Origin of the sequence: Desulfuromonas acetoxidans DSM 684 (assembly GCF_000167355.1) — a bacterium.
GTDB classification, from domain to species: Bacteria; Desulfobacterota; Desulfuromonadia; order Desulfuromonadales; family Desulfuromonadaceae; genus Desulfuromonas; species Desulfuromonas acetoxidans.
In genome coordinates, this window is the sequence record NZ_AAEW02000005.1 from 57,672 (window position 1) to 115,342 (window position 57,671).

Annotated in this window: 41 protein-coding genes and 1 other RNA gene (2 of these 42 cut by a window edge); 16 read left to right on the forward strand and 26 right to left on the reverse strand. The window is 50.7% G+C overall.

All coding sequences use genetic code 11. The features are described 5' to 3' along the window. From DACE_RS05045 to DACE_RS18805, 9 genes are all read left to right on the forward strand, one after another. Positions 1-370, forward strand: the 3' portion of a protein-coding gene (locus DACE_RS05045) for a hypothetical protein (protein ID WP_005998909.1). Its footprint begins 11 nt before the window's first position; only the last 370 of its 381 coding nucleotides appear in the window; its start codon lies off the left edge, out of view; it ends in the stop codon at positions 368-370. Positions 371-595: 225 nt separating this feature from the next. Beyond that, positions 596-1,234, forward strand: a complete 639-nt coding sequence (locus tag DACE_RS05050; RefSeq protein ID WP_005998911.1) for a hypothetical protein — start codon at positions 596-598, stop codon at positions 1,232-1,234. Beyond that, the gene (locus tag DACE_RS05055; protein WP_005998912.1) at positions 1,231-3,036 is read left to right on the forward strand and encodes a hypothetical protein; all 1,806 of its coding nucleotides are present in this window, start codon (positions 1,231-1,233) and stop codon (positions 3,034-3,036) included. Before DACE_RS05050 ends, DACE_RS05055 begins: the two co-directional genes overlap by 4 nt. Positions 3,037-3,206: 170 nt before the next feature. Further along, complete coding sequence (locus DACE_RS05060) at positions 3,207-3,845, forward strand: hypothetical protein (protein ID WP_040366271.1); 639 nt, start codon at positions 3,207-3,209, stop codon at positions 3,843-3,845. Further along, positions 3,842-5,716, forward strand: coding sequence for a hypothetical protein (locus tag DACE_RS05065; RefSeq protein ID WP_005998915.1), 1,875 nt, complete (start codon positions 3,842-3,844; stop codon positions 5,714-5,716). The genes DACE_RS05060 and DACE_RS05065 overlap by 4 nt, the downstream gene beginning before the upstream one ends. 155 nt (positions 5,717-5,871) lie before the next feature. Further along, positions 5,872-6,783, forward strand: coding sequence for a PfkB family carbohydrate kinase (locus tag DACE_RS05070; RefSeq protein WP_005998917.1), 912 nt, complete (start codon positions 5,872-5,874; stop codon positions 6,781-6,783). Next, entirely contained in the window at positions 6,773-8,917 is a 2,145-nt protein-coding gene (locus DACE_RS05075; protein ID WP_005998918.1) for an HAD-IIB family hydrolase, read from the forward strand. The genes DACE_RS05070 and DACE_RS05075 overlap by 11 nt, the downstream gene beginning before the upstream one ends. Then, complete coding sequence (locus tag DACE_RS05080) at positions 8,914-11,298, forward strand: sucrose synthase (protein ID WP_005998920.1); 2,385 nt, start codon at positions 8,914-8,916, stop codon at positions 11,296-11,298. Before DACE_RS05075 ends, DACE_RS05080 begins: the two co-directional genes overlap by 4 nt. A 366-nt stretch (positions 11,299-11,664) precedes the next feature. After that, positions 11,665-13,905, forward strand: coding sequence for a methyl-accepting chemotaxis protein (locus DACE_RS18805; protein WP_005998922.1), 2,241 nt, complete (start codon positions 11,665-11,667; stop codon positions 13,903-13,905). A 78-nt stretch (positions 13,906-13,983) separates the two neighbouring features. Here DACE_RS18805 and DACE_RS05090 read toward each other — a convergent pair whose 3' ends face one another. The 4 genes from DACE_RS05090 to DACE_RS05105 all read right to left on the reverse strand — a co-directional run bounded on the left by DACE_RS05090 (position 13,984) and on the right by DACE_RS05105 (position 18,298). Then, a complete protein-coding gene (locus DACE_RS05090; RefSeq protein WP_005998924.1) occupies positions 13,984-14,811 on the reverse strand; it encodes a 4Fe-4S dicluster domain-containing protein in 828 nt (275 codons plus the stop codon). A gap of 38 nt (positions 14,812-14,849) precedes the next feature. Beyond that, entirely contained in the window at positions 14,850-17,084 is a 2,235-nt protein-coding gene (locus DACE_RS05095; RefSeq protein WP_005998925.1) for a molybdopterin-containing oxidoreductase family protein, read from the reverse strand. Then, positions 17,059-17,682, reverse strand: a complete 624-nt coding sequence (locus tag DACE_RS05100) for a TorD/DmsD family molecular chaperone (protein ID WP_005998927.1) — start codon at positions 17,680-17,682, stop codon at positions 17,059-17,061. The genes DACE_RS05095 and DACE_RS05100 overlap by 26 nt, the downstream gene beginning before the upstream one ends. Positions 17,683-17,962: 280 nt before the next feature. Next, a complete protein-coding gene (locus tag DACE_RS05105) occupies positions 17,963-18,298 on the reverse strand; it encodes a flagellar basal body rod C-terminal domain-containing protein (protein WP_005998929.1) in 336 nt (111 codons plus the stop codon). A gap of 306 nt (positions 18,299-18,604) precedes the next feature. Here DACE_RS05105 and DACE_RS05110 point away from each other — a divergent pair, with 306 nt between their 5' ends. The 6 genes from DACE_RS05110 to DACE_RS05135 all read left to right on the forward strand — a co-directional run bounded on the left by DACE_RS05110 (position 18,605) and on the right by DACE_RS05135 (position 25,028). Then, positions 18,605-19,006, forward strand: a complete 402-nt coding sequence (locus tag DACE_RS05110) for a bacteriohemerythrin (RefSeq protein ID WP_005998930.1) — start codon at positions 18,605-18,607, stop codon at positions 19,004-19,006. 105 nt (positions 19,007-19,111) lie between these two features. Then, positions 19,112-19,510, forward strand: a complete 399-nt coding sequence (locus tag DACE_RS05115; protein WP_005998933.1) for a bacteriohemerythrin — start codon at positions 19,112-19,114, stop codon at positions 19,508-19,510. Positions 19,511-19,930: 420 nt separating this feature from the next. Next, positions 19,931-21,475, forward strand: coding sequence for a diguanylate cyclase (locus tag DACE_RS17080; RefSeq protein ID WP_050769971.1), 1,545 nt, complete (start codon positions 19,931-19,933; stop codon positions 21,473-21,475). Next, positions 21,472-22,350: a phosphate/phosphite/phosphonate ABC transporter substrate-binding protein gene (locus DACE_RS05125; protein ID WP_005998936.1), complete on the forward strand. Its 879-nt coding sequence runs from the start codon at positions 21,472-21,474 to the stop codon at positions 22,348-22,350. The genes DACE_RS17080 and DACE_RS05125 overlap by 4 nt, the downstream gene beginning before the upstream one ends. A gap of 3 nt (positions 22,351-22,353) precedes the next feature. Next, positions 22,354-23,256 carry an AEC family transporter gene (locus DACE_RS05130; protein ID WP_005998938.1) on the forward strand — a complete coding sequence of 301 codons (903 nt, stop codon included), beginning with the start codon at positions 22,354-22,356 and terminating at the stop codon, positions 23,254-23,256. A gap of 41 nt (positions 23,257-23,297) precedes the next feature. Then, on the forward strand, positions 23,298-25,028 hold the full coding sequence (locus DACE_RS05135) for a hypothetical protein (RefSeq protein WP_005998941.1): 1,731 nt from the start codon (positions 23,298-23,300) through the stop codon (positions 25,026-25,028). A 9-nt stretch (positions 25,029-25,037) separates the two neighbouring features. Here DACE_RS05135 and DACE_RS05140 read toward each other — a convergent pair whose 3' ends face one another. From DACE_RS05140 to DACE_RS17095, 22 genes are all read right to left on the reverse strand, one after another. Beyond that, complete coding sequence (locus DACE_RS05140) at positions 25,038-25,829, reverse strand: M90 family metallopeptidase (protein WP_005998945.1); 792 nt, start codon at positions 25,827-25,829, stop codon at positions 25,038-25,040. A gap of 30 nt (positions 25,830-25,859) precedes the next feature. Then, on the reverse strand, positions 25,860-28,550 hold the full coding sequence (locus DACE_RS05145; protein ID WP_040366324.1) for a type I restriction endonuclease subunit R: 2,691 nt from the start codon (positions 28,548-28,550) through the stop codon (positions 25,860-25,862). A gap of 135 nt (positions 28,551-28,685) precedes the next feature. Next, positions 28,686-29,426: a DUF3800 domain-containing protein gene (locus tag DACE_RS05150; protein ID WP_005998950.1), complete on the reverse strand. Its 741-nt coding sequence runs from the start codon at positions 29,424-29,426 to the stop codon at positions 28,686-28,688. A gap of 3 nt (positions 29,427-29,429) precedes the next feature. Continuing rightward, on the reverse strand, positions 29,430-29,759 hold the full coding sequence (locus DACE_RS05155) for a DUF6088 family protein (RefSeq protein WP_005998952.1): 330 nt from the start codon (positions 29,757-29,759) through the stop codon (positions 29,430-29,432). 286 nt (positions 29,760-30,045) lie between these two features. Then, on the reverse strand, positions 30,046-30,258 hold the full coding sequence (locus DACE_RS05160) for a hypothetical protein (protein WP_040366273.1): 213 nt from the start codon (positions 30,256-30,258) through the stop codon (positions 30,046-30,048). A 27-nt stretch (positions 30,259-30,285) separates the two neighbouring features. After that, the gene (locus DACE_RS05165) at positions 30,286-31,203 is read right to left on the reverse strand and encodes a DUF5655 domain-containing protein (protein ID WP_005998954.1); all 918 of its coding nucleotides are present in this window, start codon (positions 31,201-31,203) and stop codon (positions 30,286-30,288) included. A gap of 64 nt (positions 31,204-31,267) precedes the next feature. Beyond that, positions 31,268-33,175, reverse strand: a complete 1,908-nt coding sequence (locus tag DACE_RS05170; RefSeq protein ID WP_176290169.1) for a hypothetical protein — start codon at positions 33,173-33,175, stop codon at positions 31,268-31,270. Next, the gene (locus tag DACE_RS05175) at positions 33,172-34,596 is read right to left on the reverse strand and encodes a restriction endonuclease subunit S (RefSeq protein ID WP_005998958.1); all 1,425 of its coding nucleotides are present in this window, start codon (positions 34,594-34,596) and stop codon (positions 33,172-33,174) included. The genes DACE_RS05170 and DACE_RS05175 overlap by 4 nt, the downstream gene beginning before the upstream one ends. Continuing rightward, positions 34,586-36,238 carry a class I SAM-dependent DNA methyltransferase gene (locus tag DACE_RS05180; protein ID WP_005998960.1) on the reverse strand — a complete coding sequence of 551 codons (1,653 nt, stop codon included), beginning with the start codon at positions 36,236-36,238 and terminating at the stop codon, positions 34,586-34,588. Before DACE_RS05180 ends, DACE_RS05175 begins: the two co-directional genes overlap by 11 nt. Positions 36,239-36,725: 487 nt before the next feature. Then, positions 36,726-37,078, reverse strand: a transfer-messenger RNA (tmRNA) gene (gene ssrA / locus DACE_RS17805). 70 nt (positions 37,079-37,148) lie between these two features. After that, complete coding sequence (gene smpB / locus DACE_RS05185; RefSeq protein ID WP_005998962.1) at positions 37,149-37,601, reverse strand: SsrA-binding protein SmpB; 453 nt, start codon at positions 37,599-37,601, stop codon at positions 37,149-37,151. Between the two features lie 11 nt (positions 37,602-37,612). Further along, positions 37,613-38,158, reverse strand: coding sequence for a SoxR reducing system RseC family protein (locus DACE_RS05190; protein ID WP_005998965.1), 546 nt, complete (start codon positions 38,156-38,158; stop codon positions 37,613-37,615). Further along, positions 38,155-39,432 (reverse strand): amidohydrolase family protein, encoded by a 1,278-nt coding sequence (locus DACE_RS17085; protein ID WP_005998966.1) that lies wholly within the window; start codon positions 39,430-39,432, stop codon positions 38,155-38,157. Before DACE_RS17085 ends, DACE_RS05190 begins: the two co-directional genes overlap by 4 nt. An 8-nt stretch (positions 39,433-39,440) precedes the next feature. Further along, entirely contained in the window at positions 39,441-40,298 is an 858-nt protein-coding gene (panC, locus tag DACE_RS05200; RefSeq protein ID WP_005998967.1) for a pantoate--beta-alanine ligase, read from the reverse strand. A gap of 12 nt (positions 40,299-40,310) precedes the next feature. Continuing rightward, positions 40,311-41,111, reverse strand: coding sequence for a 3-methyl-2-oxobutanoate hydroxymethyltransferase (gene panB, locus DACE_RS05205; RefSeq protein WP_005998969.1), 801 nt, complete (start codon positions 41,109-41,111; stop codon positions 40,311-40,313). A gap of 346 nt (positions 41,112-41,457) precedes the next feature. Then, positions 41,458-46,203, reverse strand: coding sequence for an NAD-glutamate dehydrogenase domain-containing protein (locus DACE_RS05210; protein WP_005998971.1), 4,746 nt, complete (start codon positions 46,201-46,203; stop codon positions 41,458-41,460). 183 nt (positions 46,204-46,386) lie between these two features. Next, a complete protein-coding gene (locus tag DACE_RS18810) occupies positions 46,387-46,515 on the reverse strand; it encodes a hypothetical protein (protein ID WP_272940853.1) in 129 nt (42 codons plus the stop codon). Positions 46,516-48,099: 1,584 nt separating this feature from the next. Beyond that, entirely contained in the window at positions 48,100-48,564 is a 465-nt protein-coding gene (locus DACE_RS17090; RefSeq protein ID WP_005998972.1) for a DUF2062 domain-containing protein, read from the reverse strand. Then, a complete protein-coding gene (locus tag DACE_RS05220) occupies positions 48,564-49,607 on the reverse strand; it encodes a prolipoprotein diacylglyceryl transferase family protein (protein ID WP_005998974.1) in 1,044 nt (347 codons plus the stop codon). The genes DACE_RS17090 and DACE_RS05220 overlap by 1 nt, the downstream gene beginning before the upstream one ends. After that, positions 49,607-50,647, reverse strand: a complete 1,041-nt coding sequence (locus tag DACE_RS05225; protein ID WP_005998976.1) for a phosphatidylserine decarboxylase — start codon at positions 50,645-50,647, stop codon at positions 49,607-49,609. Before DACE_RS05225 ends, DACE_RS05220 begins: the two co-directional genes overlap by 1 nt. Beyond that, on the reverse strand, positions 50,613-53,060 hold the full coding sequence (locus tag DACE_RS05230; protein ID WP_005998978.1) for a hypothetical protein: 2,448 nt from the start codon (positions 53,058-53,060) through the stop codon (positions 50,613-50,615). The genes DACE_RS05225 and DACE_RS05230 overlap by 35 nt, the downstream gene beginning before the upstream one ends. Before the next feature lie 197 nt (positions 53,061-53,257). Beyond that, on the reverse strand, positions 53,258-56,314 hold the full coding sequence (locus DACE_RS17095; protein WP_005998981.1) for an EAL domain-containing protein: 3,057 nt from the start codon (positions 56,312-56,314) through the stop codon (positions 53,258-53,260). Between the two features lie 436 nt (positions 56,315-56,750). Between DACE_RS17095 and DACE_RS05240 the strand changes: the two genes are divergently transcribed. Beyond that, a protein-coding gene (locus DACE_RS05240) for a type I polyketide synthase (RefSeq protein ID WP_005998984.1) crosses the window boundary here: on the forward strand, positions 56,751-57,671 show its 5' end (the start). 5,805 nt of this gene lie beyond the right edge of the window; 921 of the gene's 6,726 nt are visible here — the first part of the coding sequence; it begins with the start codon at positions 56,751-56,753; the stop codon falls past the right edge of the window.

Below are 57,671 nucleotides of genomic sequence, written 5' to 3' on the forward strand. Positions count from 1 at the left end.
TTCTCTTACTATTTCACTTTGCCTTGCTCTCCTGCTCTCCGCCTGCACCCCGCCAACATTCTGGCAAGAGAAACAACGGCAAAAAACCTTTACAGAAGCCCTTGATCATTATCTGTCTGAACAAGATCGCACCTTTCTTGAAGAGATCGCGCTCAGTCAACCTGCAACCCCCTGGTCTCAACGTGCCCAACAACTTGTGAATCGCCTGGATAAACTTGAGCAACAACAGCAAGATACCGCACAAGAATTACAAATCACCCGGCAACACTGTGCAGAAAATATGCAACTCCTTGAACAGGAGAACCAAGATCTCCAAGAGACCATGGATCAACTCAAACAACTCTTTATCGATATGGAGTTGCGTGAATAAGATTAAGCTCTCATCGTATTCTAGCCATTCTTGAGCCCCCTCCAATAAGTAACGCTATAATTTATTAAATCCTTCCTTGACTCCATTCGTCTTTTTTTCGTAAACTTTGGTAAATTTATACTAAACATAGGTTCCGGTTATCGCGCTCTAGGATCTACAGCGTAAACAGCTAGATTTGAAAATATGGGGGGAAGTGCTCGTCCTCCCTCCGCGTAAGGAGTATTAATGATCAGGATACTTGTGACAATCCTGTTGGCCATGGGCCTGAGTTTCCCATGTTCATCTATGGCAACATCGCCTGCTTCCAGTGTTGTTCATTACGACGAACAGCACGATTTGCTTGACATCAAAGCAACCCAAGCCTCTCTACAAAATCTCTGTAGCCGTATTTCCGATGCCACTGGAGTGATTTTCGATCTATCTCCTGAAGCCGAACAGCAAATCAGCTTCAATTCAAGTCAGAAAAGTGTTGAAGAAACCCTAAAGGATCTTATGGTCTCAACGCATCTCAGTCATATGTTTGTCTATGCAACAAAAAGTGGAAAAACACGCCTTTACCAAGTGAAAATCCTCGCTAGAACATTTGATTCAGGAAACCAACACAGCACGCAGCAAACGCCAATGACAACCGAGCAACGTCGTCAATTTCTTGCTGAGCTAAAAGAGAAACGTGAGAAGAAGTTTGAGCAGGCAATGCTCAAACCGACATCTTTCGAAAACAACGCGCCACCACAACCCGTGATCCCCCAGCCACCTTCAATGCCAAACGAGCATCAAGGTTTGATTTTTCCGCGGTGGAATTCGAAAAATCCCCCCATCGATTTTAAAATGCAACCGACACGAGAACAAGGAGACAACCAATGAATCTGGTCAAAGGACTACAAAACCTTCTGGGGGTCAGCATTCTGCTCACCCTACTGGCAGCGTGCAGCAATGGCAGCTCACACAGGACAACAACCGAAACCACGTTTCCATTTGGTGCTGAAGAGGTGATCTCTGAAACTGATTACGATGGCGACGGGCATTGGGATACAAGAACAATCTATTCCTTTGTTTACAATGAGGATCTTCAAGTCACTGAAGTTACAGGTATTTATGAAGATGATGAGAATGCCGACGGGATTGCTGATTCCAGAACCATTAACACATCAACCTACGATCCGACCATTACTGCTGAAGAGATCATGATTAAAAGCGCGGTTCAAAAAGTGGCTGCACCTTCCAATAACAGTGTCTTTGGCGCTGTGCTTTCACATATCTTAGTGGAGTACCGCTCTAATGAAGTAAGCGGTGAAATTGCAGAGTACCCCAATTACCGCCGCGAAGAAAGCTACACGTATACAGATGAAGGGAAAGTCCTTAGTTATTCTTATCTCAGATTTTACTACAATGAGGAAGACGGGACACTTTCTGAGTCTTATTCCCATACGAGAACAAAAACGTACGATGAGGACGGAAAGACAATAGAGGAGTCCGATTCCTCGTCTGATGACAATGATGGCGACGGTGTACTCGACAGTAGCAGATCAACAATCTGCACAATGACCTACGATAGTAACGGCTATCTCACAAGCCAAAGTTGCACGAGGACAGAAGATGGTGGCGACCCTACCGTCGACGAAATGACCTGCACGCATACCTATACGGATGGGTTGTTGACCCAAACCACTGTCACGGAAACAGGCGAACAGCCTTACACGCTTGATTTTACGTATAATGAAGATGGTCTGGTCGCGACAAAAACAAAGACTTCCGACAATGATGTCTACAGACTTGCTTTCACTTATGATTCTGAAGGGCGGGTTATCAGCTATACCCATCGCAATGAGAATGATTATGATGGTGATGACATCCTGAACTCAGTCACGGAATATCTCTACACGTTCAGCTATGATGACAGTGGCCGCATAACGGAATACAGCAGGCAGTACCGTTATGACAACACTCCGGCCACCCCCGAGTACTCTAGCAATGAGATCGATACACACATTTACAGCTATACCGAAAGCGGATCAGTCTCATCTTATAGTTATACCAGCCAGAACGATCTGGATCTGGATGGCGAAATGGATAACGTGACACACACCAGAAATTATGAATTCAGCTATGATAACGGTTCTCTTGTTTCAATAAGCTATGACAATGAAGCGACGGGCGATTATCATGAGCATAGCACTCAAGTACTCACCTATCAGGATGGATTGATTAAAACCTCTGTTTGGGAGGGCGATGATGACAATGACGGCATCATCGATGACGCCACAACCACTGAAATAACCTACGATGCTTCGGGCCGAATGAGCGCCTATGTGGAGACCGATTATGATGGTAACTACGCCTCTGTTGAGGAAACTCAAGCCGTAGCCTTAACCTACAATGCGGATGACACGGTCACAGGCACCATCACCACCACGTCCTATGGTGAAGGTGACCCGGAGGTCACAACGACACCCGTCAGTATTGATTTTTCAGCCAATGGATTACCCAGTGGCGGTATGGAATTTTCGTCAGGAAGCTTTTCCCCTGACTATTGTGTCACGCCTTCAGCAGAGACTCTGCTTTATTATTACAGATCAGATTACATCGAAGAACAGAGTTATCTCATCAATATTAACATTCCTAAGGTACTTGGTATCTTGTGGAATACCTCCAGCGAAGACAATTAACTAAAAAGTGCGGTTGGACGTTTAACTAGACGTCCGACCGCATTTAATTATTATTTGCCGAAATGTCTGATACACCTTCCCACCTCAAGATGAACTTATTACTTCAACTATGCTGACGTACTAGCGTCATTTGGGAAATGCTCGCCTTTCTGCCGAGTAAAGGATTCGTAATGATCTGGAAACTTGTGACAATCCTGTTGGCCATGGGCCTGAGTTTCCCATGTTCATCTATGGCAACATCGCCTGCTTCCAGTGTTGTTCATTACGACGAACAGCACGATTTGCTTGACATCAAAGCAACCCAAGCCTCTCTACAAAATCTCTGTAGCCGTATTTCCGATGCCACTGGAGTGATTTTCGATCTATCTCCTGAAGCCGAACAGCAAATCAGCTTCAATTCAAGTCAGAAAAGTGTTGAAGAAACCTTGAATGATCTTGTCGTCTCAACGCATCTCAGTCATATGTTTGTCTATGCAACAAAAAGTGGAAAAACGCGCCTTTACCAAGTGAAAATCCTCGCTAGAACATCTGATTCAGGAAACCAACGCAGCAAGCAGCAAACGCCAATGACAACCGAGCAACGTCGTCAATTTCTTGCTGAGCTAAGAGAGAAACGTGAGAAGAAATTTGAGCAGGCAATGCTCAAACCGACATTTTTCGAAAACAACGCGCCACCACAACCCGTGATTCCCCAGCCACCTTCAATGCCAAGCGAGCATCAAGGTTTGACTCTTCCGGGTTGGAATTCGCAAACCCACCCCATCGGCTTTAACATGCAACCGACACTTGAACAAGGAGACAACAAATGAATCTGGTCAAAGGGCTACCAAACCTCCTGTGGCTGTGCATTCTGATCACCCTGCTGACAGCGTGTAGCAACAGCAGCTCGCACAGAGCAACAACCGAAGCTACCACCTTGCCATTTGGTGCCGAAGAAGTCACCGCAGAGACAGATTACGATGGTGATGGTCATTGGGACACAAGAACAACCTATTCTTTTGTTTACAATGAGGATCTTCAGGTCACGGAAGCAACAATCATTTATGAAGATGACGACAATGCCGATGGTATCGCCGATTCGAGGACCACTGAAACATATGTTTATGATCCAACAATTGAAGCCGAAGACATTACGATCAGGAGAGCCGTTCAAAAAGGTGCCGCGCCTTCCAACAACAGCGCCTTTGGAGCGCTGATTTCCCAAATTTCAGTGAACTACAGATCTGATGAAATAAGTGGCGAAATTGCAGAGTATCCCTATTCTCGACGCGAATACACCTACACATATACAGCTGAAGGAAAATTGCTCAGTTACTCCAATACCCGTTTTTATTACAACGAAAGTGACGGGACTCTTTCAGAGTCGAACTCCACGACAACGACAAACACATATGATGAAGACGGAAAGACGATAGGTGGTTCTTTTTATGATGCTACTGACAATAATGGCGACGGCATCCTCGACGACAGTGAATCAATAGTATGTACGATAACCTACGACAGTAGCGGATACCTCACTAGTCAAAGCTGTGTGACGACAAGTGACGATGATGGCGATGGTCCTACAGAAGCAACAGAAACAGTCAGTGATACAACTTACACACATACCTATACGGATGGGGTGTTGACTCAAACCATTGTTGAAGGTGGTGACGAAATATTTAATACTCCTTACACGCTCGATTTCACCTACAATGAAGATGGCCTGGTCGCCACAAAAACAAAGTCTTACAACAATTATGGTGAGAGTGGCATTGATACCTATTACAGACTCTCCTTCAGTTATGACTCAGAAGGTCGAGTCATCGGCTACACCAATCGCTTTGAATATGATTCTAATGACGATGAGGTTCTGGACTATTTTGAGGAACGGATTTACACTTTCAGCTATGATGACAACGCACGCATTTTGACAAGCAATTATCAGTACCGAGATGACAGCACACCCACCGTAGAAGGGTACAATAGCAACTACCTGTACACCCATACGTATAGCTATACCGATGATGGATTGCTTTCATCCTATGATCGTACCTATCAGACCGATCTGGATCGGGATGGTGAAGTTGACAACGTGAGTTACACCAGAAATATCGAATACACTTATGAAAACGGTTATCTTGCTTCACTAAACTACGATTATGAAAGCACTGGCGATGATGAGGTCATTGACTCTCAGGATCATGAAACCCAAGTGTTCACCTATCAGGATGGGCTGCTTAAAACCATCGTCTGGGAAGACGATGACAATAATGATGGCGCGATTGATGAAGCCACAACGATAGAAGCAACCTATGATGCATCAGGCCGAGTGACCGCCTACGAGGCCATCAATTATGATGGTGACTATGCCTCACTTGATGAAGCTCAAGCCGTAGCGTTAACCTACAACGCCGATGACACGGTAACAGGAACAATCACGATGACCAGTTACGGTGAAGGTGATCCCGAGGTGACAACAACCCCAGTGAACATCGATTTTTCAGCCAATGGATTGCCAAGTGGTGGCATGGATTATACATTCGACACCATTGAACCCGACTATTGTGTTACCCCTTCAACTGAGACTCTTCTCTATTATCACGGGGACAATTACATTAAAGAACAGACTTATCTCATCAATATCAAAATCCCTAAGATCCTTGGTATCATGTGGATGGTCTCCATGAGCGATTCTTAAAAACAATCCGGCCGGGCGTTCAACTGAACGTCCGGCCGGGTTTCTTTTACCATTCGACTCTCACACCACCCGTTCTTCACTCTTCCCCTCATCTTGAATTCTCACTTCACCATGTTATAGTAATTACTCATTTTCCTTAACCAACTGGAGTGAAAATGTCTCTACAGGGCAACACACCTCTGATTTTTGGAGAGGTTCTCTACGACATCTTCCCGGACCAGTCAGTTCTTGGAGGTGCTCCGTTCAATGTTTGCTGGCATTTAGCCGGATTTGGCCTTGACCCGCAATTTATCAGCCGTATCGGCACTGACACTCTTGGCGATCAGGTTGTTCAATCCATGCACGATTGGGGGCTGGCGACCCAAGGGGTACAACGAGATGACAATCATACAACCGGGCGGGTTTCCGTCTCACTGCAGCAAGGCCAGCCGCAGTATCTGATCGAGGAAAACCAGGCCTACGACCATATCGCCTCGGATCAGCATTATCCTTCCTATCCGCAAACACCACTGCTTTATCACGGCACCCTGGCCTTACGCTCCACAACCAACAGAAACACTCTCAACCATCTTCTCTCATCCACTCAGGCACCCAGTTTTGTGGATCTCAACCTGCGTACCCCATGGTGGAACCCGGAACGGATCACGGCACTCCTTAAACGATGCTGTTGGGCCAAAATGAATGATGTTGAACTGGAGATCGTCTCGCGTGAAGCAAGGCAGTCAGACGTACCGTTAACGGAACAGATCAAAAATCTGGCCGAAACGTTCAACATCGACCATCTGTTTGTTACCTGCGGAGAAAACGGCAGCTATTGCGCCCAACAGGGTAACGTCTTTTTTCAACCTTCAGCACCTGTCGCCAATGTCGTCGACACCGTTGGTGCTGGTGATGCATTCAGTGCCGTTTGCATCATCGGCCTGCTGTTAAACTGGCCAACGCAATCAATTCTTGAGCGTGCCGGCCAATTCGCCGCGTTTCTGTGTCACCAACGCGGCGCCCTGCTTGATGACAAGCAGGTGTATCTCACTCTTTTACAGCAATGGAATGTAAACGATGACCAATAAGCGCGGTTTGTATGTTGTTCTCATCAGTATTCATGGATTGATCCGCGGCAACGATCTTGAATTGGGACGTGATGCCGACACCGGTGGTCAGACCAAATACGTTGTCGAACTGGCTCAGGCTCTTGGCAAACATACCGACATTGAAAAGGTGGAGCTGTTTACCCGGCAGATTTTCGATGAACGTGTTGCAGACGATTATCAACAAAGTGAAGAAGACCTCAACGATCATGCCCGGATCGTCCGTTTCCCCTGCGGCCCGAAACGCTATATTCGCAAGGAAAGTCTCTGGCCGCATCTCGATGTGTACATTGATAATGCCATTAAACACTTCCGTCGCCAGCGCCGAGTTCCGGATGTGATTCATGCCCATTATGCCGATGCTGGTTACGTCGGTGCGCATCTCGCCAATCTGATGGGCGTGCCTCTGGTGTTTACCGGGCATTCACTGGGGCGCGAGAAAAAACGCCTGCTGATGGCCAACGGCATGGACGAAGCTACCGTCGAAAAAAAGTATGAAATTTCACGACGCACCGAAGCTGAGGAAGTGGCGTTGGACAATGCCTTGATGGTGATTGCCAGCACCCACCAGGAGATCAAACGGCAATATTCCAGTTACGAAAACTACCGCATCAAGCAGATGCAGGTCATTCCTCCCGGTGTTGATCTGGAGCGTTTTTATCCCGCCAAACGGCGTGGTCGCTACCCGGCGATTATCAACCAGCTCAAACATTTTCTCGCCGAACCGGCCAAACCCTGCATCCTGGCAATTTCCCGTGCGGATGAGCGTAAAAACATCCAATCGCTGGTGCATGCTTACGGCAAAAGCGAACGATTGCAGGAGCTGGCTAACCTGGTGATCATAGCCGGTAATCGGGATGATATTCGCCGTATGGATCGGGGCGCACGCAAGGTGTTACAGGAGTTGCTTCTCAATATCGACACCTATGACCTATACGGCAAAGCGTGTTATCCCAAACACCATGAGCCGGATGATATTCCCGAATTTTATCGCTTGGCGGCCCGCCTGCAAGGGGTGTTCATCAATCCGGCACTGACGGAACCTTTTGGACTCACCCTGATCGAGGCTGCGGCCAGCGGACTACCGATTGTCGCCACCAACGATGGTGGCCCGCGTGACATTATCGCAAACTGTCACAATGGCACCTTGGTCGATCCATTAAGTGAAGAAGATATCACCCAGGGATTACTCCGTGTTCTTGATGATCCGGAGCAATGGAAACGCTACGCGGGCAATGGCATCAAGGGGGTCAAAAAGCATTACTCCTGGGACAGTCATGTTCGAAAATATCTCACTACCCTTAAAAAGAAATTGAGGCTCAGACGCGTGAATCGATTTTTTGAAGCAAAACGGACCCAGATCCCTACCGCAAAAAAATTCCTTATCGCCGATATCGACAACACCCTTCTCGGCCATGAAGGGGCGACTGAACGTCTTGTTGAGGTACTCAAAAAACATCAGGGTGAGCTCGGTTTTGCCGTGGCCACCGGACGGCGCATTGAAAGTGCCCGTTCTGTGCTTAAAGAATGGAACATCCCGGAGCCCGAAGTGTTTATTTCATCCGTCGGTACGGAGGTACATTACAAAGGAGCGGAATTGCAGCTTGATGAAAGCTGGGCCAAGCACATCTCTTATCAATGGGAGCCGGAAAAAATCCGTGATTTGATCACTCCCCTGCCCGGCATTGTCACGCAGGAAAAGGCAGCGCAACGCACCTATAAAATCAGCTATTTTTACGACCCTAAAAAATCACCCACAGCCGGCGAGCTGCGGCGTATCTTGCGTCAGAAAAATCTGCACGCCAAAGTGATCATGTCACACGGACAATTTCTTGATATCATCCCCATCCGCGCCTCAAAAGGCCATGCGGTGCGCTTTCTTGCCATGCGGTGGGGCATTGAACCGGAAGATATTATTGTTGCCGGTGACTCCGGCAATGATGAAGAGATGCTCAACGGCAACACTCTTGGTGTGGTTGTCGGGAACTACAGTAAAGAACTGAATAAACTGCACGGCAAACATGCCGTCTACTTTGCTGAGAAAACCTATGCTGACGGTATTCTGGAAGGAATGGACCATTATGGCTTTCTCGAACAACTGGAGCAGACCCCATGATCACTGAATTGAAAACACTGTTTAGCGAACACCGCCGCACACTCTATCTGTTGTGTCAGCAATTCTACACCCATGAAGACTCTCCATTTTTGCTGCGCAGCGATTTGCATCAACTTTTTGACCTGTTTATCCAGACGGAACAAGGACAACTCCTTAAAGACAGTGCAGTTGAAGAGCTGTTCTGCTCACTTCAGGAAGCCTCCAAAAACGAGCCGTGGATCTATCTGGCGGCACGCAGTACCATCGGCCATTGGAACTACTACCGACTGCACAGCGAGGAGATTGAGATTGACGAGATCGATGTCTCGGAATATCTGGAATTTAAAGAGCGCCTGGTCGGCTATGAAGCACCTTCCGATGAGTATCTGCTCGAACTTGATATGACGCCGTTCAACCGTGAGTTTCCTAAACTTCAGGAAGCCCGCTCCATCGGTCGCGGGGTCGAATTTCTCAACCGTCATCTGTCGAGTAAGCTGTTTGTTGAAAAGCGCGAAGGCAGCCGCAAAATTCTCGACTTCTTGCGTGTCCACCAGCACCGCAGCACCCAGTTGATGCTCAATGGCATGATTGAGGATGTGCCTGGTTTGCAGGCCGCCCTACGCAAAGGGGTTAAGTTTCTGAAAAACTGTGATGAAGACACCTGCTGGGATGACGTCGCTCCCACCATGATGTCCTATGGTTTTCAGCCCGGCTGGGGTCGCACCCTCGAAGATATCCTCGAGATGTTTCACATGCTGATGGATATTCTTGAAGCCCCCGATCCGCAGAATCTTGAAAAATTTCTCGGCCGTATTCCGATGATTTTCAGCATTGTTGTGGTGTCGCCCCATGGTTATTTTGGCCAGGAAAACGTTCTTGGCCTGCCCGACACCGGCGGTCAGGTCGTCTATATTCTCGATCAGGTTCGCGCGCTTGAAAAAGAGATGAAAGAACAGATTTACCGGCAGGGGTTGGATATTGAACCGAGCATTGTTGTTCTAACCCGCCTGATTCCCCATTGTGGTGACACCTCCTGCAATCAGCCCGAAGAACAGATTGCCGGCACCTCCAATGCCACCATTGTTCGGGTGCCGTTCCGCAATGATCAGGGAGAAGTGATCAACGACTGGATCTCCCGATTTAAGATCTGGCCTCACCTGGAGCGCTTCAGCCGTGAATCGGAACGCAAACTGCTCGAAACCATCGGCGCCAGGCCGGACTTGATCATCGGTAACTATTCCGACGGTAATCTGGTGTCGTTCTTACTGTCGCGTCGTCTGCGCGTCACCCAGTGCACCATTGCCCATGCCTTGGAAAAAGCCAAATATCTGTTCAGCGGCCTGTATTGGAAGGAAAACCCCGAATACAACTTCCAAACTCAGTTCACCGCCGACCTGGTCAGCATGAACGCCGCAGATTTCATCATTACCAGTACCTACCAGGAGATCGCCGGTACTGAGGAAAGTCTCGGTCAGTACGAAAGTTACAGTTCCTTTACCATGCCGGCACTGTATCGCGTTATCAATGGCATCAACATTTATGACCCCAAATTCAACATTGTCTCTCCTGGGGCCGATGATCGTGTTTATTTCCCTTATTATGATGAGGAAAATCGCCTGACGGAACTCCATGATGAACTGCATGAACTCATCTACGGTGATCACATGGAAGGATCGCGCGGCCTGCTGGACGACAAGGACAAACCACTGATCTTCACCATGGCCCGACTCGATAAGGTCAAAAACATTACCGGACTGGTCGAATGTTATGCCAAATCAGAGCGACTGCGCGAACAGGCGAATCTGCTGGTTGTCGCCGGCAGTATTCATGTCGACCACTCTTCCGATGCTGAAGAGCGCTATCAGATAGAAACCATGCACCGTCTGTTTGACGAATACCAATTAGATGGGCAAGTGCGCTGGCTCGGCAAACATCTGCAGAAAAACAAAGCCGGAGAACTCTATCGTTACATCGCCGACCAAAAAGGTGTTTTTGTCCAACCGGCGTTATTTGAAGCTTTTGGCCTGACTGTCATTGAAGCCATGGCCACCGGGCTGCCCATTTTTGCCACCCAATATGGTGGACCTCTTGAGATCATTGTCGATGGCAAAAGCGGTTTTCACATTGACCCTAACGACAATGAAGAGATGGCTGAAAAGATCTGCACCTTTTTTGAACGTGCCGCTAACCATCCCCAATATTGGAAGGTGATCTCTGATGCCTGTATCACCAGAGTTGAAGAAAACTACACATGGTCGTTGTATGCCCGACGCTTGCTGACTCTGTCCCGGGTGTATGGCTTTTGGAAATATGTGTCCAATCTCGAACGAGAAGAGACGCGACGTTATCTTGAAATGTTCCACGGCCTCATGTTTAGAAATTTGGCATCAGAGACGCAGTAACCTGTTTCCCATCGAACCGTATAAAGCCGAATCCCATAACGGGTCCGGCTTTATACGTTCTGAAGCCCTTATAGCAGGAGGTTGAAAAAGTCCCATCCGGGAGCTTTTCATCGACGAATGCGATTTCCACCTTGTCGCCCTAACCGCTTACTGACAATCCGTTCCCAGGCAGGTTCTCCCGACGATACTAAAACAACGATACCACATGTGGTAATTCTCATATCTTGTTTTGCCTATATCTAATCATTATTAGCTTCATTTTTTTGTCCATCTATCCTATAAGTACCATCTTAATTTAATGTTAGTGAATTATTAGACTTAAGAGTGGCCGAAGGGAGCCTTTAAAAGCGTGACGGAGATTGCATTATGTTTAGAAAACTGAAAATTGACACTAAATTGCTCCTTCTCATCGGATTGCTGCTACTACTGCTCGCAATATCTGTTGTCATCAGTATCAGTGGCTTATCGACCACTGTCCATAACGGCGAAGAAATGGCTGCTGGTAACCGTTTACGTGGTGAATTGCTAGCACGTGAAGTCGACCACCTCAACTGGTCAAAACAAGTGTCTTTGTTCCTTACCGATCCTCATGTCGATGAACTGACTGTCCAGCTTGATCATACGCAATGTGCATTAGGCAAATGGTTGTATGGTTCAGGACGCCAGGAAGCAGAAGCTCTTGTTCCGGGGCTGAAAGAGGATCTTAAAAAGATTGAGCTGCCTCATCAGCACCTGCATGAATCTGCTCAAAAAATCAAACAGGTCTACAAAACCGCCGATGCGCAACTGCCGCAATTTCTCACGGCAAAAGAGATGGACCATGTTTCCTGGGTCAATAAGGTTCAACAGGCGATTATTACGGGAGATAAAGATCTCAACGTTCAGTTTGATCCGACACAGTGCGGCTTTGGCAAGTTTCTCTACGGCCAAAAGGCCGAAGAAACCAGACGCGATCATCCTGAAATCGGTGAACTGCTCGAGGCCCTGAAAGAGCCCCATCAACAACTGCATCACAGTGGTAAAGCCATTGCCGAGTTGCTTCGCCAAGGGAACAAGCAGCGGGCGATTACTTTGTTTAATGACGAGATCACCCCCACCTTATACCAAACCCGCGTGTTGTTGCGCCAAGCCGGAAAACTGGCGGCGGATGCTCTTTCCGGTCAGAAACAGGCACAGCTTATTTTCAGCAAAGAGACCCAACAACATCTTGTTGACGTGCAAAAACTAATGCACGACATGGATAAAGTCGTGCAGGCCAATATTATGTCTGACACCGTGATGATCAGCACTGCAGTTATGACACGTAAAGAGATTATTGCCATCGGTGTCATTGCCCTGATTCTCGGCTTATCGTTAGGGTACTTTATTTCACGCAGTATCACCAAGCCTCTTCATCGCGCGTTTTCCGTTGTTGAAAAATATGGTAAAGGCGATACCAGCGACCAGGATCTGCCGCTGGGCGATGCCATCAACTGTTCTGACATGTTCAACTGTGGTCAAAAAGACTGCCCTTCCTACGGCAAAGAGGGCCATTGCTGGGTAGAAACCGGTTCGTTTGGTGCCAATCCGGTGTGTAAGCATCTCACTGACGGCACCCATCAGGATTGCCGCGAATGTAAAGCCTATCAGGCCAAAGATGAGATCACCGAGTTGGGATCTGTGCTGATCGGCATGGCTCACAGCCTGCAATCACGCAGCGAACTGGCCGAAGCCATCGCCGAAGGGGACCTGACACAAGAGGTGTCCATCTCCTCTCCCAACGACAAACTCGGCCATGCCTTAAAAACCATGTTGGAAGGCTTACGGGAGATGGTTGGCGGCATTCAAACCGCTGGTGAACAGATCGCTGCCGGTTCCGGTGAGGTGTCTGACGCCAGCCAGGCACTGTCTCAGGGTGCCACGGAATCGGCAAGTTCGTTAGAAGAAGTCACCGCATCGATGAACGAAATGTCCGGCAAGGTTAAAGATAGTGCCGAACATGCCAATGCTGCCAGCCAGTTGGCCAGTGATGCGCAGAAATCGGCTGAAAACGGTGACACGCAAATGGATGAGATGGTTTCAGCCATGGGTGCGATCAATGAATCGAGTCAGAACATCTCAAAAATCATTAAAGTGATCGATGAGATCGCCTTCCAGACCAACTTATTAGCCTTAAACGCAGCGGTTGAAGCTGCCCGCGCCGGTCAGCATGGTAAAGGGTTTGCCGTCGTTGCCGAAGAGGTGCGTAACTTGGCTGCCCGTAGTGCTAAAGCGGCCAAAGAAACCGCTGAGATGATTGAAGGATCGACATCACTCACCGAACGCGGTTCGCAGATTGCTCAGCAGACCTCTGAGGCCTTGAAAGAGATCATGTCTGGCACCACTAAAGTTTCAACGTTGTTAGAAGAAATTGCCATTGCCAGTAATGAGCAGGCCCAGGGTATTGAACAGGTTACAGTGGGTTTGTCACAGATTGATAAAGTGACTCAGCAAAATACGGCCACGGCGGAAGAGAGCGCTGCTGCAGCGGAAGAACTGTCCAGTCAGGCAGCACAGATGCGTGAGATGTTGAAGAAATTCAAAGTCAGCGAAAACAGCGGCCCTCGCCCACCCATGTTGACCATGTAAGCATGTCATACAAATGAGACGACAAAAGGCGAGCCGGAAAATTCCGACTCGCCTTTTGCTTGGGTTTGTAAAAAAAGGTTACTCCTGCGAATCCTGATCCTGTTCAGAATCCTTGATCAAGAAACTTCCGGCCATACCGATCAGAGCGAAGTTCTTGACCCCTTTAAACGTCGATTTTGCCAGACGTCCCATCAACAGACGGCGCATGTTGACATCGGCCACCGGCATAGTCAGCGGTGTGCAGGTTGTTGTCAGCAGAGACATATCCCGCTTGTTGCCGAAATAACGCACGTTCGGACCAATTTTGACCGCCGATGATTCCAAACCAACAGCGCCTTTTTTGACGTATTTGGACACTTCGGAATTGGGATCGGACAGGTCACCGAAAATCCTTGCCCCGGCTAGACAGGTTTGGACACAAGCCGGTTGTTTGCCAACCGCCAGTCGCTCAACGCAGAATGTACACTTGTCAGCCTTGGGTTCGTCGCCCTCTTCGTTGACATAGCGAGCTTCATAAGGACAGGCATCCGCACAGGCCCCACAGCCCCAGCAGCCCTCCTTATTGATCTGCACCGTGCCGTTAAACGGATCTTTCCAGGTTGCAGAAACATCCATGGTCACTTTCTTTCCGGTCTTTTGGTCAACAAAAGTGCGTGATTCAATGTCATACGGACAGGCTTCAACGCAAGACGGCTCATTACAATGGTTGCACAACCCCGGATAATACGTGTAAGACATGCCGTGCGGTGTTTTTGCCGGACCCAAACGTTTGACCCAATTGCGTTGTTGGTCACGATCTTCCGAATCCTTGCCAATGGGCACTTCCCATTCAGCGCGGCAGGCAACGGCGCAAGCATGGCAACCGATGCATTTTTCCAAATCGATAATCATGGCGTACTGACTCATGATTCCTCCATTATGTTAAAATTAAGATGATCGACAGCTCAGGCGGGAATATCCAACGTTTTTCCCTGTTTGACGATGCGAACAAAACTGTTGCGCATGCCGTGCGTACCTGTTTCCGGGTCAACGGAACGGTTGCTGATCAGTGCATTGTCATCAATACCGGCCCCGGCAGCAACAGACAGTTGCGGATTGCGGCTGCCATAACCATGGGAAGTAAAAATGACATCTTTACGAATGCCTGGCGTGGTCTTAAGGATGGACGCACTGGCACTTTCAATACCGACCTCATTGACCAAGGTGATCTCATCGCCATCTTTCAAGCCCATGGCGGCCGCAACCTCATCATTAATCCATATCGGATTCTGTGGAATCTCATTGTGCAGCCAGGCATTGTTCTGAGTACGATTAAAGGAATGCACCGGAACACGACCATAAATTAATCGTGCATGGCCCTTAGGCGCCTGGGGAACCTCAATGTAAGTAGGCGATCCCGGAAACCCGGCATCCTCAACTTTACTGTTGTGAAAATCAACGTCATATTGCACGTCGTAAGGGTCCTGACCCGGCTGAATATGGATACCGTCTTCCTGCTCCAATTGTTTCAGCGACAACCCGGCCCCGGCAAGAATGGTTTCCACCATCTCTTTGGATGATTTAGCCGGGATATGTTCTTCGTAATACATCCGTTTGGCCAACTCATTGGTAATCCAGACCGAATCCTTGCGGTCATGATCGGCCGCCGTCGGCGACACCAGCGGCACACGCGCTGAAATATATTGCTGATGCGGCTGAGAGTAGTCCCATTGGGTGCCTTTTTTGACGTAATCATACCGTTCCAGATAGCTGGTTTCCGGCAAAAGAATATCAGCATACATGGTGATATCGGTCGGCATGACGTCACACACCATGACAAAATCCATCTGCTCAATCATCTTAATGGTCAATTGCGGGTCGGGAATGGTCTGCATGGGGTTCTGCCCCCAGACAATCAACCCCTTGATCGGAAACGGATCGCCCGACAGCGCAGTCTCTCGAATCAGGTCCGTTGGGGTTCCCGGTGGGGAAAACGGATATTTATGCAGCACATGATGCAGTGCCTCTTCATGCGGATTCATCACATGAGGCCAGCGGCAGCGGCCCACTTTGGGATTCTTCGGCTTGACAAAGCCCCCTTTAACGCCAATGGCGCCAAGAAGCCCGGTCAGGCAGCCCAGCCCGCGCTCGCGTTGAAAATCGTTGCCGTTCCAACTGGAATGGCGTCCGGGATGAATCGAGACATTGGGTGCGTTGGCCGCCAACATATCGGCCACTTCTTTGATCTGACTGGCGGGAACATCGCAAATTTTAGCGGCCCAGTCCAGTGTGGCATGGGAGATGTTTTCGCAAAACTCCTCAAAGCCGTAACCAAAATCCTCGACATACTCTTTGTCGTATTTTTCCTCTTTGACCAGATAGTTCATAATGGCCAGCAACAGTGCCGTATCCGTACCCGGTTTAATCTGTACCCAGATATCGGCTTTGGCCGCTGAAGCGGAAAAGCGTGGATCAACAACAATCAGCTTAGCTCCACGCTCCAAACCTTTGAGGTATTTTTTAAGATGGGAAACGTGAACATTTTCACCCAAATGGGTGCCAAGCATGAAGATCGCTTTGGCATTGGCCATATCCACTTCTTCCCCGGCAGGCGTTCCCAGGGTCTGGATATAAGCGATATCGCGAGAACCGCGGCATTGAAAAAATGATGCCTCTGAGTTGTTCGGTGTGCCGACAACATATTCAAAATAATCCATGGGATACTTGGCCGACGACCCATGAGGGAAAATGGCCAGGGATCTCTCATCATAGTCATCGATAATCGCATTCATGCGCGAGGCACATTCATCGAGAGCTTCTTCCCAAGAGATGCGCTTCCATACCGGGGCGCCCCGCTTGCCGATGTTTTTCATCGGATATTTCAACCGATCCGGATCGTACAGCAGCTTAATCCCTGCATTACCGCGAGCACAGATACTCGAACCGTTGTCAATACTCTTTGGGTTGCCTTCCAGTTTCACCAGTTTGCCGTCTCTGACCTTGCCGACCAACTGGCAGCGCCAGAAGCACATACCGCAAATACCGCCGGTGACACTCTTGGTTCCGGCAAAACTGCCGGGGGCAGCATAGGGCTTGCGCACAAAAGGTTCCTCAGCCTGAGCCATTCGCGCTAATGGCACGGCCGCTGCAGCGCAACTTGCCGATTGTAAAAACTTACGCCGGGTTAACTTGATTGACATGCTCCTCATCCTCCTTCGTGAAGAAATGGATCAATTTCATCATGACCGGGAAATACGGATGGCGGCTTTCGTCGACGACGCGATTGCGAAACAGACAAAACCACGGTCGAAAAAACTCCGCTAAAAACTGCTCTGTCTCACAAAACTTGCCGTCTTGTAACATGAGGGATAAAAACCGCAATTCATGATTCAAATGATCCGGAATATCATTAGGGCCACGCAAGTCATAACCTTGCTGGCGATAGAACACTTTGGTCTTTTCGGCACTGGGGCCAAATAGGATGCCTTCAGAATCGGTGTAAATTGAACCGTAAGGAGGGGCAATCACATGGGGAACCGCGTTGATAAACAGGCGGGTATATTCCACCTGTAATGCCGTCAGACCCGGTTCAGAAAGGATATCATCAGGGGTTGGTAATGCTTTCAGCTCTTCTGTCCAGCCCAGTTCATCGAGGATTGAAACCAGTAATTGCCAATGGTCTGTCGTCAACCAGCTTTTATCAGGATACTCCATAGATTGCGCCATAAATTCAAGCAACCCGGCTAAACGCATAGCAATTTGACTGTTTTCTTGTTCAGAGGCACGACATTGCGCCATAATTCCTCCCTGATGAAAGAGTTGGGTACGAGGACCATGTGTTCCACGTTGTACGAATATCGATTCTACGTTCGAGTATTCGTTCTCTTATAGCATTAGTATTTATAATTAATCAAATCAGATATTCCGATCTTTATATAAATAATAATTGTGCAGGGTAATAGTTGGAAATGAAAATGAGGCATGAAGATTGAGAAACACACGTTCGACAGGACACACGAAAAAGCCCCTCCATCAAATGATGAAGGGGCCTATAAAAGATGAGGTGAAAAAATCGGGATCAGGCAAATGTATCGAGCAAATCACCAGACATGGAATCTGCCACAGAAACCGTTTTTAAGTTGGCAGAATAGAATTGTTTGGTTTGCATCATATCCACCATCTCTTTAGCCAGATCAACTTTCGAGGTCTGATTCTCTGCGGTTTGAGCATCACCTGTTCCATTGACTGGTTTCTGTAACTGAGCCCGAACACCCCCCTGCTCGTTTTCCGCAAGAGTCACCTGGGATGGGGCATATCCTTCTGTTTGGCTGTTGGCAACATTATTCGCTGTGGAATTAAGGCGCAATGTCTGTGCCTGCAGGCCGGACATGGCGCTACTCATCGCGTCAATCATGGCGTTTCTCCCTGAATCAATCAAGAGTAATATAGTTCTATTTAGAGCGACAACCCTTGAAATGTCAAACAAAAATTCAACATTAACCTCCTGTTTCTACGTCATAAAGTTCTCATCATCCCTAACCTCTCGACATTACAGATCAATTGACGACCACCATATTTTTATTATTTTCCATCAATAAATTTGAAGATCGTTCCCGACAAAACCTTCAGAGTTCACACTTCAAATACACTTGTCATCAGCTGACAATCCCCCTAAACTGCCTGTCTGTGACTATCAATGACCTGACAACTATGAGGATTTATGGCCTTCATCGAATGGAACCAGAATTTTGCTGTCAATGTTGACCAATTTGACGATCACCACCGGCACCTTATCGACCTGCTCAACAAGACTCATGACCAGATTACCCGTCGTCTGGAGAAGGAAAAGCTCGGTCTGGTTCTGGTCGAATTAATTGAATACGCCAAATATCACTTCAGAGCCGAAGAAGTGTGGATGAAAAATCTCGACTATCCGAAACTCAAACAGCACTGTGCCGAACATCACTATTTCATCAATCGCGTACAAGAGATGTGTGAAGACTACAACAGCGGGAACACAGCCCTGGCTCAAGAGCTGTTATCGTTCATGAAGAACTGGCTCTCCAGCCACATTCTGGGAACCGATCGGGAATATTCACGTTTTATTGAAGCAAAACCGTAGCTCAACGTTTAAATGCATTTCAAACTTGCCTTACCTGTTTAAAAAGATTAGAATTTCATGTTTTTTTTTAACACATTAAATATTTTCTCTCTAAGGTTTCAACCCATGGCTTTACTTGAATGGAAAGATCGCTTCCTAACTGGAGTCGACCCTTTCGACGACCACCATCGACATCTGTTCTTTTTGCTCAACAAAGCTTACGAAGATTTTGAATCCGGTAAGCTCAATGACTCAATGGGCGGGTTATTGAATGAACTGATCGATTACACGATTTATCATTTTCACGCTGAAGAAGTCTGGATGGAAGAGCATCATTTCCCTAAACATGAAAAACACTGTCAGGAACATGCCCGATTTATGGCACGAATCAGTGAGCTGCATGTTGACTATCTCAGTGGTCAAACCAAAATCAACCTTGAAGTTCTCGCCTTTATGAAAAACTGGATCGAAGAGCACATCATGGTCTCCGATGCCGAATACGGTCGGTTCGATAAAATACACTGATCCGCCACTTCAAATACGTCACCATAAAAAAAGCAGCTTTTTCGGCTGCTTTTTTTATGGCAAAGGATTCTTCTAATCCCCTTCTCACATGTTTCTGGTTTTATCAGACTGTTGAAAAACAGACTGTGGAGCCCATGGAGGGGCGACCAAAATCAAGGACAGGTTTTCAAGTTCTTGGTTTTGTAAGCATGACGAAAAATCGCATTTTCGGCTTGCGTCGTTGCAAAGCCCCCCGGAAGGGACTTTTTAACATTCTGTCATAACAAACAAAGTCCCATATCCGTTACTACTCAAGGTTTTATGAAACCGGATTCGCTTGCCTTTCATTTTCACAAGATGGCGATACAACGTGCAACCACGACATCCCCGCCGTCTTCAACAAGCTCAGGATCCTGCCCATGGGGACGAGGCTGTTCCTTTTTGCCTGTTGCCGTTGGCGTGTTTGGGTTGTGTCTGTTACTGGCCGCCTGGATTTTAACGCTCAACCAGCTTCAATCCAACCGGCGCTCCCTGCTTGATCGCGTCACCACCGAGCAACACAATCTGGTCTCTATTATCAGTAAAAACCTCACCCAAGCCATTGACGAACACCGCCCTTTGAAAACCATTGTCCGCAATGCGCTTGACGAGCAGGATACGGCGGAACTGAATCATATCCCCGAACTGCTCTCCGGCCAGCATTTTTTCAATCGCATGCTGGTCTGTAGCCGCAACGGCACGCCGTTGTATCAGAGTTCTCCCGGCACGAATTACAGTGAACAACAGAATTTGCTCGCCACGTTTTTCCCGGTGCACCAGGACACAGACACGCCTTTTATCTTCAATGCTCAACTGCTGCGGCCTGATGCTCCGTGGCAGATCCCGCTGGTTTTTCGCATCGCCACCAACCGTTTTGGTTCCATCACCATGATTCTTGAAGCAGACCTCGGTTACTTGCTCAACCTGTATCAAGACGTCATGATCGGTCATAGCGGAATCATCCGAATCCAAACCCTTACCGGACAACCCCTGGTCCATATTGAGCAAGGTGCCCTGGTGGTTGAACCTGCTACCACCCCTAACATTTACTGGCAGAGCAATCGCCAATTCGGTCAAACCAAGACAGCGTCCTATCAGGATCACAGCCACTTGGTTTTGACCAGTTATCGCCACCTGTCGGCCTACCCTCTAACCATCAGCGTTAGCCAGTACCAGGATGAAATCCTGCAAAAATACGCTCACTGGCGGCGTCAGCAATTGATGATTCTCAGTGTTGTCACCTTGCTCAGTCTCGTTGGGTTCAGTTGGCTGGTGTGGGTTGCCCACCAAAAACAGCATTATCTGCAGGCCCTGCTCGCAGCGAACCAACAAAACGCACAGTTGATCAACCAGCTTGAGCATGAACACAAACAAGCCGTCGATGCTGCCTCGCGTGATCCACTGACTAATCTGTACAATCGGCGTCTGTTTATCGAACTCGCTCAGAAACAACTCCTCTACAGCAAACGCAAGGAACTCCTTTGTGCCGTACTGTTTCTTGATCTGGACCGTTTCAAAGAGATCAATGACACCTACGGCCATCATATTGGTGACCTGCTGTTAAAAAAAGTCGCTGACCGGTTGCGCGACACACTGCGCGAAGCCGATATCATTGCCCGCTACGGCGGCGATGAATTCGTCATTTTGCTCGACGGCATCACCCGTGATGATCACACCTTTCAGATCACGGAGAAACTTGTTCATACCCTCTCGCGCCCTTATACCAACCTTGACGGCTTAACGATTCACACCACGCCGAGTATCGGCGTAGCCATGTTTCCGAAACATGCCGAAGATGTCCAGACTCTGTTATTACAAGCCGATGTCGCCATGTACTGGTCCAAAGAAAACGGTCGCGCCCAATGGACGTTATTTCACCCCCGCCTGGCCAGTTCGTCAACGGTAAGGCACAGCGCTCTGAAAACCGCCCTCAAGGAGAACTCATGACAAAACACGGCTTTTTCATCTGTTTTCTCGTGGCTTGTCTGGTCTGGCCGTTGGGGAATCTGCAGGCCGACACAACAGATCACACAGCATTGCACTTTGCTATGATCCCGAAGAAGAACCTCGATCAGCAGATTAATGAAATGACGCCATTACTGCACCTGCTTGAAGAAAGACTTGAGCGCCCGGTCGATGTGGTACGTGTCAGTTCCTATCAGTCGGTCATCGAAGGACTGCTCTCTGCCGATATCGATCTGGCGATTTTGGGTCCAGCCTCCTATGCTTATGCCAAACAACGCGATGACACCATCGAAGCCTTTGCATCACTGAAAAGAAAATCAGGCACGTTTACTCCGGAAGGCAGTTATTATCAGTCGGTGCTGGTGACCCTGAGCGATGATGGTGTCACATCGCTCGCCGATCTGCGTGGCAGCAAAGTTGCCTTTACCGACCCGAAAAGTACTTCCGGCTCGGTAATTCCCCATTATGAGTTCAGAAAAAAGGTCAATACGCCCCTTCCGGCGTACTTTGGCGGCATGAGTTACACCGGTTCTCATGATCGATCGATCCGGGCTTTGGTCAACTATCAGGTCGATGCCGCATTTGTTTCCAGTTCCCGTCTGGATGAGGCGGTGCGTAAAGGGATCGTCACTGCGCAACAGGTGACGATTTTATGGCGCTCGCAACCCATCCATTTCGATCCGTTTGTTTTCCGTGGTCAGTTACCCGAACCAGTCAAAGAGCAGATCCGCCACATCCTGTTTTCATCACCAAAAGCCCTGCAGCCCATGTTTGACAAAAAGAATGCCACCGGTATCGTTGCAGTCAGTGACAAGGACTACGCGAACATTCACGCCATTACCAGCCAGGAGCGCTGATTCATGCCTGATCTCATTACGGCCATCCTTCCATTGGTGTTCACCTTTGCCTTAGGGGTGGTTTTGAGAGCATGGCGGGTGTTTGCCGCACAGGATGCCGACATCCTGCTCAAACTGTTCTTTTACCTGTGTCTGCCTGCCCTGATTCTGATATCGGTCAGCACCATGCACTTACGCCCAAGCCTGCTGTTTTTACCCGGTCTGTCCGCCGCCATCATTCTGATCACCTTTGTCATCGGTAAAGGGATCGCGCCGATTCTCGATCTCCCCCGCACCACGTTAGGGGTGTTTTACATCGGCATACTGGTCATGAACGGTGGTTTCACCTTCCCTTATGTACTGTCGGCCTATGGTGCCGAGGGGATGGCCATTGCCTCGCTGTTTGACTTTGGCACCGGCCTGATGGTGTTCACTTTCGTCTACTATCTGGCCTGTCGGCATGGCCAAAGCGGCAGTAACCATCGCCAACTGCTGACGAAATTTCTCCTGTCACCACCGCTGTTGTCCCTGATCGTGGCCTTAACCCTCAATGTTACCCACACGGCCCTGCCGTCATTGATCATCAACTGGTTTACGCTGCTCAGTAACATGACCACCCCGGTGGTGATGCTGGCTCTCGGCATTGCCTTTCGGCCGCATTTGGTCCGCCTCGGTTCCTTGGCCAGTGTCATCGTATTACGCATGGGGCTTGGCTTTGTTCTGGCCCAGCTGTGTGTTCACCTGATGGGAATTGACGGAATGATGCGGCATATTGTGGTGATGATGGCGTCGGCCCCCAGCGGTGTCAACACCCTGGCCTTTGCCACCATGGAGGGGTTGGATAAAGAGTTTGCCGCAGCCGTGGTCTCCTACACCACTCTAATCGGCATGATCTGGTTTCCGTTCTATCTGTCACTTGCCGTGTGAATCGCACGGCACCCAACATCATGAAGCTTTAAAAAAAGACCATGACCACACAACAACGCGACTTACTGCTCATCGATGGCTCCGCACCCTTCTTTACCCCGTTTCAGGATGGCCAACGAAAAAACTGGTCCAAAGCGCCGTTGACCGAACTTCAAAAACACGGCCGCATTGATGACAATCTCAAACAAACCATCCTCGACGCCCTGACCCGCTACTGCCAGAAAGTGCGCGACATCGGCTACACCGCCATCACCTTTGATGACCTGGCCCACCTGACTCTGTTCGATTTCTACCCCTACATGCTCAGCCGCACGGTTCATTCGTATCAAGAGTTTTTCCGGCAAGTATTTGCCATTGCCAAGGATGCCGGTCTGGCCATCTACATCACCACCGACATCATATTCTGGAACCGTTTTATCGAAAGCCATACCAAACGGCGCGACGCCAAAATGCGCGAGCTGTTTGCCGAGGCGGTTGAACGTCTGTTTGATCTATTTCCCGAAGTGTCCGGCATCGTCACCCGCATCGGCGAATCCGACGGCGTCGACGTCACCTCACTGTTCAAAAGCCGCATGGTGATCCGCTCACCGCGTCAGTGCAACCGCTGGCTCAAAGAGGTGTTGCCCGTGTTTGAGTCCCACGGGAAAACCCTAATTTTTCGCACCTGGGGACTCGGCGCATTTCGGGTGGGAGATATTATCTGGAATGAAGCCACAGAAAAGGTCGCCTTCGGCGATATTGACTCCCCCTCCTTTGTCGTATCACGCAAATACGCCAGCGCCGATTTTTTCCGCTATCTGCCCCTCAACGAGCGGATCACCCATTCGCAACATCCCCACATCGTCGAATTTCAGGCCCGACGTGAATACGAAGGCTTTGGCGTGTTTCCCGCCTATATTGGCCGACAATATCAAGAATATCGCGACCAACTGGCCGACAACCCACTGCTGCGCGGCATCTCCGTGTGGTGTCAGACCGGCGGCTGGTCCCACTTTGAGCGTCTGACCTTTCTCAACGATTCCTCCCCATGGAATGAACTCAACACCGTCGCTACGCTCCAGCTTTTCACCAGCAACAACACCGCCGATGACATCCTGCGCACCTACTGCCAGCAACGCTTCCCCAATGAAGACCAGGATACCCTCATCGAACTGGTTCAACTGTACGACAAACTCATTGACCAAATCTGGTACTTCGACCCGTTTGCCCGTCAGTCTCTGTGGTTTCGCCGCCTACGCGTACCACCGCTCCTGTGGATTTTCTGGGATACCATCCTCGTCAATCGCGCCCTGCGTCTGGTATTTCGTACCTTCATGGGCAACAGCAAAAAGGTGCGCATCAACGACAAACTGCTGCGCAGCGACATCCGCCAACTGCGCACCCTGACAAAAAAACTCAGCAAAAATCAACAACAACTGATCCTTGCCGCCGACACCTTTGAACTGCTCTACGCCTTGCGCCGCTTTTATCTCGGCAAAGCCGGCAACAAACGGGAGAAAAAAGTCTGCACCCGACTCAAGAAATATCACAACAAACACCCCAAAGGCTTTCTCGTCGAATGCGACTTCTCGCCATTCCGCATTCGCTGGATCACCACCGGACTGTTCTTCGGCATCATCCTGCGCAACCAGTCGCGCTACCGCCTGCTCGACCGCTTCCTGCTCATCCCCCTCACCGGCTGGATGTTTCCGCTGGTCAAGCGCTGGCAACGTCACCGCATTCCTGATCTGGCGGAGCGGCAGGCAGTCGGATTGGAGGTGTTTTTTCGCTAAGGGGAAGGATTATCGACGGGATGAAATTAAGCGTTGGTAGGTATCTTGTTGATAGTATTCCTGCAACACACGATATAGATCCGGCGCCTGTTTGATCAGCGCACGAGGCTGGTCAAAGAATTGCTCCGTGGCCACAGCAAAAAATTCCGCCTCGTTGGTGGCCCCATAGGCATTGAGGAATGATTTCTTGCCCCTATCGGCATCGTTCTTGAGTCGAAGATATTCACGGGAGCAGATGTCAATCCAGTCGCGGTATTCGTCCCGGTTGCTCAAAGGCGGCGTGCCATCGGCCGTGCCGTCGAGCATATCCAGTTTATGGGCGAATTCGTGATATATCACATTGTGGCCCGATTCCGGATGGCGACCTTCACGCAGCGCCGCATCCCAGATAATAATGACCGGCCCCTGTAAAAAAGCCTGGCCAAGAATCGGCGACTGACGGTCTGCCTGAATACTCGGCCGTTCAAAAAAGCCCGGTGTACGTTGTGGTGGCACAACCGTCGTTGGATAAACGATGATAGATTGAACATTTCGATAATAATTGTGGGGCAGCCCCAAAAGCAGCAGACACGCCTGGGCCGAAATAGTCACGCGAATTTCGTCGTCAATCTCCAGGCCACCCGCACCCTCCCACTGTTTTTCGGCGATAAACACCTGAATCAGGGCACGCAATTGGGCACGCTCGGCGTCAGTCAGCATAGCATCATGAGCCACATTACGACGGATAATGTCATCCCATGCAGGTGGAAAAACAGCCTGGGTCGGTTTTTTGCGGCGACGGTTGCGAAACCAGTCAAACATTGGGAGTTCCCGTTTTTGTTTTTAGGAATATCAGCTCGACCAGCCAGAGCAGAGAACTTCAGCCTGTTTCAACACCAAATCCACCGCATCCTCTTGCTTATCCGGTGGGTATTTATAACGGCGCAATGTCCGCCTCACCAGATTCCGCAATTTTGCTCGCACGCTCTCTCTCACCTGCCAATCAACCGAAGTACTGTTGCGCAGTTTTTCAGTGATCTCCACCGCGATTTTTTTCAAGATCTCATCACCCAATTCCCGCACCGCGCTTTCGTTGTTGGCCAGAGCGTCGTAAAAAGCCACTTCGTCGGAATTCAGGCCCAACTCCTCGTCGCGTTTGAGTGCATTTTGAAAATCCTTAGCCATCTGGATTAGTTCTTCGATCACCTGAGCGGTCTCGATGGCTCGCGCGTGGTAGCGATTCAGCGTGGCCAGCAGGCGTTCGCTGAATTTCTGCTCCATCACCACATTGTTGCGGGTTCTGGCCTTGATGGTGTCGCGCAATAGTTTTTCCAGCAGCACGGCCAGCGCCTCTTCCGCTGCCAAGGTCGGTGCCCCTTTCCCTTGGGCATTGACATAAACCTTTAGGGCTTGCTTCAGTTCGTTGGCAATGCCGATATAATCCACCACCAGACCACCCGGTTTGTCCTTGAATACCCGGTTGACACGGGCGATAGCCTGCATCAGGTTGTGGCCACGCATCGGTTTGTCGACATACATGGTATGGCAGCTCGGGCAGTCGAAACCGGTCAGCCACATGTCACGCACAATGACCAGTTTCAGGCCATCCTTGGCGTCCTTAAAACGCTTCTCCAGCCGCTTCTTGGTCGTCTTGTTATAGATGTGCGGTTGCAACAGGGGCCGGTCGGCTGCCGAACCGGTCATGATGATCTTGATCGCACCCTTCTCCGGGTCGGGGTCATGCCAATCTGGCCGCAAGTTGATGATCTCATTGTAAAGATGCACGCAAATCTCACGGCTCATGCAGACGATCATGCCTTTGCCTTCGACCACACTGGTGCGCGCCTCAAAATGGTGCACCAAATCTTCGGCAACCTCTTTTAACCGCGGCTCCGCTCCCACCAGTTTTTCCAGCGTCGCCCACTTGCTCTTGGTGCGTTCGCGCTGTCTGACATCCTCCTCATCCTCAATAACATCCTCGACCTCATCGTTCAGTTCTTCAATCGCGGCACGGTTGATGTCGAGTTTGGCCAAGCGTGACTCAAAATAGATCGGCACTGTGGCCTTGTCATCAACTGCATCCTGGATGTCGTAAATGCTGACGTAATCGCCGAACACCGCACGGGTGTCCTTATCTTCCTGAGAAATAGGCGTACCGGTAAAGCCAATGAACGAGGCATTGGGGATGGCGTCACGCATATGTTTGGCAAAACCGTAGATATACTGACCGCTCTTGGTATCGAGTCGTGCTTTAAAACCGTATTGGCTGCGGTGCGCTTCGTCACTGATAACCACAATATTACTGCGGGAGCTCAGGATGGGATGCGCCTCCTCCCCTTCCAGCAGCGAAAATTTCTGCACCGTAGTGAAAATGATCCCGCCCGATGGTCGTGCTGCCAGTTCATCGCGCAGATCGGTTCGACTGTCCACCTGGACAGGTGTCTGCCTGAGTAATTCCTTGGCACCGACAAAAGTTTCAAAGAGCTGACCGTCGAGATCGTTACGGTCAGTGACGACAACAATGGTCGGGTTGTTCATCTCCGGCTGCTGCAACAGCTTCCCGGCGTAACAGCACATGGTGATGCTCTTGCCCGATCCTTGGGTATGCCAGACCACCCCGGCTTTGCGCGATCCGGGTTGAACTTCTTTGCCGTACGTGGCCCGTTGATCGGAGATTTCAAACTTTTGCGCCGGAGCCGAGGCGATCAGTGTTACTCGCACCGCTTCGCGCACAGCATGGAACTGATGATAACCGGCAATCTTTTTGATGAGGTTGCCATCGTCCAATTCGAACAGAATGAAGTAACGCAGATAATCGAGCAGCAGCTCGCGATCAAAGAAGCCCTTGACCACTTTCTCCAGTTCATATTCGAGTAGCGGCTTGTCATCCTCATTGCGAATTGTCCGCCAAGGCATAAAACGTTCTTTATTGGCGGTGAGCGAACCAATGCGGGCAGTCAAACCATCGGAGACCACCAACGCCTCGTTGCAGACAAACAAATCGGAAATTTCCTCCTTGTAGGTTTGCAACTGGTCATAGGCTTTCCAGATATCAGCATGAATGTCGGCAGGATTTTTCAGCTCAATCACGGAAATCGGCAGCCCGTTGATAAACACGACAATATCCGGGCGACGCAATTGTTTAGTCCCAGCCACGGTAAACTGATTGACCACCAGAAACTCATTGCGTTCGACATTGTGGAAGTCGATGAGAAACACTTGATCGGTCCGGATTTCATCACCATCACGGAATTCGACCGGCACCCCCTCAAGAAGCAGTTTATGGAAGGCGCGGTTGTTGTGGATCATCACCGGGGATTCGGGCTTGGTAATGGTCTCGGCGGCATCTTCAAAAGATTCAAGGGGGATATGCGGATTGATCTTTTGCAGAGCGGTGAGCAGGCGACCTCTCAGGACAACCTCCTGATAGTCGCTGCGCTCCGGCGTATCGCCATCGTGGGCAATGTCAGGGCCAAAGGCGTAGTCGTAGCCACCGGCACAGAACCAGTCCAGACAAATTTGTTCAAGCTGGTCTTCAGTAATCATTGGATGAGCTCCCCCCTGGAACTGAATTCATTGATTGACAACAATACGCATTGCCGGTAGAGTTTGCCTTAAGGACTGGGGATTCCCGGTCGACAGTTGGCCTCAGCGGATACGTTGGGGCCTTTTGTTTTTTCAGGGGAAGCATTTTAGCCCCCAACCATCAAACCGCCCTCTACCGTTCCTATAAAATTTGTTCTCAATGGTGTCGTAGGCACGGTTCGGTTGCTCTGGACGCAATATCCTCATCCCGATAGGTCGTGCAATCAAATCTGCCATTTGTAGTCCTGCTGAATTACTTTTCTTGTCAGCAAAAACCACCTCGAAAGGCAGAGCACATCGATGTCTATTTTGCCCATCACAAACTCGACGAAATTCTAATTCCAACTCTGAGTCTTCTTGCGATCCGCGTTTTTCCACAACAATGTGGGTTTTCTGTTCCGTAGCACCGACTCCACGCAAATAATAGAAAATCCTTTCAAGTCCGAATCCTAAAGCGAGATGATACGGATTTTCTGGATTCGTATATTTTTCACGCAAAGGTTCCTTTCGAATAACAGATGCAATGAATGCGAATTGAGTTGCCGCAACAATATCGGTCAGCTCGTTTAAAAACGCCTCTTTTTTCTCACGAGTTTTCAGGATAGAAAAATCACCTCTATCTTTGCGGATGTCAGTTTCGTGTAAGATAACTTGATCGTGGCCGAAATGCTTAAATTTAAAATGCTTGAATGTAGGTACCAACCCGTCGGCATAATCGACTTTACGAAAAATGCAAAAAGCCAGCACAAACACAGGGTAGTTTTGGTCAATGGTCTTCAGGCCGTGGTCGCCACTTTCGTCCACAAAAACAATGTATTCGCTAAATTGCCCCACAATTCACCCCTCCCGGCAAATCTGCTTTATGGCATCGTAAACCCAACCGGTGACAGTTGTGGTTTCCTTTAGTATCTTTCCGCACTTCTCCGACGCGATCTGGTTGCGGATCTTTTCAATCACCTCGGAAGTGATCCGTTCCTTGCCCAGGGCCTTCAGCGCCTGAACAATCAGCCCACTCTCTCGGTGCTTAAAGCCGATCTCTTTCAGTGCGGTGTTCTTGAACTCCAACGTGTAACTGAGGATGGAATATTTGCGATTCGGGCTGTCACCATCCGGGGCAATATCCGGCCCAAAGGCGTGGAGCCATCCCCCCCTCTTGGAACCAGTCAAGACAAAGTTGTTCGATTTGCCCCTCCTTCACTGTGATACAGGCTTGCTCGGAATGGTTCGGTTTCGTCGGATAGCGATAACGCAATTTTTTCGTTTTCACCATCGGTTGCAGATAATCTTTACGTAAAACCTCCATAGAACGATTCAGCAAACGATGAACTGCTCCAAGGTCAGAGGAGATTGAGCGCATAGAGCTAAAATGACCCGCTCCATTTCCGTTGTTGGCGCTCTTTTCTTAGTTGCAACCGGCGCGGCTTTCAATTGCAAATCCCCCGACCCCCCAGAGCTATCCCCCAGAGCTATCCCCCAGACCTTCGCTGCGAACCCCCGAACCTCTGGATGTTAAATCATGGGGACGAATATCCATCATGCCGATCATACGGCTGTGATCAACGGTTTTCTCAATCTGGGCCGTAACCAGAATCAGTCTGGCCTCCTGACTAAGATGATCAAATTGTTTACCCAAACTGTTCCGCAATACCTCCAACGTTTCAAGCATGATTAAAAACTCCTGGCACCAAAATCATCAGCTCATCTCATAGCTTTGTTGAATCAAATACTTAGCGCGTTCAAGATCGGCGTCATTACGGATGGTCAGTTCAAGGTTGCCTGTGCCGAAATGACCAATGTTTGACACATCACGGGAAAACCCAGCTTCCAGCCCGAGGGACTGCGGATCAACCTTTAAAAAGACCAGGATATTGCCGCTTTGCGGGTGAACCTCAACACAGGCAAAGTTTTTGATCCGTTTAAAGGCAATGTAGAATTTCAAAACTTTCTTCTGTACATCATCACCCAGAGCGAGCAAAAACGTTTCCAGTGCCTCATAACGGCTGCGTTGTTCGCCGGATGCCTGGTTAAGATAATCAGAAACCGTTTTGTAACGGTTCTTACTGTTTGCGGCCCCAGGTTCCGTTGTTTTCTGCTCCGTAGTTTCCCCGGCGGTCACGGCATTGACCAGCTCCAGCAGCAACAGTTCATCGGCAAATTTTTTGTAGCGCAGCAGCTCAATATTGCGGTTGATCTGCTGCACCGCGTGAATGTCGTAGCGGGTGAAATCTCCGGCAATGCAGAGCAGGCGCGGCGTGCTCCATTCGATGTTATCCCGTGTCTCCTTACCGAATCTGTCCAGCGCCAGCAGCTCGAATTCCGCCTTGTGGTCCAGTAGCCAGTCGAGATAAAAGAGGCCTTGGTTGATGACGTTTTCATTCAAAGTACGTTTGTACTCGATAATCACCGGGCAGCCGTTTTCATCAATGCCCAAGGTATCGATCCGGCCACGGTGGGTATGGCCGGTGGAGTATTCCGAAGCAAGAAAGCGAACGCCGAGGAAGGTTTCCAGATTTTTTTCCAGCAGAGTTTGCAGCGAACGTTCAAGGGCGACGGATTTACCTTCCAGTTCGGCAATGGTTCCGTTGATTTTGAAGAGTTTGATGTCACTCATATGTCAACCTTTTTCGCGTTTGGACCTGTTAAATATTATGCCCCCGGAATTCCCGTAGGAATTGTTATTCGTCAATCCCCAATGCAGAATTTTCTTTTTGGACCAGCCCATGACAGCGCCATTCACGAAAAAGAGAATAGACCTTTAAAGGTTTAAGGTCCCAAAAAGTGCCCGCCAAACGAAGTAAACCACTAACTCCAGCAACCGAAAGTAGTGCCCAGCCAAGTTCGCTTTGATTTGTAAGCTTGATAACCCCAACGACTGCAACAGCTCCCTGCGAGATCCAAATCAAAATTGAGAGCAGTAGAGCCTCCCTTTTTGCTGTTTTGTCACAACGCCAGTAAATTTTTTCCTTAATTGATTCATTGCGAGTCAATGCGTCTTGAAATTTTCTCTCAGCCTCCCCTCTTGCCTTCTCAGATAAGTCTAATTTATGGCTGTCTTCTTTTTTAATTTCCGAGACAACACGATTTAACGTCTCAGTAATTTTTTCCTCAGTAAGCGCGGCATCTTCACCAAGGGTTAACTTCATCAGCTCTTCTTGCACATGTAAACTGCTTCTCAAGATTTGATGATCACGAGGGGTGATTGTTCCACTTTTTTGGAGTTTGTCCGCCTCTGCTAGAAATTTCTCCCAGAACTCACTAGTAGGTCTTAATGCTGCGTAGGCAAAAGCCAAAACCTCTCTGCGCGGTAATGAAGGTGCCCCTTGTGGAGCTTTAAGCCACGCTGTGTTGGCTAAGCTAAAATCAGTGATGACAGTTGAAACCTCACGCGATTGTTCAATTTTTTTTCCGTACTCATAAGCAGCTTTAGAAAAACCAGTATTGTTTGTCACAAAAACAGCTTTAGCTTTTTCTACGGTATGAGGGCACGTGCCTTTACGTAAAACATAAATACTTCGCACCGAGTTTATGTCATATTCACGCGCATTTGGATTGTAGTAATTAACCTCATCGTTAAGTGCATCGGAAAAAGTGGTTTCTTCAATTTGAAATTCATGGATATAGCCCGGGGTTGGGTGAGCTTCAATTCCAGACGCTGCTAATTTTTCAACGGCGTTTTGCGCAGTCAATACAAGGTCTGACCTAGAAGTACCCGCTCTTCTTGCCTCGAAAATAACTGCGCCTCTCCCTTTGGGAGAATCAATATATTCAGCTGCACCGTTAATAACGTTTAGCAACTCATCCCGGGTATGGGTAAAAAATGACACCTTTCCGTCAAGCCGTTGCACCAATGCAACCAAATCATTACAAGATTGTTGTTTTTCTACACCCTCAAGGCCGAGATATTGCACCAACAAGGGAGTATCGAAATAAAAAGTAACTTCTTTATATGTGCTCGATACGGATTGCAAATCTGGACAAAGAAGTGCGTTGGCCAGCATGTGACCCTGAACTATGACCATGAAATTCTCAAATCGTCCTGGGTCGGTTTTCTGCAAATTTTGTACATACTGGCTCACTAAAACGATTTTCCAACTACCATTGCCATTAACTTCTGGAAGTGCCGTTCCTCGGAGATAGGCTTTCATGCAGGGGATCGAGAATTTAGAAAGAAAAACTACGAGGCAATCCATCGCAGTATCATCATCTAATTCACGGTTTGCACTTTCTTTAGCGAACTCTCTAAACCAATGGACAACAGAGGAAATTTTCCTCGAAGCAGCCGCATTTTCAGCGGTCCAATCCTTTTCTTCTATTTCGCGAACGACATAGAAAACACCTTCAGACTTCTGCAGCAAACCCACCTTAACTAATCGCTGAAGAATTATCTGAACAGATCTTCGAGGGATCTCCAATCCATGCTCTTCTCTTAACTTCAATGAAACAGAAGAGTCGTTAATGATTTTGAGTTGCCCATGCTTCAACACTCTCAGAATGAAAGGGCGAAGATATTCAAGATAGTCTTTGCCTTGGTCAATGTTTACTTTCAACATGGCAAGGCTTGTGAGTGTTGATTCGGAGTTCATGCAGATTCCTCGATCGTTTCACTTAGGGTATCAATACATAATTCACCAGACAGCAGCTTTGGAAGCAGGGTGTCACGGAGGAAAGAGAGGGACCGAGAGACTATTCGCAATTCAATTTCTTGGGCCAACAATGAAGAGAATAGAGAATCAAAACTATCAATCCCACTTTTCTCTGGGGCAACACACAAAGCTTCGGTCAAATGCTTGCGCTGAATATGCCCCATTGTGACAGCCTTATCCGCTGCAATATTTTGAAAACGGGCAAGGTGGAATTTAGTCCAGTGAAGATAGAACCACTTCGGATAATTAACAGAGGTGACCTTGAAAAGATGCTGATTCAATGCCCCTTGCCCCCCAGTCCAGATATCGACAGTCAAACTACCTGACCAAGAGAATAGGACATCCCCATCATCCACGATGTATACCGGTTTTAATTTTGACGAAGCTCGATCAGCACCTTCGGTGTCCCCCTTTTTAAGTTGAGCAATTTTTATGACCGGCAACCAATCTGTTTCACTTTCAGGTGGAAACTTTTGAAGTGCCAACCCATTGAGATAGTTTGCAACCTGATCAAGCGACTTCACCTCCCACCCCACCGGAATCAAACCCAACTCCGACTCCACCAGAGCATCAGGGAACAGGGCGGCGGTGGCGGCGAGTTGTTGGTATTGCTCGGGGGGGAGTTGGTCGAGTTCGGGCTCAAGTTTACCGCTGATGGCGCACATGGCGGCGCGCTCGGGGTCGCGGCCTGCGGCTTTGGCTTCGATCTTCGCTTTGACCGGCTCAAAATCGATGAACCAGCTTTTGAAGATGGTCTGGGCGATCTGTTCGAGTGTCTGGTTGATTTGGCGGTTGAGTTCGATTTTGTCGTCGAGGGCAGTCAGAACACTAGCAACCTGCTCTTGCTCCTCGATTGATGGAAGCACAAAAGGCAGCGCCGACAGAATCGAAGTATTGAGGTTCGGCATCGTCGCGCCTTGGGCATGCCGAACAATCCATTCGCGAACTGATGGATGACCTAAATAGTACGCAGCATAAGGTGGGTGCACGACGCTTTTTTCGCCAAACCTCACACGCAAGCACCCGGTTCCACATAGCCAGCCATCCTCAGGTTCACGAACAAGAGCTCGGCGCTCAACATCACCACGTCGGCTGTAAACAATGTCACCAGTTCTGACTAGGTATTTCGAAAGTCGGCGTGCATCCTCAGGAGTAATTCGAGCAATTCCCTCCTCACTGATTCTGTTATCGCCTATGTTCATCGGCATGATTGAGGGGATTCCGACCGGCACATAGTCGGCAGCATGGAGCTGACTTCCAAATGGCCCGGTCTGAACGTCTCCTCCACCCCTTCGGCAGACATCGCCAAGTGTTGCAACTTCCCAAGATGTCGAGAGAGGGAACAGGGACTCAACAGTCATAACCAAGCCCCGCCAAATTCCGTTTAATATCCCCTTCCAATTCACTACTCCGGGCAAACTGCTCCTGCAACTGCGTCGTCAACCGCGCCATCTTCTCGGCAAAGGGCTCGCCATCCTCCACCTCATCCGCCGCACCGACATAACGCCCCGGCGTCAGTACAAAGTCGTGCTTTTTGATCTCCTCCAGCGTAGCCGAGCAGCAGAAGCCGGCCTCATCGGCGTAATCCTCCCCCTGCTGCCACACATGAAAGGTATCGGCAACCTTTTGAATATCCTCCGGCTTGAAGTCGCGCAGTACGCGATCTTTCATGTAGCCGAGGTTGCGGGCATCGATAAAGAGCACCTTGCCGGAGCGGTCGGCCAGATTGCCCCGCGCCTTCTTGTTGCGGGTGAGAAACCAGATGCAGGCAGGAATTTGGGTATTGGTGAAGAGCTGCCCCGGCAGGGCGACCATGCACTCGACCAGATCGTGCTCCACCAGCGCCCGACGGATATCCCCTTCCGTGTTGGTGTTGGAACTCATCGAGCCGTTGGCCAGCAGCAGGCCCATGGAACCACCCGGCGCCAAGTGGTAGAGCATGTGCTGCAGCCAGGCAAAGTTGGCGTTGCCGGAAGGCGGCTTGCCGTAGTGCCAGCGCGGGTCGTCGTCTTTGACGCCGGTATCCCACTCCTTCATGTTGAACGGGGGATTGGCCATGACAAAATCGGCACGCAGGTCGGGGTGCTGATCGTTGGTGAAGGTGTTGGCCGGTTCCTTGCCGAAGTTGAAATCGAGACCACGGATCACCATGTTCATCGCCGCCAGCTGCCAGGTGGTGTGATTGTACTCCTGGCCATAGATGGAGACGTTGCCGAGCTTGCCGCCGTGCTCCTTGATAAACTGCTCGCTCTGCACGAAGAAGCCACCCGAACCCATGGCCGGGTCATAGACCCGCCCGGAGAAGGGTTGCAGCATCTCAACAATGAGGCTGACAATCGACTTGGGGGTATAGAACTGGCCCCCCTTCTTCCCTTCGGCGAGGGCAAACTGACCAAGGAAATATTCGTAGACATGACCGAGGATATCCTTGGCCTGCAACGAGGCGTGCTTGAAGGGGATGGTGGCGATCAGGTCGATCAATTCACCCAGCTTGGCGGGGTCGATCTGCAACCGGCCGTAGGACTTATTGAGCACCCTTTTGAGCTTGGGATTGTCCTTCTCGATGGCGTCCAGCGCATCATCGATCAGCCGACCGACGCTGCGCATTTCATAGGTGGTTGTTTTACCGTTTTTGATTTCTATTTTTGTGCCAGGTGGCAGTTTAGCGTTGTCCTGCAAGTTCGCCCAGCGCCCCAAAGCCGGAACCCAGAACACGTTCTTCTCGGTGTAATAGTCGCGCACTTCCAGCTCAACGGCGATCTCTTCCTGACATTCGACTTCAGATGCAAAATCCGCAGGGTCGAGATAGTAATCATGATTTTCGTCCTGAAACTGCTCAATCAACTCTTGGCGGCGAATATCAAAGGCATCGGAAACGTATTTGATGAACAGCAGGCCAAGGACGGCGTGCTTGTACTGAGCGGCATCAAGGGTGGAACGCAACTTGTCGGCAGCATTCCATAATTTTTTTTCGAGGTTTTGCAGAAATTCCTGTTCGGACATTCAACTCTCCACGCACGGCTTAGAATTTACACGTATCATTTTTACAAGTGGTTAAACTACACCCAACCACAGCATAAGTAAATGATTCTAATATGTTATTCAACTGATCAACTTTAGGCAATATATAGAAAAAGGCGGCGGGAATCGCCTACTACGTCATTCGCATCACGCTCACTCCTGCGTAGGCTCCCCTTCGCTCGCTGATGTGGCCATCCCAGTGCTCTGTCAATGCTAAAAATTCGCGTGTATGGCACAGCTTCGTGCCGTTCACACAAGGCGCGAAAACGCAGAAGTGGCCAACCCACTTCAAGGTTTTGCAACGCCGTGGGAATGGTGCGAGGCGAAGCCAGACCCGAATTATTTAGGATTGCCAGAGCACTCACCGCTTTTCTGACATTTAGTCAGCGCTCGCTGCGCTTCGATTCCCGGCGCTGGCTTTCAGCATTAAAAAAGGATGCAACCCTTCAGGGCTGCATCCTTTTTTGATTGGTGGAGGCGGCGGGAATCGAACCCGCGTCCGAAAATCTTTCACTTAAGGCGTCTACATGTGTAGTCTGTGTTTTAAATTTAACCGCATGCAGCCCCCACAGACAGGCTCTTACATGTGGCGATTCCGTTTAGATCTCGCTGTTGAACCACGGACTTGAACAACAACCAGCCTACTAAATTGACGTCGCTAGAAACCCGCAGGCGAAGAGACTAGAGACGTGGCAGACTTAAGCTGCCAGTGCGTACGAAACGTCAGTATCGGCGTTTGTATAAGATGGGCTTTTTAACGGAGCCTGCCCACTCCGACATGCAACCTTAGCTTCCAATCCCCGTCGAAACCTTGGCGCCCCCTTTCATTTTTTAAGGACATAACCACACTAACATAAAACTGTCGATTTTTCGAGGTGTTTTATCGACAATCTTAACGGTTTTCTTTAAATATTTTTGCCATCTCACGGTCGGCCTGTTTCTTCTTGAGGCTTTCGCGTTTATCGTGCAATTTCTTACCGCGGCCAACGCCAACTTCGAGTTTCACATAGCCGTTTTTGAAGTAGATTTTTGTCGGCACCAGCGACAAACCTTTCTCTTCAACTTTACGAACCAGCTTGTCGATCTCGTATTTGTGCAGCAACAATTTACGGATACGGGTCGGATCGTGGTTTTCCCGGTTGCCCTGCTCGTAGGGGCCGATGTTCATATTGTTGATGAACAGCTCACCCTTCATGATGCGGCAGAACGATTCCTTGATGTTGACGTTGCCAAGACGCAACGATTTCACCTCGGTGCCGGTGAGAACCATGCCGGCCTCGTAGGTCTCCTCAATGTAATACTCGTGGTAGGCCTTTTTGTTTGTCGCGATAATCTTAATGCCCATGGGCGTTGATTTTAACCTTCAGTAGTATGTTCTTCAGCGGCAGGATCATCCTGCTCGGCTGGAGTAATCACTTCAACAATGCGTGCCAGGGAGGTCTGGACCACGGCCGGGCGTCCGAAACGAAACACGCCGAGGGTGCCGACCATAAAGGCGCCGCCGATCATCAGTGCCAACAGCGCTGCCGGAATACCGACGGGCAACAGGCTGGCGATAAAATAACCGACTGCCAGACCGAGTGCAAGCATGATAAAGGCAATGATGTATAAAAAGTTCTGCGAGTCGGCTAAACCGGCGGTGGTTTCGATCTCGACACGCACCGTATCCCCGACCCGCGCATAGGGCTGATTATCCGCCAGCAGGCGGCGTTGGCCATTTCCACCGCTCTGACAGCAGCCACCGGAAGCTCCGCAACCACTACACCCGTCGCTTTGCTCCCTGGCTACAACAGCCAGGCGCTTTTCGCGCAGCTCAATGACCACGCCGGTCTCGCTGAGAGTGGTCTGGTGCTCAAACAGCCGATTGACCACCTCTTTGGCTGTGGGAATCTCTTCGATCATGCCCCCTCCTCAATACTTCGATCATAACGGATGTGACCGTCAATCACCACTAAAGAGACCTCATTCGTCCGCTCAGAGTGGCACAGGTGCTCCGTTAACTGGCTTCGAACCGGCGACTGCTCAGCACGGAGCACTTGAAAGGTTGCTCGACTCCCCGCGCCCAGATAGCCCAGGTCATCAAATCCCATCGCTTTTGCCCCGCCAACCGTCGCCATGTGTAACAACTGCTCACAACTCAATTCGCCTTGAAACCAGTCACGGGCAAAAGCCATTTCATCCCAGATTGACAATGAGTCATTGCTGGCCAGGCTGTCGGTGCCAAGCGCCAGATTGACTCCTGCGGCGAGGTATTCGGCCACGGGAGCAACACCACACTGCAACTTGGCGTTGGAACGCGGGCACAGCACCATACTACATCCGGACTCAGCCACCGTAGCGATCTCGTCACGATTAAGGTGAACGCCGTGGACCAGCAGCGTATCGGGACGTAGCGCTCCGGCTTTTTCCAGACAGGGCAATGGCCGCTGATGGCGGGGTTTATCGAGAAACGGCGTCCAACCGACGAAGGGATAAAACTGATCAACCATGGGACCGCGATGTTGATGCATAAACTCGATTTCGTCATGCGATTCCGCCACATGCACCGTGGTCGGTAGATGACGACAACTGGTGTAGCGGTAGCTCTGCTCCAGCAGATCATCGCTGAGGGTGTATGGCGCATGCGGTGCCGCGCCCCACTGGCTGGTCGGCCAGTGTTCCCGGCAGTGATCGAGATTATCCCATTGCAAATGAACACGCACCGGATCGTGGCCCAGCACTTCGATGTAACAGCGCCCCGGCAATTGCTCGGCAACCGTGGCGTAAAAACCTGATTCCGACAGGATATCGGCAATCACGCCGGTACCGCTGCGGATGGATTGCCGCAGGCCGTTGAGCCAGGAGGCTTTGGAAGCCTCACCATTAACCCGCCGGGCAATTTTAACGCGAATAAGGCGCAGCAGCCACGAAGTGAAACCCGCTTGTTCCGGCTCTGGAGAATGGACCTCAGCGGCCCATTGGGGAAAGTCGCTTAATTCGAGATGGGTGTGCGCATTGACAAACGCCGGTAACAAGATGCTGTCGCCCAGATTGACCATGTCGGCTTGAGGATAGCGCGCTGCCAGCTCTGCGGCAGGACCCACGGCAACAATGCGCTCCTGATCAATAACCAGCGCACCATCTTCGATGGGATCGGTTCGGATCGGCACAATATAGCGACAACGAAACAGCTTCATGACAGGCCTCAGGCACGCACCGGTTGCAACAGATAGTGGTTGTCGATCAGTCGCGTGGTACTAAAGCGTACCGCCAGCAGAATCACAGCGTGCTCATCGACCTGTTCCAGGTCCTGCAGAGTTTCATCGTGACAGATCTGAATGTAATCGATACGCGCATCAGGTTGAGCGCTGATGATATCCCTCGCTTGAGCGATCAGTGTTGCGGCATCGCGTTGCCCGGCGACAGCCGACTCACAGACACTGCGGATGGAAGCAATCAAGGACAGCCCCTGGCGTCGCAGATCATCGCTGAGATAAGTATTGCGTGAACTCATGGCCAAGCCATCAGGCTCACGGACAATTGGCATGCCGAGAATGGTGATCGGCATATTGAGGTCGCTGACCATTTTACGGATCACAGCCAGTTGCTGAAAATCCTTCATCCCGAACAGGGCAACGTGGGGTTGAACCAGATTGAACAGCTTATTGACCACCGTGGTCACGCCATCAAAATGACCGGGACGGCTGGCACCGCACAACCCCTCACTGAGTCCGGTGACCTGAACCGTGGTGGCACTGCCTTGCGGATACATGGCGTCGGCTTCCGGGGCAAACAGAATATCAACGCCGGTTTTGGCGGCCAGCTCGGCATCGCGCTGTAAAGCACGCGGATAGCTGTCAAAATCTTCGTTCGGGCCAAACTGGGTGGGATTGACGAAGATCGACAGCACCAGCAGGTCGCCACGACCGCGCCCTTCTTCCAGCAATGACAAATGGCCCTGGTGAAGGAACCCCATGGTGGGAACGAAGCTGATCTTTTTACCTTGTTGACGCTCGGCCAACATCCGTTGTTGAAAGGCCTGAACATCGTGAATGATTTCCATCTGCGCCCTCTCCTAAAAACTGTGTTCGTCGCCAGGAAATGTTCCGGCACGCACTTCATCGATGTAGCTGGTCATGGCTTCTTTGATGAGCGGAGCCAGATCAGCATAAACTTTGACAAACTTGGGCGAGTATTTTTCGCACAAACCGAGAATATCGTGAATCACCAGCACCTGACCGGAGCAATGTACCCCGGCACCAATGCCGATGGTCGGGATATCGATACTTTCAGTAATCTCTTTAGCCAGATCGGCAGGAATCCCTTCGAGCACCACGGCAAAGGCACCGGCTTCAGCCACGGCTTTGGCATCGGCAATCAGTTGCCGGGCCTGTTCCTCTTTGCGGCCCTGGACACGATAACCGCCCATGCGGTGAATTGACTGCGGCGTCAGGCCGATGTGGGCGACCACCGGAATGTCCATGTTAACGATGGCACGGATGGTGTCAGCGACGTTTTCACCGCCTTCAAGCTTAACGGCGTGGGCTCCGGCATCCTTGACCAGACGTCCGGCATTCAAACAGGCGTCGCGCACATCCACCTGATACGATAAAAACGGCATGTCGGCAATGACCAGGGCACCCTGGCTGCCGCGCATCACCGCTTTGGTGTGATAAATCATCTCTTCCATAGTGACCGGCAAGGTGGTGTCATAGCCGGAGAAGACACTGCCGACGGAATCGCCGACCAGAATCATGTCGATTCCGGCCTGATCCATCATCCGGGCGAAGGGGTAGTCATAGGCCGTTAATACGGTGATCTTGTCCCCTTTGGCGTACATGTTCTGAACATCGAGTACGGTGGTTTGTTTCCTCATGGTCTCATCCTGTTTTTTGCCTGAACCATAAGGGATTCAGGCACAATGCATTTCAACGAAAAAGCCTTCCAGAGTCACGACGACTGGAAGGCCAAAAACAGCATCATGTTCCTAATGGAAACATGACCTCGCGCCGGTGAATGCCTCCGTCCCGGTCCATCGATCCGGGCAGCATGTATAAAGACGTATGATCAACGTCAGCGAGTTTGCCTGTCGGCTCCCCAGACGCGTTGCGGGCCAGCAAAACTCAGCAATCAAGGCTATAGGCGTGCCCGGTAAATGTCCAGATTTTTTTGGCCGCTCCGTTAAGAGCGGCCAGTGGCTATCCGGACAATCTCATTTTCTGTTAAAGCATCCCATTCAGATGATCAAGCATGATCATCAACGGGTGGAAGTTGGCGGCCGGTTGGTCGAGCATCAGGGTCTGCAGCCGCTTGTAACGGCGGAAGCGCACCCGCGATTGCGCCAGAAGACGATCGATATTGCCGTCAAACTGTTGCAGCACTTTTTTAGCCAGGACAAACTCGGCATGGTGATAGCCGGTACGCAAGGCATGGCGAGTCATACGATCCCACCGGTCACGCAGCGGCACCTGTTCAATGGCACTGAGCAGATCCTTGATTTCAAACTGGGACTGAACATCGCCCAGCACGACGGCAGCGGTATGAAGATCGATCTCTGTCTGTTGATGGAGGGCCATTACCGGCAGCAGGTTTTCCATCATCGGCAAGGTGGCAAACTGCAGGGCGTGCTCTTCATCCATGCCCTGAGCCACCATGTCTCCGGCCAACTGCTGACAGGCGTTCCAACGTTTTTCGGGCAACACACTGCTGAGCAGCTTGCCGTAGTCGGCAAGGTCCTGACTCATGGCGCTGAGTTGTTCAAAATCGATCAGCTCGCGTGCCTGACTCAGAGCCCAGTCGCACATGGCGGACAGGGTTTCTTCGAGTGCCAGCAAACGACGATATTGCTCTTTGGCGGGCATCTGATTGTCAAGCTGCTGAATTTGGCCACGTAACGCCGCACCATCAACCAAGCGGTCAAAATGGATATACGCCTCAGCGACCTGATGCAGCGGGATGTCGTAACGGCGCCCCATTCGATAGCAAAAAGCACAGCCAGCCTGATTGACCACCAAGTTGGTGATCATGGTGGCGATGATCTCCCGTTTCAACGGCTGGCTGTCGAGATGATCGGCAAATTGGTCAGCAATAGCCTGCGGGTAATAGTCAGCAAGAAATTCCGCAGCCAATGGCCGGTCCGGCAGGTCAGACTCAAGCAGATCATGATAGAGCTGCATCTTGCTGTACGCCAGCAAAATGGCCAGCTCCGGCCGGGTGTAGGCGACTTTGCGGCCCATCACCTCTTTGCTGCCGGGCAGCGCCTCACTCTGGCGGTTGAGCAGATCGATGGTTGCCAGCCGTGCGGTCAGATCGATAAACAGTTCGCGATCCTGCTGACTGCGCAGACTGTCGAGGGACAGGCACTGGCTCTGACCATAGTTGTTGGCCAGAACGACATCGCACACATCGTCAGTCACGGCTTCCAACAGGCGATCCCGCTCATCTTCATCGGCCACCTGACCCGATTCCATCAGGTGCTGCATGAAGATCTTCAGGTTGACTTCATGGTCGGAGCAATCCACCCCGGCCGAATTGTCGATGGCATCGGTGTTGATACGTCCGCCGTTCACGGCGTATTCGATCCGCGCCAATTGGGTCATGCCGAGGTTGCCCCCCTCACCCACCACTTTAGCGCGCAGTTGGCTGCCATTGATCCGTACCGCATCATTGGCCCGATCGCCGGCATCCTCATCCTTTTCACTGCCGGCTTTCACATAGGTGCCGATACCGCCGTTCCACAACAGATCAACATCCGCCATCAACAACAACCGGATCAGGCTGTCACCGTCGAGAGTTTCGTGACGCACGCCGAGCCAGTCGCGCACCTGCTCGGATAACGGAATCTCCTTGGCATCGCGATCAAACACGCCGCCACCCTCAGAGATCAGCTCAGCGTTGAAATCACTCCACGACGAACGTGGCAGTTCAAACAACCGCTTGCGCTCGGTAAAGGTGGTTGCCGGATCGGGATCGGGATCAAGGAAAATATGGCGATGGTTAAACGCTGCTTTGAGACAGATTTGTTCCGAGAGCAGCATGCCGTTACCAAACACGTCGCCACTCATATCGCCGATACCAACAACACTGAACGGCTCACTCTGGATATCGATGCCCATTTCACGGAAATGGCGCTGGACACACACCCAGGCACCGCGAGCGGTGATACCGAGAACTTTGTGGTCGTAGCCGCGTGAGCCACCGCTGGCAAAGCCGTCGCCGAGCCAGAAGTTGTAATCACGACTGACGGCATTGGCCGTATCCGGCAGATGGGCGGTGCCTTTATCAGCCGCCACCACCAGATAGGGGTCATCCTCGTCGTAACGCACCACGTCTTGTGAGGGAACCACTTTACCGCTCACGCGGTTGTCGGTCACATCGAGCAAACCACGCATCAGGGTCTGGTAGGCTTTTTTCGATAAAGCCATGCCCTCTTCACGATCGGACCATGGAGTTTTGACAATAAAACCACCTTTGGAACCCACCGGGACAATCTGGGCATTTTTGGTCATTTGGGTCTTCATCAACCCGAGAATCTCAGTGCGGAAATCGTCCGGACGATCGGACCAGCGGATGCCACCACGGGCAACCATGCCACCACGCAGATGGATCCCCTCCATGGCGGCGTTATGCACATAAACCTCAAACAGCGGTCGCGGTACCGGCATATCCACAATGCCGATAGCACTGATCTTAAACGAGAAGAAATAGTCGTCACTATCCTTGCGCTTGAAGAAGTTGGTGCGCACCGTTGAATCGATCAGGTTGAAGATGGTGCGCAAAATGCGGTCTTCATTGACATCATCCACCTCACGCAACGCTTCAATCAGCTCCATGCGTGCCGGAAACAGTGCCTGTTCGTCACGCACCACCGGATCGGCCCATTCCACCTTGTTGATAAATCGCGATTCAAAATAGCGGTACAGTGCCAGGCAGGCACGTGGATTATTGAGCAGTGCAAAGGCTACGGTACGTTTGGTAAACGACGAGCCGAGTTGGAAATAGTAGTTGCGATAGGCGCGGAACACATCGATCTGCTGCCAGTCAAGACCGGTGGACACCAGCAGACGGTTGAGATAATCGTTTTCGGCCCGGCCGCTGCGCAGAGCGCGCAGGGCATCAAGCAGCCGCTCACGAATATGCAGCAGACTCTCTTGGCCTGGCAGTTTATTGAGCACGCCGAAGCTCTTGATAAACAGATCCTGGCCGTCAACATTCAGGGTGAAATCCACCTCATCAATGATGGTCAGATCGAGGTTGACCAGAATCGGCATCAATTCATTGAGATACCCCTGGCGGGTACTGTAAAACTGCAATCGACACGAGGAGTTAACCCCACTGTTGATCGGCCCCCACAAGTCAACCTGTTCCTGTTGTTCCTTGAGCAGGGTCTCCAAACAATGAATATCACGCAAACAGAAACGCGGATGGATGCGGGAACGGTAATCCGGACAGAAGGCATCAGAATAACGCCGCCACAACTCCAATCCACGCTGATTACCCTGCTCACGTATCAACACGGTGCGCAGTTTCTGCTTCCAGCTTTGGAGCAATCCCGTCAGTGAACTGGCCAGTTGATCAAAGTCGACATCTTTCGGTTTGTCACGACAGATCAGCGTGGCTTGGACAATGTAATATTCGTTGTTGAACTGCAGCACCCGCATGTTGGGTTTACGCGCATGAAAGTGGTAGGACAAAAAGTTTTCCAACTGGCTGAAATCGGCATTCTGACTCAGGGTGCGCGGAACAATCAACAACAAAGCCATGGTGCTCAATTCGGTGTCCATGGGAACTACCCGCACACTACCCTGCGGGGCAAACAGCAGTGAGTTGATAATGTGCTTGAGCTGCTCAACGGAAAGAAAAAACAGTTCTGGTTCGGGGAACGTGGCCAGCAACGCTTCGATTTTTCGATAATTGTAGCTGCCTTCGGCAATCCCCAGATGTTCCAGGGCATAGGTGATTTTACTTTGCAGTGCCGGGACATCGAGAGCCGAACAACCATGAACCGAACGCGTGTACAAGCCCAGAAGCACATGCTCGAGGATGCCGTGTTCATTGTATTTGTCACGTAGACAGATCGCTGTCAGCGGCTCATCACGCCAGACCTGGCTGGGAATAACGGTCTGCATAACCAGAAGCGGTGATTTACGCATCAGGCAAGACTGAATCAGATCATCACACTGACTGAGCGCCTGTGGCTGCAGATAATTAGGGTGATCGGGATGATCGCTGATTCCCAGAGCTTTTTCCTTGAGAGCCTGAACCTGACCATCGTCACAACACGCGTCCAACTGCAGTTGACGATAGCCGAGCAGCAGAAAATGATCGTCTTTAAGCCACTGCCACAGATCACTGAACCCGGCTGCTCCGGCCAGACCTTCAAGCTCAGTGAAACGTTGCTGCAGGGCCGGAGTATCGTTACGAAAACGATGAACCTCGTGAAAGACATCGGCCACATCCTGTTCAAGCTGTTCACACCCTTCCACCTGAGCCAGTTGAACAACAATGAACGACTCATCCGCATTTGACAGATCAGCATCGGCCAGCGTCACAATGTGCCCATCCTCACGCTCAACCTTAAGGCGCAAATGAACAATCTCCTGCCAATCGAGATGCTGTCGGGTCAGGTAGACCTGTAACGAATCAAACAGATACTGTGCGTCCTCAACACTGCACAGTAACAACGAGATATGGTGCCCGGTCACGGGTATGCAACGTACCGCAACAGGCTGTTGGCGCGCGTCCATAGTGGCAAAAAAGGAGCTGATAATTTCGACCATCTCATCACTGCTCAATTGCAACAGTTCACCGGGAACGGCCTGTCCTTTCAACGCTTTAAGCAATGAAAAAACCGCTGCACGTTGTGGGTCATCAAAGCGTTGTTTGAGAGAGTCGGTCAATGTAGCTAGGAGTTCATGGAATTGGGCAATGGTCTTACTGTGGGTTTGAAACTGATGAGATTGGTCCACGATCTGATTACCCCCCTGGTTGGATAATAAGCTGGATGGAAATAGTATTGTAATGTTTAGAGTTTAGATGAGCGCCCAGGGTTTGGCAAGAACACATTCAGATTTGTATACGCGACAAATCCCCACTCTCCGCGAGACTGAGGACGATCAATTCACCGTGGTATCTTTTCCCATGTAGACAGATTACACACGTCGAATAAGAGACTTTTTAAGATGCTGCTCAAGACGTTGACCATCACGACGAAATTGCCGATAGTTCAGCCAACCGATTCCCGCCAGAATTACGCCGCCAAGACAGATCGCTTCAATCATAGTTTCCTCCGATCATTAAACATATCTATCCCGACATGGCGACGTAAGAGAACGATGAGTATTGTGTAAAATCGTAGAGATGTTCATGCTGAACGAAAGAGCTGGGGCGCTAAACAACAGACTCACCAAGGGTGGGCACCGTCCCACCCGTTTAATTGGTGCCACGGAAGAAATAGAGTAAGGTGTCAAACCGTTATCAACATTTACGCCAGATATGATGAGTAGCATGATTTGCCGAGCTAAAGGGAGGCACGCCGAATAAGTGAAGCACACCGGAAATCGCCCCATTATCGGTTGATCCAGGTCCAGGAGGTGTTCAAGCTGTTTTTTACATACTTTTGAATGCCAGTCAAAAGTATGTCGGTTGCCGGGACGAAACCCGGCGACCTTGCTCTTGACTTTGATCTTCAGTGGTTCGTCATTCGGAACGAATCGCGCTGGCAAACATCATCCGTTCGCAATTCTGGTACGCACGTGACGTGGGCTTCCGCGCCCACACCTCGGGCCACATTTTGCGTCGACAAAAGTGGCGCAAAATCGACTCCCGTCATTGCACCCTGCGGGTCCCCTCACTTCATTCGCTTACGCTGTGATGTCGGCAAAAACTCGCTCACGCTCAAACAGTTTGCCGACAACCATCACAGCGACGCTCTTTGCGTTCGGTGCTGCTGAACGGGAGAACTTGGTTGCTAAATAACAACCCCAGACAGGGTGGGCAGTGCCCACCCGCTTAATCGGTGCCACGGAAGAAATAGGGAGCTGCGTCAAACCGTTATCAACGTTTTACGCCTAAGATGATGAGTTGCATGATTTGCCGACCTAAAGGGCGGCGAGCCGAGTCTGTGAAGCATAACGGAAACAGACTCACTGTCGGTTAGTCTAGGTTAAGGAGGTGTTCAGCTGGTTTTTGCATACTTTTGGGCGGCCAGCCAAAAGTATGTCGGCTGCCGGGACGAAACCCGGCGACCTTGACGTTGATCTTGACCTTGCTCTTCAGTGGTTCGTCATTCGATACTGATCACGCTGGCAAACTTCATCCGTTCGCAATTCTGGTACGCACGTGACGTGGGCTTCCGCGCCCACACCTCGGGCCACATTTTGCGTCGACAAAAGTGGCGCAAAATCGACCCCCGACCATTGCGCCCTACGGGTTCCCTCTCTTCGTTAACTTACACCGCGATGTCGGCAAAACTCGCTGCCGCTCAGACAGGTTGCCGACGATCATCGCGGTGACGTTCACTGCGTTCGGCGCTGCTGAACGGGGGAGCTTGGCTGCTAAATAACAAACCATCGCAGGGTGGGCACCGTCCCACCCGTTTAATCGGTGCCACGGAAGAGATAAAGGTCGGCGTCAAACCATTCTCAACGTTTTACGCCTGAGGTGGTGAATTGCACAATTTGCCGAGCTAAAGGGAGGCAAGCCGAATCTGTGACGCATAACGGAAAGAGACTCACTGTCGGTTAGTTTAGGTTCAGGAGGTGTTCAGCTGGTTTTTGCATACTTTTGGCCGGCCAGCCAGAAGTATGTCGGCTGCCGGGACGAGACCCGGCGACCTAGACCTTGATCTCGATCTTCAGCTCTTTTCACAAAACCATCGTCTTAACCGAGTCAGGCCGAAAGCGATGAAGCAGAGTCCGTGTTGCCAAATAACTGAGCGGAAACAACGCCAGGTTGATCCCACCCCACAAAACCAGAGCCTGCAGATTAACCAGCCACAGTTGTTCGAGTCCGGCCAGCGGAGCATCAAACAACTGAGCCACAAACTCACGATTAAGCGACACCGGATTACCGAACAACCGGGCACCCCAATAAAAAAACGGGAAAAATAGCGCAATCTGCACCGGGTACAACAAATAATTCACCAACTGGATCAGAGGGTGGCTCAAACGCCACCACCACCCCACCGCCAGACAGATGACGCAACTGCCCCACACCAGCGGCATGGTGCCCATCATCAATCCAACACTGATACTCAGAGCAATTTTACGGGTACTCAGCCCCTGACTGAACGCCCGAGTGACAGCCTGGCGCAGTCGGGAGCGCCACATCAGATCCGCTCATCATGGACAAAAAAGCTCAATGTCGCCCCAGTGACGGTACTTTTGCCGGTGTACCAGAAGATGACCAACCACACCGCCTGCAAAGACAGCAACACCAGCGGACTCCACAAAGCGGCCAGGCCATTGCCAATCTGGGCCGTCAGCGGCTCTGAGACCGGAACCAGCCACGCCACGATCACGACATAAGCCATGCCGACAACACCCATCCACTGATAGGCACTGAAGCGCTGGTTGCCGCGATAATCAGCACGCAGAACTTCGGAAAACACCCGCCAGCCCTGCGTGACCACGGCGGTCAACATAAAAGCCCATTGGTAGTGGCCAAGCAAAAACAAGCCACTGCCAATCACCGAAACAGCCACGTAAAGAATCGCAGTGATCGCCTGAATCGGCACCACCGGCTGGCCCTGCAGACCACTGGCATAAGAAATTTTCTTGTTTTCGCCATAAAATACAAAGTGATAGCGCTGAAAAAGCTTGCGCAGCAGCGAGGAACAATCACTCAGAGGCTTGCCATAGCAGCAGCCGAAACTGATACACGCCAGCCGCCCCAACCCTTCGCCCATGGCATAAGCAATTCCAAGGGCCGCCAGCGTTGCCAGCATCGGCAAACGGGGTGCATCACCACTCAAATTGATCAAACCAATCAGCCACGGTGCCACAATAACACCGACAAACACCGCGCCACCCACGGTGAAGGTATGCGCTTTGCCTTCCACCACTTTTGCCACCCAGCGCGATGCCGGCACACAGATGGCCAACAACAGAATGGCCAAAATCAGCAACGGAGCCAACTCAATGGCCACGGAACGCAACAGGATAATAAGCATTAACAACGCCATCACATAAGCGTTAGCCGTCAACAGGCCATACCAGGTCAGGTTGAATCCCTGCCAGGAACCGGTTCCCTCAGTTTTCACCGGTACAGCGGCCAGCATCTGCCAGCGTTCACCGGGAAGATATCTGCACCCCAGATAAAGTAAGGCCCCGCAGATCACTGTCAGGGCCAGAAGAAACAACACATTCTCCATCAATCGTCTCCTTGTCGGGCTGGCTCGTCAGCCCGCGGTAAGGCAATGGTTGACCGCACCGGCACATCGGTTTCCACCAACGGGCGACCAAAACCAAGACTGAACCGGCTGCTGACACCCTGACGCTGCTGGTTTTCCAGCAGATCAGGGCAAAAACGGATCCGTCCCGGCTCAAACAACAGCACATCGGTACTGCTGCCAGGGCGAAAAAGACTCTTGGGCTGGCCGCGCTCCAAGAGGACACCAGCCGCTTGCTCACTCACCGGCTCGTAACCTTGAGGATTGGCGCTGTAGCAGGACTGGATGTCACCAATCATCAACGCCACCACTTCAATCATCGCCACCAATCCGACCTGGCTACCGCCTTCAACATCGGTATCGATGATCGTGACCAGACGGCGATTTTTCGAATACGGGGTAACCTCGGCTACCACAGCGCCGGGATTGCAGGCATGATAACGGCCACCCAGTTCGTAGATGTCACGAATCACACCAGTGACCGGAACATGGTTGAAATGATATTTGTCCGGGGTCAACCGCAGGACGGCAAAATCGCCCTGGTTAAAGCACTGCAACCAGTCGTCTTTATCGGCACCCAGCAAATCGTCGAGAGAAAAGAATTTATCTTTGAGAAACAAGGCATCGGTCTGGGTCAATGAACCGACCACAAGACGAGCATCCGCCGTTGACACCACGGTTTCGACCCTGTCTTCCATGGGGCGGCACTGCCAGTAGCGTATTTTGCGCTCAAAAATCTTGCGCGGAGTGGTCAGTGTGGCCGGATCATCAAGACATTCACTGAGATCAACGCCGCATTTTTTGAGAAATGTATCCTGACCGCTGGCGCGACTGACCCGGTCGAGATCATAGTTGATGGTACCAAGCCATGAGGACACCCGCGGTCCGGTCAGGGCATTGAACACAACCGGCGCGTACTCGCGCAACGGGTGGTACATCCAGCGCACCAGACGATCCGCATACAGAGTTTCATCACAAACCTGGCCACTAGCTCGCTCGATATACTGGTGTGTCGCTTGCATTGTTGTAGAAACTCTCCTCTTTGGATGGGGTTTGAGCGGCCTGCTGATCGACATGGATACTTAGCAGCACCAGATTGATCAGGCGCAACAAATTCGCACCATGCAGGTTCTGGTAACGAGCAGCATCCATAAGTTGATCATAGGCATCTGTCAGACGGCGCTGGCCACAGATCATGCGCAAGGTGGAGCGGACACTAGCGTGCTGGGTTGCCATACGCTGCAGATGTGGCAGCTCATGGCGCAGCAATTCAAGTGCCTCGTCCACATGGCGTCGCCGCAATGTGGTACGGTAAAACTCCTCAGCGGCACGGTTAAATTCAGCGGCCGGCACCTGAAGCGGTTGATTGGTACCCAGAGTACTCATGATGTCCGCCGTCAAGCGACCGGACACAGAAAACTCATCAGGGCATTCGATACGACGCCGCAGATCCGCCATCAGCTCCCGGCAGCCCATCTGTTCAATCAGATCGGCACCGTCTTCACTGAGCACCTCGATCAGTGCCCGACAATACTCCTTCTGATAAACACGCAGATAACCCGGATAACGGCGGCTGTTGCGAATCTGTTTGGTTTTGCGCAAAATCCGCAACAGAAACCGGTTACGCGTGGTGCGCTTGACAAAGAAGGTCGGCAGGCCCAAAGCATGACCGAAGAAAATCTGCCGTCGTTCACTCTCAACGCCGGGATTATCGGGAATATGGCGGTGATCGTAACGCCCTTCAGCCATATATTTAAACGCCAGCGCGGTGATCAGGGTCTGCAAGGTGGTGGCTGCGCCCATATCCTGTTCAAATCCGGCAAACAGACTGTAATGACGCCCTTCAAAGCCGCTGAATCCCATGGTATTGAATTCACGCATCTTAAAGAATTGATACAACGACATGCGCGCATCAAATACACCCATGGCATCAAGATCGTGACGCAACCGTTCCTGATTACCCGCCACACCATTGAGCGCTGGACTTTCGTCACTGCTTAAAAACCCAACCGGATAATCGACCAGACGAAAATCGGGGACAAAATCACCCTTGAGGCCAAACAAGCGGCTCAACGGACGGTCGATCCATTCCGGTCCAAACGGTGTACGGCTGTGGCTGATCAGATTGAGGCTGGACTTTTTGCGCCAACGCCGCCACAACATGCGCAAGTGGGTAAAATCCAGTTCGTGAGCAAGAAAACCCAGGGCTTTTTCCGGGTGAAAATCCTCAAAACCCAGCCGGTACGGGGCCGCACTGAAATTGGCGGCAAACAGCGGCAGAAAGTGCTCCTGAATCTTAATGGCCAGATCTCCGCAATATTTCTCTTCGTCAGCGCCAAACAGTCCGCGTTCTCCTTTCATGTGGGCGGTCAGGCGGCGACTGCCGAGGCTGATGTGGGAACCATTGTTGGCCAGACTGATGTTGGACATGTTGGGCAACACCACCAGGTTGTTGGTGATAATCCCGGCCTCGCGCAGTTTGGCCACCGCATTGAGCTGGCTGCGACTGAGCACCTGATGACACAGATGCATGTACTGATGCTTCTCTTCCCCTTTGTCCCAGCCCGACAAACAGGGGCTCATATACAGCTCACGATAGAACGCATCGGGAATCATCTCATTGAGCTGTTTCTGGCGTTGCGGTGGATGCGGCGCACAGTAGATCTGGGCCTGTTGTCCACTGGCCGTTAAACCGAACTGTTCGTTGGCATATTCGGTCAGCAGTTGGGTAAGCAGAAAACGCTTGGCGGTCTCGTGCGCCAGCGCCTTACCCTGGCCGTTATCGGCCGACAGTCCGACAACATGAAACGAAAACGTCTCCGGGGAGGTGTTGTCGTTAAGGTAGTGATTGAGTAACCCTTCAGCGGTGGCGCGCAGATCCTGATGGAGGTACGGCTGGATGCCGATCAGATCGGCCAGAGACAGTTTGACCAGATAACTCAGCGGCAGGCGTAATTTTTGTTCACCCTGTTCATCGGTGAAGCAAAAACGGTGCAGATCGGAGCGGTTACCCAACTCCGGGTGACTTTTATCGGCAAGAAAATCCCGCTCCAGAACCTGCTGGGCATAACGACTCAATACGGAACGGTTGAAACGAACCCAACTGTTTTCCCATACCTGCTGGCCCTGGTCGCTGATAAATTCACGCAGAGCTTCAACCTGCTTTTCCGGCGTATCTCCGGATTGGGTCCGTTTGATCATATTGGCAAAAAAACGGGATTGTTCGATGGTCTGCGGCAGATCAACCTGTGAAGCCGACCCCACCACAACGGCCTGCAACTCACTCTCAGAACCAGCGGTCACATCACCATTCGCAAACGGCAAGTTCCCCAACGTGGTGCACCCCATCCGTTCAAACAAATCCGGAAGATTCGGCGTGTGGCGAGGATGATCGTGCCGGATTCGGTTGAGAACCTGCAGTCGTGGTGACTTCATGAAAAGCTCCTGACATCGTGTGCAAGGTAAAAAACGTTGACGGTGCGCACGATGCCCGAAGTTTATGTGGATTGGATTTGAACCGTGTAAAGGTGCGGTTAGATCAGCACAAACATACTGTGCGTGTTAGCACTGTGTTTATGGGGACGTTATCTATGGAAAATATCAGCCCTTTTGCGGAGCGTTAAATGAACGTCCTACGAGGATGGCATGTCTTGTGAAAACCAAGTGATCCCCTCACAATTGGCGCAGCGACACTGACGGTGACGCATGAATTCTTCAAATTCAGCAACCGGTAACGGTCGACTGCAGAAATAGCCCTGAATGTAAGTACAGCGATGATCGTGAAGCAGCGTGACATGATCCTCCGTCTCAACCCCTTCTGCGGTAACTTTGAGATTCAAACTGCGCGCCAGCGCCAGAATCGACAGAACAACATTGGTGCTGTCACGGGAATCGGGCACCTCAAACATAAATGAACGATCAATCTTCAAAATGTCAAGGGGCAGACGGGTCAGATAGCTTAACGACGAATAACCAGTGCCGAAATCATCGATGGAGATCTCAACACCAAGATCACGCAACGACCGGAGGATCTGCACCGTATTGTCAATATCCTCAATAATCATGCCTTCAGTGATCTCCAGCTCAAGAGCTTCGGCAGGCAATTGCGCCTCTTTGAGGATATCAGCGACCAAGCGCGGCAGGTAATCGAGATCAAACTGGGCAGGGGACAAATTGACACCCATATGAAATTCGGGATACTCCTGCCGCCAGATGTGAGCCTGTTCACAGGCCTGGAGCAGCACCCATTCACCAATGGGCAGAATCAGCCCGGTTTGCTCGGCAATGGGAATAAAACGGTCCGGGGGCACCATGCCGTCACGACTGTGCCACCGCAGCAGCGCTTCCGCACCGACGACCATGCCGTCTTTGAGGTTGATTTTAGGTTGGTAGTAGAGTTCAAATTCTCCATTGTCCACGGCTTCGCGCAACATCTCGGCCAAGCTCATTCGTTCAATCACCCGATCGCTCATCACCTGTTCATAATAACTGAAACTGTTGCGCCGAATATCTTTGATCGAGTACAGAGCGATATTGGCATTTTTGAGCAGTTCGGACACCGTTTCGCCATCATCGGGAGCCACGGCAATACCAACACTGGTGGTCAAACTGACCCGTTGTGCGCCAATCACAAAGGGGGCTTCAACGCACTCAAACAGTTCATCCAACAATGACCTGACCCGCTGTTTACGCAGAATAAAGGCGAATTCATCGCCGCCAATTCTGGCAACAAAGGAATCGTCATAACTGCATAACGTCAGGCGTTCGGAAAACATCTGCAGCAGTTTGTCGGCCAGAACCGGTCCAAGGGATTCATTGATCAGCTTGAACGCATTGAGATCGAGCACCATCACCGCCAGATTACAAGCTTCATCACAGGTAGTCAGGTGCTCTTCAAGCTTTTGCGCAAATGACACCCGGTTGGGCAGACCGGTCAGAGTGTCGAAATAGGCCAGTTGATGTAACTGGCGTTCAGCTTCTTTGATCTGACTGATATCGGATGAAATGGAGAAAAAGTTTTTGATGGAACCATCGTGATCACGAATAGTATCAATGGTCACCCAGGAGACATATTCTTCACCGTTTTTGCGGCGATTCCACACCTCCCCTTCCCAGTGACCCGTATCGATAAGTTGCTTCCACATCTGAGCGAAAAACGCACCGTCATGATGATCAGACTGTAACAATCGCGGATTCTGCCCAAGGACTTCACCACGTGAGTAACCACTGATGGATATAAACGCCTGGTTAACTTCAATGATCTGATTACACCGATCAGTGACAATGATCGCTTCAGCCGTATTTTCAAACACCTTGGTAATCAGTTTCAAACGGCGCTCAGCCGCCAGAGCCTCGGTCACATCGCGACCAAAACCGATAAAATTATCGATCTGGCCGTTTTCATCATATTCAAAGATGGCATCCCATAAAAACTGCCGCACCCTGCCATCGCGCATTTTCAGCGGCGCATGGAAATCACCGGTAAATTCACCATGGGCCATGGCTTTGGCAATATATCCCCCTAAATGCTCAGCTGTGGCCGGCGATGTGAACAGACCGAAAAAATTCTCCTGAAGGACATCTTCCCGTGCATAGCCGGTAGCTTTCTCCGCCGCCTGGTTAAACAGAATAATGCTCGAAGTATGATCAATACCGATCACCACCAGACCGGAATGCTCAATCATGTCTGAAAAGCGCTTTTCCTGCTGAAAGCGAATCTGATCACCAACGCGCAAACGCTCAAGCATCTCATTGATGGTGTTGCCGATGGCAGCGACTTCATCATCACCATCAACCTCAACGACCCTGTTCTGATCCGCCATCTGATTGCGACCGATTTGCTCCAGCCCCTGATTGAGGCGTACCAGGCGGGACAAGACCAGCACATCGAGGATCATCTGGGTGATAAACACCATGACGACACTGGCAAAAACAAACAGACCGAAAAACGCCAGCAGATTGCGTCGACTGAACTCACGCATAAAGCGAAAGCTCCCAGAATGCAAAACAAACGTGTCGTGCCCATTAAGATCGCTGAGGGATTTTTTCAGGCAGTTGTAAGATACGTCAGGACAAGTGCGCGGAGCCTCTTCAGCCAAGGTGATCCCGGCATGCATCTGCAACTCGTGATTAACCCGCTGCCAGAACGCCTCGCCCAACAGAAGACCGACAACCACCGTCCCCCCAGAAGACGTGTCATCTCTACCATGAACTATAGGACGTGTCACCAGCAACAGCGGTTGGTCTTTAAAACGAACAAGACCGTTTTGTCCGTCGCTCGTCGCCAAAGAAACCTGCTCTGAAACCTCTGCAAAAAGATTGCCTTTGTAGTTGGCAAGGACATGAAGGGATTTTTGGAACACAGGGGATTGATCAGGACTGACAATAAGGACAAAATCGACGGGAAGCGTATCAAAAAAAGCCATGGACAGGCTGTTCTCGCCATCCCCCTCGGTAACGCGCCATAACGGATCGAGAATTGAAACGGAATGGGCGATATTGATCAGATCATTCTCTTTTTCGTCCAGCAGGTTTTCCACCCGCAACAGAGCTTCGTGGCCGAACTGACTCTCAACCTTTTCAAGGTTCTTTTCATTGAACAGTTTCAGGCTGAAGACAAACACACAGGTGAGAATCACCAGGGTCATCAGAATTCCGAGAAAGGTTTTGGCACGAATCGAAAGCGTCATAGATTATCCCGTACTGAAACAATAAAATACCCGCGTCCCTGTGCTTCCAACCGGGTTCTATCACAAGAAACGAGTTCAAAAACATGCAACATAAAGACAAGCACAACCATACTGATTTCAAAGAGATAACACATCTAACCGGTTCTATGATAACGGCAATGGCTTATGAGAACAAGCTCCATTATTAAAATAAAGCCACATTAATCCTTTTACAGTGAGACTGAAAAAATTCGCCACCCTCCGCAGTGTATACGTGATTAACATCTCCCATTGCCCCTCTCCCGGCATCAACGTAGCGCAAAAAAAACCACCCGGCAACTTCTGCCAACATGCCTTTCAATCACCCGTCATTTGTAGTATAAGAATGTGTTTTACGTGGGAGCACTTCCCATAGATCTCTATTGACTGTTGATGTTCTAAACGGAAAATTCAATTCATGCACTCTGAATCTACTCAGCGCCCTGCTGTTGCCATTGTCGGAATCGGCGGCATTTTTCCTCAAGCCCCGACTCTGGAACACTTCTGGTCCATTATTCGCGATGGTGTTGCCACAGCCTCACTGCCCCCGCAAGGGCGCTGGCAACTGCCTGTTGATGAAGCTTACCACCCGGAAGAAGGCAAAGCGGATTGCGTTTATTCTAAAAAAGCCTGCTTCGTCGATCATTTCACCCTCGATCTGCCCTATGACCAATTAAAGATCGACGAGGAGTTGGTTCACCAATTAGACCCGCTGTTTCAGTTGTTGCTTCAAGCCGGTGTTACAGCCTGGCAGGAAGGCAACATGGCCAAAGTCGATCAGCAACGCATGGGCGTGATCGTCGGCAATCTGGCACTGCCCAGTGAAACCGCCTCCAAGCTGGCCCAAGACTACGTCGGTCGGACACTGTATGAAAAGCTCTTCGACCAGCAGCTCGAACCGAGCACCTCACCGCTCAACCGTTACATGACCGGCTTGCCCGCCGCAGTGCTCGGCAAAGCTCTCGGCCTGGGCGGCACCTGCTTCACCTTGGACGCGGCCTGTGCCTCGTCACTGTACGCCATCAAACTGGCGGTTGATGAACTGCAATCCGGTCGCGCAGATGCCATGCTCACCGGTGGTGTAGCCCGCCCAGACTCGCAATATACCCAGATGGGCTTTTCCCAGCTGCATGCCCTGTCCCCCACCGGCGTATGTGCCCCGTTTGACCAATCAGGTAACGGTCTGGTGGTCGGTGAAGGCGCCGGTGTGCTGCTGCTGAAACGCACCGAAGATGCGTTGCGCGACGGTGACCACATTTACGCCCAGATTGCCGGTATCGGTCTATCCAACGACATCGGCGGCAGTCTGCTGGCCCCCATGTCGGAAGGCCAGTTGCGC

Bases quoted from the DNA above. Each gene is read 5' to 3' on its own strand.
- DACE_RS05090 (WP_005998924.1), bottom strand. From the start codon at position 14,811: ATGAGTCAGTACGCCATGATTATCGATTTGGAAAAATGCATCGGTTGC.
- DACE_RS05065 (WP_005998915.1), top strand. From the start codon at position 3,842: ATGAATCTGGTCAAAGGGCTACCAAACCTCCTGTGGCTGTGCATTCTG.
- DACE_RS05135 (WP_005998941.1), top strand. From the start codon at position 23,298: ATGACCACACAACAACGCGACTTACTGCTCATCGATGGCTCCGCACCC.
- DACE_RS05140 (WP_005998945.1), bottom strand. From the start codon at position 25,829: ATGTTTGACTGGTTTCGCAACCGTCGCCGCAAAAAACCGACCCAGGCT.
- DACE_RS17090 (WP_005998972.1), bottom strand. From the start codon at position 48,564: ATGTGGCGCTCCCGACTGCGCCAGGCTGTCACTCGGGCGTTCAGTCAG.
- DACE_RS05060 (WP_040366271.1), top strand. From the start codon at position 3,207: ATGATCTGGAAACTTGTGACAATCCTGTTGGCCATGGGCCTGAGTTTC.
- DACE_RS17085 (WP_005998966.1), bottom strand. From the start codon at position 39,432: ATGAAGCTGTTTCGTTGTCGCTATATTGTGCCGATCCGAACCGATCCC.
- DACE_RS05225 (WP_005998976.1), bottom strand. From the start codon at position 50,647: ATGCAAGCGACACACCAGTATATCGAGCGAGCTAGTGGCCAGGTTTGT.
- DACE_RS05170 (WP_176290169.1), bottom strand. From the start codon at position 33,175: ATGAACTCCGAATCAACACTCACAAGCCTTGCCATGTTGAAAGTAAAC.
- DACE_RS05110 (WP_005998930.1), top strand. From the start codon at position 18,605: ATGGCCTTCATCGAATGGAACCAGAATTTTGCTGTCAATGTTGACCAA.
- DACE_RS05125 (WP_005998936.1), top strand. From the start codon at position 21,472: ATGACAAAACACGGCTTTTTCATCTGTTTTCTCGTGGCTTGTCTGGTC.
- DACE_RS05095 (WP_005998925.1), bottom strand. From the start codon at position 17,084: ATGTCAATCAAGTTAACCCGGCGTAAGTTTTTACAATCGGCAAGTTGC.
- DACE_RS05190 (WP_005998965.1), bottom strand. From the start codon at position 38,158: ATGATCGAAGAGATTCCCACAGCCAAAGAGGTGGTCAATCGGCTGTTT.
- DACE_RS05175 (WP_005998958.1), bottom strand. From the start codon at position 34,596: ATGACTGTTGAGTCCCTGTTCCCTCTCTCGACATCTTGGGAAGTTGCA.
- panC (WP_005998967.1), bottom strand. From the start codon at position 40,298: ATGGAAATCATTCACGATGTTCAGGCCTTTCAACAACGGATGTTGGCC.
- DACE_RS17095 (WP_005998981.1), bottom strand. From the start codon at position 56,314: ATGACGCTTTCGATTCGTGCCAAAACCTTTCTCGGAATTCTGATGACC.
- DACE_RS05050 (WP_005998911.1), top strand. From the start codon at position 596: ATGATCAGGATACTTGTGACAATCCTGTTGGCCATGGGCCTGAGTTTC.
- panB (WP_005998969.1), bottom strand. From the start codon at position 41,111: ATGAGGAAACAAACCACCGTACTCGATGTTCAGAACATGTACGCCAAA.
- DACE_RS05070 (WP_005998917.1), top strand. From the start codon at position 5,872: ATGTCTCTACAGGGCAACACACCTCTGATTTTTGGAGAGGTTCTCTAC.
- DACE_RS05100 (WP_005998927.1), bottom strand. From the start codon at position 17,682: ATGGCGCAATGTCGTGCCTCTGAACAAGAAAACAGTCAAATTGCTATG.
- DACE_RS18805 (WP_005998922.1), top strand. From the start codon at position 11,665: ATGTTTAGAAAACTGAAAATTGACACTAAATTGCTCCTTCTCATCGGA.
- DACE_RS18810 (WP_272940853.1), bottom strand. From the start codon at position 46,515: ATGATTGAAGCGATCTGTCTTGGCGGCGTAATTCTGGCGGGAATCGGT.
- DACE_RS05115 (WP_005998933.1), top strand. From the start codon at position 19,112: ATGGCTTTACTTGAATGGAAAGATCGCTTCCTAACTGGAGTCGACCCT.
- DACE_RS05220 (WP_005998974.1), bottom strand. From the start codon at position 49,607: ATGGAGAATGTGTTGTTTCTTCTGGCCCTGACAGTGATCTGCGGGGCC.
- DACE_RS05080 (WP_005998920.1), top strand. From the start codon at position 8,914: ATGATCACTGAATTGAAAACACTGTTTAGCGAACACCGCCGCACACTC.
- DACE_RS05165 (WP_005998954.1), bottom strand. From the start codon at position 31,203: ATGAGTGACATCAAACTCTTCAAAATCAACGGAACCATTGCCGAACTG.
- DACE_RS05075 (WP_005998918.1), top strand. From the start codon at position 6,773: ATGACCAATAAGCGCGGTTTGTATGTTGTTCTCATCAGTATTCATGGA.
- DACE_RS05130 (WP_005998938.1), top strand. From the start codon at position 22,354: ATGCCTGATCTCATTACGGCCATCCTTCCATTGGTGTTCACCTTTGCC.
- DACE_RS05160 (WP_040366273.1), bottom strand. From the start codon at position 30,258: ATGCTTGAAACGTTGGAGGTATTGCGGAACAGTTTGGGTAAACAATTT.
- DACE_RS05055 (WP_005998912.1), top strand. From the start codon at position 1,231: ATGAATCTGGTCAAAGGACTACAAAACCTTCTGGGGGTCAGCATTCTG.
- DACE_RS05230 (WP_005998978.1), bottom strand. From the start codon at position 53,060: ATGAAGTCACCACGACTGCAGGTTCTCAACCGAATCCGGCACGATCAT.
- DACE_RS05105 (WP_005998929.1), bottom strand. From the start codon at position 18,298: ATGATTGACGCGATGAGTAGCGCCATGTCCGGCCTGCAGGCACAGACA.
- DACE_RS05180 (WP_005998960.1), bottom strand. From the start codon at position 36,238: ATGTCCGAACAGGAATTTCTGCAAAACCTCGAAAAAAAATTATGGAAT.
- smpB (WP_005998962.1), bottom strand. From the start codon at position 37,601: ATGGGCATTAAGATTATCGCGACAAACAAAAAGGCCTACCACGAGTAT.